This is a genomic window from Pseudomonas sp. AA-38, assembly GCF_029457475.1.
Classification (GTDB): Bacteria; Pseudomonadota; Gammaproteobacteria; order Pseudomonadales; family Pseudomonadaceae; genus Aquipseudomonas.
This window is the reverse complement of the sequence record NZ_CP120359.1, coordinates 3027262-3082757: the sequence shown is the minus strand read 5'-3', so window position 1 is coordinate 3082757 and position 55496 is coordinate 3027262. Positions and strand designations below refer to the sequence as shown.

Genomic DNA, 55496 nt, shown 5'->3' with positions numbered 1-55496 from the left:
GCAGAGGCGTAACTGGCGATATGGCCGCCGAGATCACCGTAGGCCTGGTTGGCACGCACCACCATCGACAGCGCATTCCAGCGAGAAATGGCCACCAGGCGCTGCTCGAGCGCCAGGTCTCCCGGATAGCTGCCCTGACGCTCCAGGGCGATGGTGTTGCGGTAGGACGAGTAGGGCGCGGAGCTGCCGGTGAGCCCGGACTCCTTAGCGAACTGATCGAGCCGACGCAAGAGGTACAGGGCGCGCTCAGGGTCATGCAGCTGCGCTGACTGCAATGACTCCAGCCATTCCTGTGTTTCGACCGGGTCGGTATCCAATTCCGGGCTGAGCGAGTGCGACTTCATTTTTGTTGTTTTCCGCTTGTTGATCTGTCGAGCAAGCAAGACCGCTGAAAAGATGATATCTAATCATTTTTGATCGTCAATCATATTTTGTTTCGTTGAGCGTGCCATGCGCCAGGTGCTAGATTCGCCCCCATGAAAAAATCCTCTCCTTCTCCGCTACCCACGCCCCACCAGAAAACCGCAGCGCGCTCCAGCGAAGCCGGCGAGTCGCGCAGCGCCCGACGCAAGCGGGAAACCCGCCTGAGCCTGATGAAGGCGGCACTGGAACTGATGTCGGAACGTGGCAGCGGGGAGGTCACCATCCAGCAGATCACCGCGGCGGCGGACGTGGGCTTCGGCACCTTCTACAACTACTTCGAGTCCAAGGAAGACATCTACAACTGCTTGCTGGAGGAGGTATTCGAGCGTTCGGCGAAGGTGGTGGACGAGGCGGTTGCGCACATCACCGATCCGGCCGAGCGCCTCAGTGTGGGAGTGCGCTATACCCTGCTGCAGGCCAAGGCGGATCCGGTCTGGGGGCGCTTTCTGGCGCGATCTCCCTTCAATCCCGAGATCATTTCCCAGGGGCTGGGCAAGTTCCTGCTGCGTGACGTGCTCGAAGGCATCGCCAAGCAGCGTTTCAAGGTGAACGACACTGGAGTGGCCCTGATGGCGGTCGGCAGCACCGTGCTGGGGGCCGTGACCATCACCCTGCAGAGCCCGGCACCGCCGCAGGCGCGGCTGTACGACGATCTGGGGCTGTACGCAGAAAGCCTGCCCGAGCGGGTCTGTGAAATGGTGCTGCGCATCCTCGGTGTCGATAGCGATGAGGCCACTCGTCTGGCGAGCCTGCCCCTGCCGCCGCTGGAGGGCTTCTTTCGGCTGTCAGTCTGACCGGGGCAGGGCGCCTACGGGGCGATTGCGGCCTTAAATCCCAGATGGAGCTGGTGTAGGGTATCGGGCTGACCTGTTCCCCCGGAGAGCATCATGGATTCGATCAGCCAACTGGCTGCCCAGCTCGGGCAGCGACTGCAAGCCGCTGGCGCCCAGGTGAGCACGGCCGAGTCCTGCACCGGCGGTGGCATCGCCGAGGCCATCACCCGCATTCCCGGCAGTTCGGCCTGGTTCGAGGCCGGTTTCGTCACCTATTCCAATGCACAGAAGAGCAAGCAACTGGACGTGCCCCAGGGCTTGTTCGCGGCCGTCGGCGCGGTCAGCCGCGAGGTGGTTGAGGCCATGGTGCGCGGTGCCCAGGCTCAGGCCGGGGCGCGTTATGCGGTGGCGGTCAGCGGCGTGGCAGGTCCAGATGGCGGCTCGCCCGAGAAGCCGGTGGGCACCGTTTGGCTGGCCTGGGGCGATGGCGAACGTATCGTCAGCCTGCGCAAACAGTTCGCCGGCAACCGCGACGAGGTGCGCCGACAGACGGTCGAGGCCGCACTGGCGGGGCTTATCGAGCTGCTGGCGAAGGAAAATCCGCTTGCGGGGTAGGCGGATGACTTGCCCTGTGGAATAATACTGGCTACTTATACAGTTGTTGGCGGCCGTCGAGGCCCTTGTGAATACGTGAGGATGGTAATGGACGAGAACAAGAAGCGCGCCTTGGCGGCTGCCCTGGGCCAGATCGAGAAGCAGTTTGGCAAGGGCGCGGTGATGCGCATGGGCGACCATGATCGCCAGGCCATTCCGGCCATTTCCACCGGCTCGCTGGGCCTGGACATTGCGCTGGGCATCGGTGGCCTGCCCAAGGGCCGCATCGTCGAGATCTACGGCCCGGAGTCCTCGGGTAAGACCACCCTGACCCTGTCGGTGATCGCCGAGGCGCAGAAACTCGGCGCCACCTGTGCCTTCGTCGATGCCGAGCACGCGCTCGATCCCGACTACGCCGGCAAGCTGGGCGTGAATGTCGACGACCTGCTGGTGTCGCAGCCGGATACCGGCGAGCAGGCTCTGGAAATCACCGACATGCTGGTGCGCTCCAACGCTGTCGACGTGATCATCGTCGACTCCGTGGCGGCCCTGGTGCCCAAGGCCGAGATCGAAGGCGAGATGGGCGATCAGCACGTCGGCCTGCAGGCCCGTCTGATGAGCCAGGCGCTGCGCAAGATCACCGGCAACATCAAGACCGCCAACTGCCTGGTGATCTTCATCAACCAGATCCGCATGAAGATCGGCGTGATGTTCGGCAGCCCGGAAACCACCACCGGTGGTAACGCTCTGAAGTTCTACTCCTCGGTACGCCTGGACATCCGCCGTACCGGCGCGGTGAAGGAAGGCGACGAGGTGGTGGGCAGCGAAACCCGCGTGAAGATCGTCAAGAACAAGGTGGCGCCGCCGTTCCGCCAGGCCGAGTTCCAGATTCTCTACGGCAAGGGCATCTACCGTAACGGCGAGATCATCGACCTCGGCGTGCAGCAGAATCTGGTGGAGAAATCCGGTGCCTGGTACAGCTACCAGGGCAACAAGATCGGTCAGGGCAAGGCCAATGCCGCCAAGTACCTCGAGGACAACCCGGCCGTCGCCCGTGAGATCGAAGGCCTGATCCGCGAGAAGCTGCTGGTCAGCAGCGCGCCGGTAAAAGCCACCGCTGCCGCCGCCGAGGTGGAAGACGCCGAAGTCGACTTCTGAGGCAATGCCCGCCGTACTCGACAGCCCGGCCGCCGTGCGCCGGGCAGCGATGGATCTGCTGGCCCGGCGCGAGCATGGCCGCGTCGAGCTGGCCGGTAAGTTGCGCCGGCGCGGTGCACCGGATGAGCTGATCGAGGCGGCGCTGGATCGGCTCGCTGACGAGGGGCTGCTCTCGGAGGCGCGTTATCTGGAAAGCTTCGTCGCCGCACGGGCGCGCTCCGGCCACGGCCCGCAGCGCATACGCGAGGAACTGGTGCAGCGTGGCCTGGCCCGTGCCCAGGTCGAGCAGGCGTTGCGTGAAAGCGGCATCGACTGGTTCGCGCAACTGCGCGATGTCTGGCAGCGCAAGTTCGCCGGGCGCTTGCCCGTCGACGCTCGTGAGCGTGCCCAGCAGGGCCGCTTCCTGGCCTATCGCGGTTATCCCATGGACATGATCGGGCGCCTGCTGAGCGGACGTGGCGACTGGGATTAGCTTCTCAACCCGCGTAAATAGCTCAGAACGTCAGGCGCTCCTGCCAATTGCAGGCCTTCGCCCAGGGCGGTGGCGTCTGGGTGGGCCTTGGGTAGCAACAGTAGCTCGGCTGCGCCTGGGGTCTTCCATAGGGACAGGCGCGCATAGGGCATGCCGTTATCGAGCAGCAGGCTTATGAAGGCTGGGTCGCTCCAGGCCTGGCAGGGCATGAGCTGGACGTGGTAGTGCTGTTGCAGATTGTCCAGCGCCTGTTGGTTCAGGCTGTAGTGGGTCAGGGTGGCCGGCAGCATGATTTCCAGCCCGCGGCGTCGGGCATAGACGATGGCCCCGGCGAAGGCCGGCGCCTGTTGTTCGCCTGCCCAGTAGAGACGCTCCCCCAGCCAACTGGCCTGGCGCAATTCGATGGCTTCACCGCTTTGGTAGCCCGGCAGCGCCTGGTTGAAGGTCTTGATGAAATCCTTGTAGCTGATGATGCGCACCGACTTGCACTGCTCGCTGGCGGCGAAGTCCTCGAGGCTGCGGTAGTCTCGGCCTTCGGCCAGGGGGCTGGAAAGACCATCGATCTGACGCAGGTCGATGGCCTGCAGATGCTGCTGCTCCACGGCCACCAGGCCGCTGAGGGCGGCGTGTGCCTGCTCCTTGTCTTCCTGCACGGGGCCGGAGAGGGCGCCGCGTGGCAGGTCGACGAAGCGATGCAGGGGCGGGCCATCCAGCCAGCAGATGCTGTCCAGGTTTCGCGCGATGGGCCTGAACGGCAATTCCAGGGTGCTGGCGCGCTGCAGGATCTGGCGGGTGCTGCGACCAATCAGACCCAGACGCTGGGCCAGTGAGGCCAGGCGAGTGCTGAGCGTGGGCGATTGCGAGAGGGGCATGATCAAGCGGCAGCCTGGACTAGGGGGCAAACAGGCGGGCAGGCCATGGCCTGCCCATGCCGCTCGGGGCAGGCGTGGCGTTCGCTCTGTGGCAGAATGAGCGCATTCATTTGCGAGGGTGCCTCCATGCCCAGCCTGGTGCTGGATATCGCGTTATCGGCAGAACGGTTGCAGGCCATCTATCGTGGCCATGCCAACCGGATTATGGCGCAAAGTCGCGACGGTCGTCGTGTGAGTTTGCCTGCGCATCATCTGCGGCCCTTTCTGACCCATTCCGGCATCCATGGTTCCTTCGAGCTGGAGTTCAGCGCCGAGGGCGAGTTGCTAAGCCTGCGCCGGTTGTCCTGAGATCCTGAGTGCAGTGTGGCGTGGTGCGCGCCTCGCGTCGTGGCGGTCAGCACGGCTATAATCGCCGCCTTTCAATTTGCCGAACCGAGTCTGCCTCATGTACGCCCTGGCCCGCGAGCTGCTTTTCAAACTGTCCCCGGAAACTTCGCATGAGCTGTCCATCGACCTGATCGGTGCGGGTGGGCGTCTGGGGCTCAATGGGCTGTTGACCAAGGCGCCGGCCAGCCTACCAACCTCGGTGATGGGGCTGCAATTTCCCAACCCGGTCGGGCTGGCCGCTGGCCTGGACAAGAATGGCGATGCCATCGACGGGTTCGCCCAGCTTGGCTTCGGTTTCGTCGAGATCGGCACCGTGACGCCGCGCCCACAGCCGGGCAATCCCAAACCGCGTCTGTTCCGCCTACCCGAGGCCGAGGCGGTGATCAATCGCATGGGTTTCAACAACCATGGCGTCGAGCATCTGCTGCGCCGCGTGCAGGCGGCGAAGTTCAAGGGTGTGCTGGGCATCAACATCGGCAAGAACTTCGATACCCCGGTCGAACATGCGGTCGATGATTATCTGCTGTGCCTGGACAAGGTCTATGCCCACGCCAGTTACGTGACGGTCAACGTCAGCTCGCCGAATACGCCGGGGCTGCGCAGCCTGCAGTTCGGCGATTCGCTCAAGGCGCTGCTCGAAGCACTACGCCGACGTCAGGAAGATCTGACCCAGGAGCATGGCAAGCGCGTGCCCCTGGCCATCAAGATCGCCCCGGACATGAGCGACGAGGAAACCGCGCTGGTCGCCGCAGCGCTGCTGGGGGCCGACATGGACGCGGTGATCGCCACCAACACCACGCTCAGTCGTGAGGGCGTCGAGGGCCTGGCGCATGGTGATGAGGCCGGAGGCCTGTCCGGCGCGCCGGTGCGCGACAAGAGCACGCATATCGTCAAGGTACTGGCCGGCGAGCTGGGTGGGCGTTTGCCTATCATCGCCGTGGGCGGGATCACCGAGGGCAGGCACGCGGCGGAGAAGATCGCGGCGGGGGCGAGCCTGGTTCAGATTTACTCGGGGTTCATCTACAAGGGGCCGGCGCTGATTCGCGAGGCCGTGGATGCCATTGCTGCACTGCGCAAATGAAATGAAGAAATGAAAAGGGGCTCTCAAGGAGCCCCTGGGCTTGCGCCCGCCGCCCGGATGGGGTCGGCATGGTGAAGTCTGCAGAATTGTGGAGCTTGGTTCAGCCAGGTGAGGCGTGGAACCAAGCCCCTGAATCAGCCGACAGCGTGAAGTTCATTGAGTCTGTGAATACCGGCGGTGCCGGTCAGCCCGTCCCAGTTGTCGCCACGGCCTTCACGCCAGCCGTTGAGCCAGGCCTGGCGTACCGATGGCAGGGTGAAGGGGCAGAGTTCGCGGGATTTTCCATTGATGCCGTATTGATAGCCGCGCAAGAAAGCTCGTTCTAACGGATCACGCTTGAGTCTTCTCATAGGGTGTTGCCCTCGCTGTTGACTGTAATGTCCCGTTGGCCTCCAGGGGAGGCCTGTGGCAGAAATGATCTGCCGACGGAGGTCGCTGCCGGCGTGGCGAGCCTCCTGTGCGTGCGCCGTTGCAGCGACGCATTGAGTAGTGTTCTAACGAATGCTCCGAAGCCTGTGAATGATCGATTTGTCATAAGGGCGTAACCTAATGACGGGTCATGCCATAAGGGAACTGGTCATGCGTCCAGCGACGAGCCAGACGGCCCGTGTGGCCTGCCTTCACGGGCGGGATGGCGACGTGATGGCCTGAATGAGATTGCTGCTTATTCCGACGAAGGGGCACTGCGTCCTTTTGTCTCTTAATGTTAGCCGAGGTGTTTGGCACCTCTTTTTATCGCCACTGGCACTGGATGGTTATGTCCGAGCGTTACGAAATCGTGCTTACCTGCCCCAAGGGCATCGAAGGCCTGCTACTGGAAGAGGCCGCTGGTCTCGGCCTCGAGGAGGCCCGTGAACAGACCGCAGCCGTGCGCGGGCAGGGGGATCTGGAGGTGGCCTATCGCCTGTGCCTCTGGTCGCGCCTGGCCAACCGCGTGCTGCTGGTGCTGTCGCGTTTTTCCATGAGCAATGCCGAGCAGCTCTATGCCGGGGTACAGGCGGTGGACTGGCGCGATCATCTCGAGCCGACTGGCAGCCTGGCGGTGGAGTTCAGCGGCCAGGGGTCGGGAATCGACAATACCCACTTTGGCGCGCTGAAGGTCAAGGACGCCATCGTCGATCGCCTGCGCACCCGCACTGGCGAGCGCCCGAGCATCGACAAGCTCAACCCGGATCTGCGCGTACACCTGCGCCTTGACCGCGGCGAGGCGGTGCTCTCGCTCGATCTCTCCGGGCACAGCCTGCACCAGCGTGGCTACCGCCTGCAGCAGGGGGCGGCGCCGCTCAAGGAGAATCTGGCCGCAGCCGTGTTGATACGTGCCGGCTGGCCGCGAATCGCCGCCGCAGGCGGTGCTTTGGCCGACCCCATGTGCGGCGTTGGCACCTTCCTTATCGAGGCGGCGCTGATGGCTGCCGATATCGCGCCGAACCTCAAGCGCGAGCGCTGGGGGTTCTCCAATTGGCTTGGGCACGTACCGGCGCTGTGGAAGAAGCTGCATGCCGAGGCCGAGCAACGTGCGGCCGATGGGCTGGCCAGGCCACCTTTGTGGATTCGCGGTTACGAGGCCGACCCGCGGCTGATCCAGCCCGGGCGTAACAACGTCGAACGCGCGGGTCTGTCCGATTGGGTGAAGATCTACCAGGGCGAGCTGGGCAGCTTCGAGCCGCGCCCCGACCAGAACCAGAAGGGCCTGGTGATCAGCAACCCGCCTTATGGCGAACGCCTGGGGGATGAGGCCAGCCTGCTGTATCTCTACCAGAACCTCGGTGAGCGCCTGCGCCAGGCCTGCCTGGGGTGGGAGGCGGCGGTGTTCACCGGCACTCCGGAACTGGGCAAGCGCATGGGCCTGCGCAGCCACAAGCAATATGCCTTCTGGAACGGTGCGTTGCCGTGCAAGTTGCTGCTGATCAAGGTGCAGGCCGATCAGTTCGTCATTGGTGACCGTCGTGGTCGCAGGGAGGAGGACGCGCCAGCCGAGCCTGCCGAGCCGGCGCGCCTGTCCGAGGGTGGGCAGATGTTCGCCAATCGCCTGCAGAAGAACCTCAAGCAACTGGGCAAGTGGGCGCGTCGCGAGGGTGTCGAATGCTATCGGTTGTACGATGCCGACATGCCCGAGTACGCCCTGGCCATCGATCTGTACCGCGACTGGGTGCATGTGCAGGAGTATGCCGCACCCCGTTCGATCGACCCGGACAAGGCTCAGGCGCGCCTGCTTGATGCCCTGGCTGCGGTGCCTCAGGCCCTGGGCATCGCGCAGAGCCATGTGGTGGTCAAGCGCCGCGAGCGCCAGAGTGGTACCAGCCAGTACCAGCGCCAGGCGGCCTTGAGCCAGTTCCTCGAGGTCGAGGAGGGGGGCGTCAAGCTGCTGGTCAACCTCATCGATTACCTCGATACCGGGCTGTTCCTCGACCACCGGCCATTGCGCCTGCGCATCCAGCGCGAGGCTGCCGGCAAGCGCTTTCTCAACCTGTTCTGCTACACCGCCACGGCCACCGTGCACGCGGCCAAGGGCGGTGCGCGCAGCACCACCAGCGTCGACCTGTCGAAGACCTACCTGGACTGGGCACGGCGCAACCTGGCGCTCAATGGCTTCTCCGACAAGCATCGCCTGGAGCAGGCCAACGTCATGCAGTGGCTGGAGAATGATCGTGAGGAGTACGACCTGATCTTCATCGACCCGCCGACCTTCTCCAACTCCAAGCGCATGGAAGGGGTGTTCGACGTGCAGCGTGACCATGTCGAACTGCTCGATCAGGCCATGGCGCGCCTGGCTCGTGGCGGCGTGCTGTACTTCTCCAACAACTTCCGCAAGTTCCAGCTCGATGAAGGACTGTCGGCGCGTTATCAGGTGGAGGAGATCAGTGCCCAGACCCTCGACCCCGACTTCGCGCGCAACCCCAAGATCCATCGCGCCTGGCGTTTCACTGCGTGCTGATGGCGTAGCCCGGATGCAATCCGGGGGCTTTTGACCCTGGCCCCGGATTGCATCCGGGCTACTCATTCCTCAACGTTTCGGCTGTTTGTAGGTGTCCAGCAGTACCTGATCGAGGATGGCGCTGGCGCCCCAGGGTTTGGGGTCGTTGAGGATCGCCACCACGGCCCAGTTCTGGCCGTTGCTGTCGCGGCTGTAGCCGGCGATGGCACGCACGTTGTTCAGCGTTCCGGTCTTGATGTGTGCCTCGCCCACCAGTGGAGTACGGCGCAGGCGTTTGCGCATGGTGCCATCCATCGCCACCAGCGGCAGCGAGCTGCGGAATTCGGCGGAGTAGGGGCTGCGCCAGGCGGCCTGGAGAATCGCCGCCATTTCCCGGGCACTGACGCGTTCGGCACGGGACAATCCCGAGCCGTTCTCCATGACCAGGTGCGAGGCGGTGATGCCCTTGCGTGCCAGCCAACTGCGGATCGCCCGTTGCGCGGCCATGCCGTCGTCCTTGTCGGCTGCGTTGCGGAAATGCTCACCGATGCTGAGGAACAACTGCTTGGCCATGGTGTTGTTACTGTACTTGTTGATGTCGCGGATGATCTCGACCAGATCGGGGGACTGGGCGCGCACCAGCAGGCGGGCCTTCTCCGGCACCTGGCCCTGGCGATCCTTGCCGAGAATCTGGCCACCCAGTTCCTGCCAGATGCCGCGCACGGCGCCGGCCGCGTAAGCCGGGTGGTCAAGCAGCGACAGGTAGGTCTGTGCGCTGCAGCCTTCGGGCAACTGGCCGCTGACGATCAGGGTCAGGCCATCATATTGCCGCACCGGGTTGTAGCGCACGTCCGGCCAGGACGGGCAGGTCGCCGGCTTGAGCAGCTTGACCTGGTTGTCGATACGGATGGCGGCGATGGGCGGATCCATGGCGATCTGCACCTTGCCTTCGCTGGCACGGGCGACGAAGCGCTGTGCCTTGAGATTGACCAGCAGCGCGTCGGGTTTGACCAGGAATGGCTTGTTGTCATCTCCGCCATCGTCATTGAAGGCCGGCAACTGCGGCGTGACGAAGAAGCTGCGATCGAGCACCAGGTCGCCCTGCACCTGCTTCACGCCGTTGATGCGCAGGTCACGCAGCAGCAGCCAGAGCTTCTCCATGTTGAGCTTGGGATCACCACCACCCTTGAGGTAGAGGTTGCCCTTCAACACGCCATTTTGCAGCGGGCCGTCGGTATAGAACTCGGTCTGCCACTGGTGCGTCGGCCCGAGCAGTTCGAGGGCAGCGAAGGTGGTCACCAGCTTCATGGTGGAAGCCGGGTTCACCGAGATGTCGGCGTTGAACTGCAGGCCACCGGGCTGGCCGTCCAGCGGCAGGGTGACCACGGAAAGCGAATGGCTGGGAATCTTGTTGGCGCGCAGCGCCTTCTCGACATTGGCCGGCAGGTTGATGGAGGAGGCAGCGTGGGTGGTCAGAACGAGGGGCAGAAGCAGGGCGCCGAGCGCCAGTTGGCGAAACCGTTGAATCATCGAGAAAACCTTCCGCAAGCAGCGGAGCAACGATAGATGGGGTGGAGCGGATGGTGCCCATTATGCCGCACTGCTGGGGTTTTGCACGCGATCAAGACGGGCTATCCGGCGAGGAAACTGCTAGAGTGCCGCGGATTATCATCTGTGAGGAAAGCTACATGGCCACCAACCGTTCCCGCCGTCTGCGCAAGAAGCTCTGTGTCGATGAATTCCAGGAGCTGGGCTTCGAGCTGACCCTGAACTTCAAGGCCGACCTGAGCGATCAGGTGATCGACGGCTTCATCGACCAGTTCCTCGACGATGCCATCGCCGGCAATGGCCTGGACTATGTCGGTGGCGAGGATTACGGCCTGGTCTGCCTGGCCAAGCGTGGCTCGGTGAGCGAAGAACAGCGTGCGGCCGTCGAGGCCTGGCTCAAGGGCCGCGAAGAGCTGCAAGGCTTCGAGATCAGCCCGCTGCTGGACGTCTGGTACCCGGGCACCCCGATCAACCAGGCTTGATCGTCCCTCTGGCGCCGGTGTCTCCGGCGCCTTCTCGCAGAGCCTGTTCAGAGTTTCGCCGACGCGCAGCAGACTTTGGACAGGCTCTCAGGCCAGCCCGGCCTGCTGCAGTATGCTCCGCTCATCCACCTCATCGATCTGCCCCGCCTGCATGAAGCGCCTGGCGTAGCGCTGCGGGATACCACTGTGCACGAACAGGGCGAAGAGCTGCGGATCGATATGCGCGTTGCGGCACATGCCGGCCATGATGCCCAGGGCCTGTGACAGGGTCTTGCCCTTCTTGTAAGGACGATCGGCGGCGGTGAGCGCCTCGAAGATATCGGCAATGGCCATCATCCGTGCTGGCAGGCTCATCTGCTCGCGGGTCAGGCCTTTGGGATAGCCGCTGCCATCCATCTTTTCATGATGCCCACCGGCAATCTCGCTGACGCTCTGCAAGTGTCGCGGGAAGGGCAGGCGGTCGAGCATGAGGATGGTCTGCACGATGTGATGGTTGATGATGTAGCGCTCTTCGGCCGTCAGGGTGCCGCGCTCGATGCCGAGGTTGTGCAGCTCGCCGCGGTTGAACTTGTACGGCGGCACCTGCAGTTTGAAGCCCCAGGGGTTGTCGGCGGCGAACAGCTCCTGCGGCGGGCGTTCGAGCAGATGTTCGGGGCGGTCGGCCAGCAGTGGTTCGAGTACCGGCAGCGGTTCGGCTGGCGTGCGTTCCAGGCGCTGCGCCTCTTCCCAGGACACCCCCAGGCGCTTGTCCAGGGTACGCAGCCAGCGGCGTTCGGCGATCTGCGTCAGGCGTGCCTGATCGGCTTCGGCCATCTGCTCGCTGCCCAGGTTGCAACTGGCGACGAAGGCGAATTCCTCGTCCAGGGTGGCGAGCTGGGCGTCGCGCTGTTCGGCCAGTGTCTGCGCGTCGCCCCCCTCGGCGACGCCTTGCCAGTAGGCGATCCAGGCGTCGCGCTTGAGCACCTCGAAGCGCATGCGCACTTCATGGATGCGGTCATACAGGGTCTCCAGCTTGGTGGCTTTGTCCACCACGTACTCGGGGGTGGTGACCTTGCCGCAATCGTGCAGCCAGGCAGCAATATGCAGTGCCTCCCACTCCTCATCGGTGGGGTTGTACTGGTGAAATTCGGGCGCCTCGCTCGCGGCGGCGGCGCGGGCCAGCATCAGGGTGATTTCCGGTACGCGCTGGCAGTGGCCGCCGGTGTAGGGGCTCTTGGCATCGATGGCGCCGGCGATGAGTTGGATGAAGGCATCCAGCAGTTGCTTCTGCCGAGCCAGCAGGCGCTGGCTTTCGATGCACAGCGCGGCGCTGCCGGATACCGCGTCGACGAAGGCGACCCGCTCCGGGCTGAGCATGTCTTCGCCGTTCTCGCCGGTATCGCGTTGCAACAGCACCAGTACACCGATGGTATCGCCCTGACGGTTGTGCAGGCCGGCGGCGATCAGGTGCAGGCGCGGGCTGTCCATCGCCAGCAACAGTTTCTGCAGGTGCCCGGCCTGGTCGAAGCCGATGGACTGGGCAATGCTCTTGCCACCCTGGACAGGGCCGCTCAGCCAGGCGGGCAGATCCGGGGCGTCATGGGGCAGGGCCTGGATGTACAGCTCATCCAGGGAGCGTTGTTGGCCATCGATGACCAGGCCCTGTGGCTCCAGGCGCCCGCTGTCGTCGTCGAGCAGATAGAGCAGGCCGCCCTGGGCCTCGCTGATGGCCACGGTAGAGTCCATCACCTGCTTGAGCAGGGTGTCGTAATGGGTTTGCGCCGAGAGGCTGGCGGCGATATCGAGAAAGCGTGCGAGGGTATCGCGCATATGGGTCATCGATACGGCCAGTCGATCGACTTCGAGTATCGGCGAGCGAGTGCATGGCGGCGTATTGAAGTCGAAGCGACGAATGGCCTCGGCCTCTTCCACCAGTGAGCGCAGGGGCTTGATCAGCAACCGTGCGGTCATCCAGCCCACGGGCAGGCACAGCAGCAGGGTGGCGAGGGTGATCAGCGCGCCTTGCCAGCGAATGCGGTAAGCGTCGGCCAGCAGCTCGTGCTCGGGCACCAGCAGGGCCAGTTGCAGGCCCTGCGGGCCGCCGTCCTGAATATGCCAGTGGGCCGTGGCCCAGCGCTTGTGAGCCAGTTCAATGATGCCCTGAGGCGCCTGGTCGCTGGCGAGCAGTTCGCCCAGCGCAGGGCTGAGTTCTTCTACCTTGACCCGCACGGGCTTGCCGTTGTGCTGGCGGATCAAACGGCTGCTGTCCGGGTAGGCCACCACGTTACCTTCGCTGTCGGCCAGTACCACCTCGCTGCTGGGGGTGACGCGGTGCTTGGCCAGGGTTGCCGAGAGGTCGTCGAGGGTCAGGTCGGCGCCCAGCACCGTGGTCAGGCCCGCACGGCGCGCCAGGGTGGTGCCGATTTCCTGGCTGGAAAAGAACAGATAGGGTGCTGTGGTGATCTGCCCGCCATCGCCCCGGGCGCGCTGAAACCACTCGCGCTGGCGTGGATCGTAGCGTTCGTTGAGGTTCTGGCGGCGGCTCACGGGCCTCAGCGAGCCATCGTAGAACAGGTAATCGCTGGCGATGCCGCTGCTGCTGCGGTCGATCGACCAGACCTGGTAGACGGCATTCTCTGGGGCATCGAAGAGCTGCTTGAGGTGCTCGCTGCGCAAGGGGCGCACCATGAAGAAGTCGCCATCCTCGTAACCCAGGTACAGCGAGGCCAGCTTGGGGTTGTCGCGTAGGGCCTGGGCGAAGATCGGCAGAAGCTCCAGGCGAGTCTGCAGGTCATCCGCCTGGGCTGCGGGGTTGAGCGCCAGCAGGCTGAGCAGATGACGGATGGGGCGGTAGGTGGCATCCAGATCCTTCTGCACCTCGCTCTGGATGCGCTCGAACAGGGTGGCGCTGCTGGAGAAGATCAGGCGGCTGGTCTGCTGGTAGTTGAACAGGCCCAGCAGCACGCCGGTGAGCAGCAGCAGAAAGGTGAACAGCAGGCTGATATGGACGTGCAGAGGAAAGCGGCGTTCGCGCGGCACGGCGTTGCTGAGCATGGCTCTTCACTCCTGGGTCGAGGCGAGGGGCGGGCGCTGAACCTGTCTGGCAAGCGTAGTGAAGAGTGGCCGGGTCTGCCTGGTTAGGTGGGCGGTTGTGCCTGTGCGTTGCGTTTGCCCTTGGCGAATCGTCGCTGCAGGGCATGGATCAGCAGGGCCACGGCCAGCGCCAGGGCGCTGCCGATCAAGGCATTGAGCAAACGTACCTCGGGCAGGTGCCAGTCGCGTGACAGGCTCTCGGTGAGCAACACGAAGCACAGGCTGGTCTGCAGCACGAACAGGCCATAGTGATTGGCCTGCAGAGCACGGTTGAGCAGGATCAACGGCAGTAACACCATGACCATCAGTGGTGGGTTCTGCAGGCTGTGGCCAACGAGGATCAAGAGAGCAGCGGCGGCCAGGCTGGCGAGGCTGGCCTGCAAGGCGCGCAGCAGGCTGTCGTGAAGCTCCAGTTGCAAGGTGGTGATCACTGCCAGGGTCAGCCAGTAACCATGTGATAGCCCTGCCAGGTTGACCACCAGCCCGGAGGCGGCGAAGGCCAGCATGCAGCCCAACGCGTGCAGGCGCCATTGTCGCTTGGGCAGGCGCCTGGCATGGCGTCGCAAGACCTTGAGCAGGCGAAGCAGTCGAGGCATGTAAGGCCATGTGCGCAGCCCATGCATACCGCGCATGCCGAATGCCAGGAGCATCACCCACAGGCCGCCGAGGCTGAACAGCATGGCCACGGCGTAGGGGTTGTGCAGGTTGCCCAGGCCATATTGGCTCTGCCCCAGGCACAGGCAGACGCACAGACCAAAACCCAGCTTGCCGGCTTCGCTGCCATAGCGCTGCAACCAGGCCAGCAACAGGCCGAAGCCGGCGAACAGGCCCAGGCTGAGCAGCGCATCGCTACCGGCCCAGAAGCCCAGGCCGGCGCTGCAGGCGCCGAAGCCGGTGAGCATGAGCATGCGCAGCATGCCAAAGCGGTGCAGCGGATTGGCCTGGGCGGCCTGCAAGGCGCCCAGCGAGGCCCAGAGAAAGCCCGTATGCAGGGTGACCAGCCCCAGCAGCAGCGGCAAGGCGCAGCCGAAACCGGCAACCAGCGCCGCGCCCCAGGCGGGTGGCCCGGCATGCCAGGACAGGCCGTTGCGGATCAGGCTTCTCATCTGTACCTATACCGGGCTGGAGCGGCCGGTCATTTCCCGGGCCATTTCCGTGGCGTAGCTGTCGGTCATGCCGGCAATGAAGTCGATCACCCGCATGAACGAGCGGTACAATGGCCAGCCCGGTTCCGGGGCGTAGTAGCTGAGCAGGTCGAGGATGCGCTGATGCTTGAACGACAGCGGGCGCCCGCTGTGCTGCTCCAGCGCGGCGCCGCAGAAGGCGTTGAGCAGGATCTCCAGGGTGGTGTAAGCGCCGATCTCGTGCAGGGTCTTGCGCTTGTCGTGGAAGATCTTCTCCCGCGCCAGCGCCTTGGCCTGCTGCACGCAGCGCTTGGCCGCGCCGTGCATGTGTTCGACCAGATCCCCCTGCAGCTCGCCGCGCAGCAGGTCGTGCTGCTGTTCGACGAAGGCGCCGGCGGCGGCATTGGTCAGGTGCTCGATGGCCTTGCCGCGCAGGATTGCCAGCTTGCGCCGGCGCGAGTCGCGCGGGCCGAGCTGGCGGTAGGTTTCCGGCAGATCGTCGCCGACCAGATCGAGCAGCAGGGCTTCCACCTCACTGTAGTCGAGCAGCTCCATCTCCACGCCATCTTCCAGATCGATCAGGCCGTAACAGATGTCGTCGGCCGCCTCCATCAGATACACCAGCGGGTGACGGGCCCAGCGCTGCGCTTGCACTTGTGGCAGCTCCAGCTTGGCGGCGATCTGCTCGAGCAGCGGCAGTTCGCTCTGGTAGCAGCCGAACTTGTGCTTCTTGTAGCCCAGGGCTTCGGCGTGGCGGGCCGTCCAGGGGTACTTGAGGTAGGTGCCGAGGGTGGCGTAGGTCAGTCGCGTGCCGCCGTCGAACTGGTGGTATTCCAGTTGCGTGAGCACTCGAAAGCCCTGGGCGTTGCCCTCGAAGTTGAGAAAGTCGCCGCGCTCGGCATCGCTCATCGCGTCCAGCCAGCCGCGTCCGGCAGCCTGCTGGAACCAGTGGCGGATGGCATCCTCGCCGGAATGACCGAAGGGCGGATTGCCGATGTCATGGGCCAGGCAGGCCGATTGCACGACCATGCCCAGGTCGCTCGGCTCGCACCAGTCGGGCAGTTCGTCACGCAGCATCTCGCCGACGCGCATGGCCAGCGAGCGGCCCACGCAGCTCACTTCCAGCGAGTGGGTCAGGCGCGTGTGGATATGGTCGTTGCTCGAGACCGGATGCACCTGGGTCTTGCGTCCGAGGCGGCGAAAGGCGCCGGAGAAGATGATGCGGTCATGATCCTTGTGGAACGGGCTGCGGCCCAGTTCGGCCGAGCTGGGGGCAGGTTTGCCGAGACGTTCGCGGGTAAGCAGGGTGTGCCAATCCAAGGCCGATCCTCATCGGGTTGATCCAGAGTCCTTAGCTTGGGTGTTCGGGCGGCTGGCTGCAAGCCCGGGGGGATGGCGTGGTTGATCATTTGAGGTTCGGAGCTTCCTTCAAGCCCGATTTCAGGGCTGCTTGGGTGAATACCGGACTGGCAAGTTTGTGTGTTGGCTTACTGGTGTTCTGAACGCCGCTTCGGTGTGTTCAGAAACTCCTTGTTTCGCCCCCCTCGGGCGACTCACTTTTCTTTGAACTCGGATTGCCGCCCAGCGCAAAGAAAAGTAAGCAAAAGAAACGCACCCCCGCCATCCGGAACTAGGCGTCCCCGTCATGCTTCGCTCGACTCCCCTCACTCCTGCATCGCTCCGGGGTCGGCGTACATGGGCCGCCATCGGTATCTCGCGGCATCCATGCCGCTCGCCCCCTGCGCAATGTCTACGTTCGGCCTCCTGAAGGGGGCATTTGCGCGCCTGAGCGGACAGGTACGCCAGGATAGTCCTGTGTGCTCTGGCGGCAGTGGAGTCGCGATGTGGCCGTCGAATTAAACCGATAGTTTCATTCGCGTAGTTTCAGCGTGCCGGCCTGTGGCCGGCATCTCGGTCAGCCCTACGGCTGACCTCGTGTTCAAGCACTCCGCGCTAATTCTGGGTTACCTAGGGTTCAGGCGCGTGCAGAGCCCGCCCAGGAGGGCGAACGGAATCGTCGAGGAAGAGGTTGAGCGACATGGATGTCGCGAGAGCCGCGATGGGCCAGGGATGGCCCACCGCGGCGGGCCTCTGGAACGGCGATGGAGTGAGCGAACCCTGGCGCAGCCAGGGCCGGATGACCGGGCGGAGGGTTTTGGTTACTTTTGCCCCAAAAGTGACTCGCCCGGGAGGGCGAAACCAAAAACATCAGCAAAAACGCGGCAATCCGGAACAGGACTCCCGGACAACCAGCAATCCAACAGACAAACTTGCCAGTCCGGTATCAAGACTGACTTCCCCGAAATCCAGCGAAGAATCCACCCGGAGATCACCGTCCAGGGGCATCAGGCACTATAGAAATCTCAAAGCCCCCGACCGGATCGCAAGACCGCTTGATCGAACAGCATCACGCCACTACAGCGCTGCAGCGTCGATGTCCACCAGCAGCAGGCGCTGACCATTGTCGATGAACTGGCCGGCAGTCATGCAGTACTGATTGGTGGTGGCGTCGCGGTAGGTGCTCGACAGTGTAAGACGACGCTCGTCCCAGCCCTCGGCGAGCAACTGGTAGAAATAGGGGCGCCAGGACCAGTTGTGGCCCAGGTAGCGATCATCGGTGCGCCAATGGCTGCCGCACCATTCCAGATTGGGACTGATCTGCGTGCCGTTGCGGTCGCACTGATAGGTGCGCAGCAGCCAGGGATAGTCATCCGGTGCCTTGAGCAGACTGCTGGCAGCACCACTCTCTGCCCATGGCTTGAGTTCGCTCATCAGTTCGCTGAGGTGTTTGCGCAGCTTCACCAGGCGGGCACGTTCGGACAGCTTGTGCTGCACGTAGCTGTCGCGTAGATGGGCGAAGCGGTCGACGAAGGCATCGCTGGCGAACAGCTCACGCTCCGGGCGGGCGAAGAGAAAACCCTGCACGTAGCGAGCCCCGCATTCCAGGGCGAAGTTCAGCTCGGCCTCGGTTTCCACCCCTTCGGCGATGATCCAGCAGCCGGTCTTCTCGGCCATCTGCGCCAGGGCCTTGACCACCTCGCCGCTGGGGCCGCCGCGCGCCGCTTCCTGGAACAGGCGCATGTCCAGTTTGAGAATGTCCGGTTGTAGCGCCAGCACCCGGTCGAGTTGCGAGTAACCAGCACCGAAATCGTCGATGGCGATACGCGCACCGGCTTCGCGATAGCGCGCCACCACCTGTGGCAGGCGCTGGCTGGCACCACCGAGTTCGGTGATCTCGAAGACGATGCGCTGGGGGTCGACGCCGCTGCGCTGCAACTGGATGAGGCTGGGCAGGGGTTGCGCCGGGCGCAGGCGGCTGATCCAGCGCGGCGAGATGTTGAGGCTGAGGAACCAGTCCTTCGGCGCCTCGTGAAAACGCATCAGGGCGTTTTCACGCACCTGGCGGTCGAGCCGGCGTAGAGCTGCCGGCGGCGTCTTGGGATCGGCGAACAATGGGCCGGCTGAGTGTATCTGGCCATGCTCGTCAACCAGCCGTGCCAGCGCTTCGACGCCAGCAATACGCCCGGTGGCGGTATCGATAAAAGGTTGGAAGACAGCGAATGGCGTTCCCTCGGTCACCTGGGAATTCCTTAGTTATGAGCCGTTTTATGGTTATTCAATAAGCAGATGACTCGACTAAGCAAGAACGCGGCCAGGCGGCACATGAAAGGTAACAATTCAGTTATGGCGGGTGACCTCGCCGGATGCCGGGCGGGAGGCGCCACGCCGTCTGAGCAATGGCATCAGTATCAGGGCGGTGCGCAGCCAGCGGCGCCAGCCACCTTTGCCCCTGAGCAGCACGGCGAACGCCAGAGCACCACCGGTGAGCCACAATGGTGCAGAGCCACTGCTGCGCAGGTTCATGCTCATATCTCGCACCTGGCGCAGGGGCTGGGTGAGCAACAAGGCTTCATGGCGGATTTCCTGGCGGCGCATCTCCAGGCGCATGCGTAGCATGGCCTTGCGCATTTCGCGGCGTGAGCCGTGGCTGGGCAGGTTGGGTGGGTTCATGGCAGCAGTTGCTCGCGGTCTCGTTGCAGTTCTTCAAGGCTGGCGCTGAACGGTGTGGGCGCGCGTAGCAAGCTCGCCAGCAAGGCACCGGCGCTGAGCAGCAGACCCAGGCCGTAGAGCAGGCACAGGCCCGTGGCCACGGCCAGGCGGTGGCTGTCCCAGTAAACGATCAGCAGCAGTGCCGACAGGCCGATCAGCAGCAGCAGGGCGAAACCCAGGCACAGACCACCGAGCAGCAAAGCCCGTAGCGCCTGGCTGCGCTGTTCCTCGAGTTCATGACCGATCAGCTCCAGGTGGCCCTGCAGCCAGCCGAGCAGGGCGCCGCCGAGGCGGCGCGGTGAGGGGCTCTGACTCATGTCGCTGAATCAGCGCCGGCTCAGCAACAGGCCGATCAGCGCGCCAATGGCGGCTGCCAGACCCAGTGCCTGCCAGGGGTGCTTGTGCACGTATTCCTCGGTGCTGTCCACCGCCAGCTTACCTTGTTCGCGCAGGCTGCTTTCGGCGTTCTTCAGGGTTTCACGCGCTCGCAGCAGGCTGTTGTGAATGTCTTCGCGCAGGTGGTCGGCCTGCTCGCCGGCCAGGCTGGCGGAGTGTTGAAGCAGTTTCTCGGTGTCGGTGACCAGCGCCTGGAACTCGTCGAGCAGGCTGTCTTGCGATGAAGTAGCAGTCTTGCGGGGCATCATGCGCATCCTCTGCGTGGTGAATGTATGAGGTCTGAGTCTTGTTGGCTCCGAGGGTTCAGTCAGATTAGCAAACTCCCGTACTGGTATATCGATTGCATTGTACTGGTGCGTGATGCGCTCGAAATGCCCTTTTGTGGGGCTGTTTCGGGTTGGCTCAGGATGGCCAGAAAAGATTTCAACCCATTGATAAATAAAAAATAAGTGCCTTTTCGGTGGAAGCGGGTAGTGCCATTTTGGTGCCGACTGTCCGTGCTTTTTTTGGGCGTCGGTAGCTGGTCTGCCATTTGATGGTGCGTGATTGGCCCGTTTTGCTTTCATTTGGTGCTTTTTCCATTTTCGGAGCCCTCGTCTTAGATGGAAAACCTCAATAGTGCCGTTGCCACCCTGGTGCACGGTTCCAATACGCTGTTCATCCTGCTGGGCGCCATCATGGTTCTGGCCATGCACGCCGGTTTTGCCTTCCTCGAAGTGGGCACGGTGCGACAGAAGAATCAGGTCAATGCCCTGTCGAAGATTCTTTCGGACTTCGCCGTGTCGGCCCTGGCCTATTTCTTCATCGGCTACTGGGTGGCCTACGGCGTGACCTTCTTCGAGCCGGCCGCCGTGCTGACGGAAAATCATGGCTATGGCCTGGTGAAGTTCTTCTTCCTATTGACCTTCGCTGCGGCCATCCCGGCGATCATTTCCGGCGGCATCGCCGAGCGTGCCAGGTTTGGCCCGCAGTTGTGCGCCACGGCGCTGATCGTCGCCTTCGTCTATCCCTTCTTCGAGGGCCTGATCTGGAACGGCAACCATGGCTTCCAGGCCTGGCTGGAGGCACGCTTCGGCGCCGGCTTCCATGATTTCGCCGGCTCGGTGGTGGTGCATGCGGTGGGTGGCTGGCTGGCGCTCGGCGCCGTGCTGCTGCTCGGCCAGCGCAATGGCCGCTACCGTGATGGGCGTCTGGTGGCGATGGCGCCCTCGAACATTCCCTTCCTGGCGCTGGGCTCGTGGATCCTGATCATCGGCTGGTTCGGCTTCAACGTGATGAGCGCGCAGAACCTGGAGAACATCAGCGGCCTGGTGGCGGTCAATTCGCTGATGGCGATGGTTGGCGGCACGGTGGCGGCCCTGCTGGTGGGGCGTAATGACCCCGGCTTTCTGCACAACGGCCCGCTGGCTGGGCTGGTGGCGGTGTGCGCCGGCTCCGATCTGATGCATCCGATCGGGGCTCTGGTGACCGGGCTTATCGCCGGTGCGCTGTTCGTCTGGGCTTTTACGGCCACTCAGGTGAAGTGGAAGATCGACGACGTGCTCGGCGTATGGCCGCTACATGGTCTGTGTGGCGTGTGGGGCGGTATTGCCTGCGGCATCTTCGCTCAGCCAGGTTTCGGCGGTCTGGGTGGCGTCAGCCTGGCCAGCCAACTGATCGGCACGCTGTTGGGGGTGCTGGTGGCGCTGGTCGGTGGTTTCGCCGTTTATGGCCTGCTCAAGGCGGTGCTGGGTATTCGCCTGGGTCAGGAGGAGGAGTTCAATGGCGCCGACCTGTCTATCCACAAGATCGGTGCTGTTAGCCACGATTGAGGCGAAGGAACGCATGAAAAAACCGGGCGTTTGCCCGGTTTTTTCATTACCTAGAGGTCTCAGCCCTGGCGGCCTTCGACCGGCTTGCCGTTGACCGTGCCGTCCTTGAGCATGATCTGGTATTCCTTGCCGTCGGTTTCCACCTGGTGTAGGCGCACCAGCAGGTAGCCCCAGTCCTTGGCGAACCAGAGGATGGTCTTGCGGCTGCTCTGGGTGGGGTCGCGCACGCGCTCGACCTTGATGGCGTCGATCAGGCCGGCGCGGGTACGCACCACTTCCTCGCCGAGCACGCGAAAGTCGTAGGTCTCCACTTCGTCGCCATCGACCACCTGGTAACTCATGCTCTTCTTGCCGTCGGCCACGTCGAGCTGCAGGGCGATCTGGTAGCTGGACTTGTCCAGCAGGCCGCGGTTCAGGGGCAGGCGCACGGCGTTATCACGGTCGCTGCCGATCACCTGTTTCTGTTGCCAGTCGAAATCCAGTTCGATCTTCTTGCTCTTGCCCAGGCCGCTGCGGTCGAAACGGTAGCTATGGGGTAGCAGGGCGCCGTTGTCGAGGTTGAAGGTGCTCTGTTCGGACAGGCCGGCCACCAGCATCGACGCCTCGAAGTCGAGCTTCCAGCGCTCGCCATCGACCTTGGTGAGGCTGCGTTCGGCGCTGCCGCTGATCGGCAGTTGCTTCCAATCGGCGGTGTAGCTGGCAGAGAAGGGTTCCAGCTCTGCGGCCAAGGCCGGCAGGCTGAGCAGGGTCAGGGCGAACAACAGGGCACGACGCATAAAGTCTCCTAGGTTCGAATCAGGTGGCCGCTGGCGGGCAGCGGCTGGCCATCCAGCATTGCGCCTTGCGCGCCGAGACGCAAGCGGCCTTCGGCGAACCAGCGCACCGCCAGCGGATAGATGCGGTGTTCTTGCTGGTGCACGCGGCTGGCCAGGCGCTCGGGCGTGTCGTCTGCCAGGATCGGCAGCACTGCCTGTACGACCAGGGGGCCACCATCGAGTTCCTCGGTGACGAAGTGCACGCTGCAGCCATGCTCTGCGTCGCCGGCCTCCAGCGCCCGCTGGTGGGTATGCAGGCCCTTGTGTCTGGGCAGCAGGGACGGGTGGATATTGAGCAGGCGCCCGCTGTAGTGCTTGACGAAGCCGGGCGAGAGGATGCGCATGAAGCCGGCCAGCACCACCAGGTCGGGCTGGTGGGCGTCGATGATCTCGATCAGCGCGGCATCGAAGGCTTCGCGCCCCTCGTACTGCTTGTGGTCGAGCACCTCGGTGGCGATGCCGGCCTGCTGCGCGCGCTGCAGGCCGTAGGCGTCGGCGCGGTTGGAAATCACCGCGCCGATGCGTGCCGGGTTGTCGTCCTGGGTGCTGCTGTCGATCAGGGCCTGCAGATTACTGCCCGACCCGGAGATCAGGACGACGACATTGCACGGCATCAGTGGGTTTTCAGGTTGTTCAGTTGCACCTGGGCTGCGCCTTCGGCCGCCTCGTTGATCTGGCCGATGACCCAGGGTTGTTCGCCACTGGCACGCAGGCTGGCCAGAGCTGCTTCGACCTGATCCTGCGCCACGCAGATGACCATGCCGACGCCGCAGTTGAGCACGCGGTGCATCTCGTGCTCGTCGACGTTGCCTTGCTCCTGCAGCCAGTCGAACACCGCTGGGCGAGTCCAGCTAGCCACGTCGATCACCGCCTGGGCGCCTTCCGGCAGCACGCGCGGAATGTTGTCCAGCAGGCCGCCGCCAGTGATGTGGGCCATGGCCTTGACCGCGCCAGTGTCCTTGATCAGCTTGAGCAGCGGCTTGACGTAGATACGGGTCGGGGCCATCAACAGGTCGGCCAGGGCCTTGCCGCCCAGTTGCACCTGCTCGATGTCGGCACCGGAGACTTCGATGATCTTGCGGATCAGCGAGTAGCCGTTGGAGTGCGGGCCGGAGGAGGGCAGGGCGATCAGGGCGTCGCCAGTGACCACCTTGGAACCGTCGATGATCTCGCTCTTTTCCACCACGCCGACGCAGAAGCCGGCCAGGTCGTAGTCCTCGCCTTCGTACATGCCGGGCATTTCGGCGGTTTCACCACCGACCAGGGAGCAGCCAGCCAGTTCGCAGCCGGCGCCGATGCCGGTGACCACGGTGGCGGCCACGTCGACGTTGAGCTTGCCGGTGGCGTAGTAATCGAGGAAGAACAGCGGCTCGGCGCCACAGACCACCAGGTCGTTGACGCACATGGCCACCAGGTCCTGGCCGATGCTGTCGTGCTTGTTCAGGTTCAGCGCCAGACGCAGCTTGGTGCCGACGCCGTCGGTGCCGGACACCAGTACCGGCTGCTTGTAACCGGCCGGGATCTCGCACAGGGCGCCGAAGCCACCCAGGCCACCCATGACTTCCGGACGGGCAGTGCGCTTGGCCACGCCTTTGATGCGTTCGACCAGGGCCTCACCGGCATCGATGTCGACGCCTGCGTCCTTGTAGCTGATGGAGGGTTGCTTGCTCATAGATCCGGGCCTTTGAATGGGGAGTTCGGGTAGCGCCGACGTGGCGCAGGCTCATGCTGAGGAGCCCGGCGCGCCTACCGGCTGGCGAAGGCGCGCGATTTTATCAGGCTTGCCCGGTAGCGGCCACTCACGCGCGTGCGCTTCGTCGCGCCTTGCATCGCCGGTTGCCCGGCCGCTGGCGGCTGTTTAAGGTATAGGCCCTCTGCACGGCCTTGCGCCGTCGTTCCTTCTGCGAGAGCCCACCATGCGTCCGTTCCTTCGCCCGCTGCTGTTTTGCCTGTCGTTGCTCTGCCTGCCCGCCTGGGCGGCCCCGGTCAGTGGCCTCTATCAGGTGCGTGAACCGGTTGCCGACCAGGAATCCGGCAGTCGCGACGAGGCCATGCAGCGTGCCTTGCAGACCCTGGTGCAACGCCTGACCGGCGATACCCAGGCGATACAGAATCCGGCCCTGGACGGGCTGCGCAAGGATCCGCAACAGATCGTCAGCCAGTTCGGCTACGAGGGTGATGCGCTGCTGGTGGATTTCGACCCGGCCAGCACCGAGCGTCTGTTGCGTGGTGCCGGACTGCCGCTGTGGGGTGCCAATCGCCCATTGATCCTGACCTGGTGGCTCAGCGAAAGCAACGAGGAAAGCCAGCTAATTGGCGAGAGCCAGGCCGATGCCGGGCTGTTGCGCAATGCCGCGCAGCACCGTGGCCTGCCGGTGCGCCTGCCCCTGGCCGATCTCAGTGAGCAACTGGTGGCCACTGCGGAGAATTTTGCCGCCAATGACCCGCAGGCCCTGCGCGATGCCTCCGAGCGCTATGGCGCCGATGCGCTGCTGGCGGTGGTCGCCCGTCAGACCGATGGCAAGTGGCAGGCACAATGGCGCCTGTGGCTGGGCGATGAGCGTGAGCAGGGCAGTGCCGAGGCTGCCGATCAGGCAACATTGGCCGATGCGGTGATGCTGGCGGTCAATCAGCGCCTGGCGCCGCGTTTCGTGGTCAAGCCGGGGGCGGCGCAGAGCCTGACGCTGGTGCTCGAGGGCGCTGACCTGAGCCGCTTCGCTGCCGTCGAGCGCCTGCTCGAGCCCTTCGCGCCGCGCCTGCTTGCCGTCGACGGCAAGCGCCTGACCTATCAGGTCAACGCCAGTGCCGAGCAGTTGCGTGCGCAGTTGGCCCTGGGGCAGTTGCAGGAAATGCCGGCCCCTGCACCTAATGCTGAAACGGCAGCCAATAATGAGGCGCCTGCTGCTTCCGGCGATGCCCAGGCTGCCAGTGGGCCGGCGCCAGCGCAGCCTGCAGCGTCCAACGCCCTGTATTTCCGTTGGTAAACTGCAACGCTGCGGCCAACCAGGCCGCAGCGTGCACCTGGCATTGCGCAAACCGAGGAAGCGAGCATGACCGACTCCAATCGCTGGCTATGGATGGCTGGGCTGTTTCTGCTCGGCTGGTTGCTATACCTGCTTCACCCGATTCTTTCGCCCTTTCTGGTGGGCATCTTGCTGGCCTATCTGGGTGACCCCCTGGTAGACCGCCTGGAGCGCCATCGCCTGTCGCGCACTGGCGGTGTGGTGGTGGTCTTCGCCCTGTTCGCCCTGGCCTTGCTGATCCTGTTGCTGGTACTGGTACCGATGCTCGGCCGGCAACTGGTGAGCCTGTATCAACTGATGCCGCAAATGCTCGACTGGCTGCAGGGCACGGCCTTGCCCTGGTCGCAGTCGCACCTGGGCCTGAACCACGATCTGCTGCAGCTCGACCAGCTCAAGCAGGTGTTTTCCGACAATCTCGGCAAGACCACCGACGTGCTCAGAACGGTGCTGGCGCAGGCCACGTCTTCCAGCCTGGCGCTGTTGGCCTGGCTGGGTAACCTGTTGTTGATCCCGGTGGTCAGCTTCTACCTGATGCGCGACTGGGATCTGCTGGTCGAGCGCATGCGCCGTCTGCTGCCCCGTCAGCGCGAAGGGCTGGTGGTCAAGCTGGTTGGCGAATGTCACGAAGTGCTCGGTGCCTTCCTGCGCGGGCAGTTGCTGGTGATGTTGGCGCTGAGCGTCATCTATGCCGTCGGCCTGATGCTGGTAGGGTTGGAGCTGGGCCTGCTGATTGGTCTGCTGGCTGGCCTGGCGAGCATCGTGCCGTACATGGGCTTCATCGTCGGCATCGGCGCGGCGCTGGTGGCGGCGCTGTTCCAGTTCGGTCTCGACCCCTATCCGCTGCTGGGCATCGGTGCGGTGTTCATGATCGGGCAGATGCTCGAAGGCATGCTGCTGACCCCGTTGCTGGTGGGCGATCGCATCGGCCTGCACCCGGTGGCGGTGATCTTCGCCATCCTCGCCGGCGGCCAGCTCTTCGGCTTCACCGGCGTGCTGCTGGCCCTGCCGGTGGCAGCGGTGATCATGGTGCTGCTGCGCCATGCTCATGATTTGTATAAACTTTCCGGCCTTTATGGAGAGACCAGCGGTTCCCACGAGCCCCCTACATGAAACCTATCCAGCTGCCTCTGGGGGTACGTCTGCGCGACGATGCCACCTTCGCCAACTACTACCCTGGTGCCAACGCCGCTGCGCTCGGTTATGTCGAGCGCCTGTGCGAAGCCGATGCCGGCTGGACGGAAAGCCTGATCTACCTCTGGGGCGCCGAAGGTGTCGGCCGCAGCCACCTGCTGCAGGCGGCCTGCCTGCGTTTCGAGCAGCGTGGCGAGGCTGTGGTGTACCTGCCGCTGGGTGAGGTGGTGCAGCACGGCCCGGAACTGCTCGACAATCTGGAGCAGTGCGAGCTGGTCTGCCTCGACGATCTGGACGCGATTGCCGGGCGCAGTGATTGGGAAGAGGGTCTGTTCCACCTGTTCAACCGCCTGCGTGACAGTGGCCGACGTCTGCTGCTGGCCGGCACCATGTCGCCGCGCGAATTGCCGATCCAGTTGCCCGACCTCAAGTCGCGGCTGACCCTGGCGCTGGTCTTCCAGTTGCACGAGCTGTCCGACGAAGACAAGTTGCGCGCCCTGCAACTGCGCGCTTCGCGCCGTGGCCTGCAGATGAGCGACGAGGTCGGGCGCTTCATCCTTACCCGTGGCGAGCGCGGCATGAGCGCGCTGTTCGAGCTGCTCGAACGCCTCGACCAGGCCTCGCTGCAGGCCCAGCGCAAGCTGACCATCCCCTTTCTCAAGGAAACCCTGGGCTGGTAGGGGCGAGCTGCAAGCTACAAGCTAGAGCGTAGCCCGGATGCAATCCGGGAGTCTTCCCCCACCATCCCCGGATTTCATCCGGGCCACGGATCTACAAGCCGCAAGTCAGAGGGGGCGAGCGCTCCTTCTTGCAGCTTGTGGCTTGCAGCTTGAAGCTGTTCTAGCTGCTTCTATGAACTCGGCGATTGCCTTGGCACAGGCCTGTGGCCGGGTCTGCAGGATGAAGTGCGGGCCGTCCAGGCGAATCTGGCTGATGTCGCTGCAAAACTGGGGCAGGCGCTCAGCGGCGCAGTTGGCGACCAGGCGATCCTGCTGCGGCCAGAGGTGCAGGCAGGGTAAATCCAGGTTTTGCGCCGGTGCTTGCAGGCTGGCCAGCGTGGCGAGTCGGGCGCGCAGCAGGCTTGGATCCAGCCGGCGAATTTCCCTTTGCACTCTTTGCAGGATGGCCTCATCTGCCGTTTTGCCCAGGCACAGTATCCGCAGCAACCAGGGCATTGTGGCCAGGGTCAGTGGCATGGGCAGGTGCTTGAGCAGGGCCGGGGACGGATTGGGACAACTCAGGAACGAGGCGGCGAAGATCACCCCGCGCAGCCCGGTCGGCTGGCGCAAAGCCAACTGATAGGCAAGGGGGCCGGAAAATGACTCGCCCAACAACACGAAGGGCGTCGTACCCAGTTGCATGAATAGCGTATCGGCCAGGCTGGAGTAATCCTGCGGCCCTTGAGCCGGCAGGCTCAAGGGTTGGCAGTCGATATCGCCAAGCGCCTCGATCAGCGGCGTGAAGAGGGCGCTGCTGCCGTTCATGCCTGGCAGCAGCACCAGGCGCATCAGGCTTCTCCAGCCAGCTTGCGGTCGTACTGGAAGCGCCAGCGGGTGTAGAGCAGGGCGCAGCAGAACAGGTTGAAGCTGATCAGCGCCTCCAGTACGCCGAACAGGGCGCGTTGCGGGTCGATGGCGGCAAGCACGCCCTGGATGAAGTAGATGTTGACCACGAAGCAGGTCCAGGCATGCGCGCGAGCGCTGCCCATGATCAGGCCGGGTGCCAGCAGGGCCAGGGGGATTAGCTGGATGGCCAGCACCACGCCGATGCGAGCGCCATGGAGGTCGGCGAAGGCCAGGTTCCAGACCAGCAGCAGGGCCACCAGAGTGACGAAGCTGAACAGGCTCAGGGCGCGGCTCAGCTTCATGCGTGGTTCCAGCCATTGCAGGTTGGGCAGCGGTTTCTTGGCGCGGGCCACGTCAGTTCTCCAGCTTCTGCGCAAGGCGCGCCAGACGGCTGCCGAGGGCGCGGCAGAGGGCGGTTTCCTGTTCGTCCAGGCCGCGTTTGCCGTCGCCGCCGGCATGGTGGCTGGGCCCATAGGGCGTGCCGCCGCCCTGGGTCTGCAGCAGGGCCGATTCGCTGTAGGGCAGGCCGCACAGCAGCATGCCGTGGTGCAGCAACGGCAGCATCATCGACAGCAGGGTGCTCTCCTGGCCGCCGTGCAGGCTGGCGGTGGAGGTGAACACGCCAGCCGGCTTGCCCACCAGTTCGCCGGTCAGCCACAGGTTGCTGGTGCCGTCGAGGAAGTACTTCAGCGGCGCGGCCATGTTGCCGAAGCGGGTCGGGCTGCCCAGGGCCAGGCCGGCACAGTTCTTCAGGTCGTCCAGGCTGACGTAGGGGGCGCCTGCCTCGGGCACGGCTGGCGCTACGGCTTCGCATTCGCTGGACACCGCCGGCACCGTGCGCAGGCGGGCTTCCAGGCCGGCCAGTTCGACGCCACGGGCGATCTGCGTGGCCATCTGGGCGGTGGCACCGTGGCGGCTGTAGTAGAGCACTAGAATGTAGGGCGTGCTCATGCCAGCAGCTCCAATACCTTTTCCGGCGGCCGGCCGATCACCGCCTTGTCGCCGGCGACCAGAATCGGGCGTTCGATCAGTTTCGGCTGCTGCACCATGGCCTCGATCAGTTGCGCGTCGCTCAGGCTGGTATCGGCCAGGCCCAGAGCCTTGTACTCGTCCTCGCCACTGCGCAGTAGCTGGCGGGCACTGATGCCCAGCTTGCCGAGCAGGTCGCGCAGTTCGGCTGCGCTCGGCGGGGTTTCCAGGTAACGCACGACTTTCGGTTGCAGGCCGCGGGCTTCGAGCAGTTCCAGCGCGCCGCGGGATTTCGAGCAGCGCGGGTTGTGATAGAGCGTCAGGTCGGTCATGGTGAGCTGTATTCGTCTTCAGGTGGCCGCTATTCTAACCGCCTCCGGCATGGATGGGCGAAGGCAGTTGCATGAGACCATGCGACCTTTTCACGCGCTGGGCGGTCTGTTCAGATTCGGCGTTCAGGCAATCGGCCTGGCCGGGCGCCAGACAATCCAAGCGGCTACGAGCCGAGCAATGCAGCTTTGAGGAGAGGGCATGCGCTATCGACTGCGCGATTGGTGGGAGTTCTGGCGTGGCCTGTTGCAGCGCTTCTTCGAGGATCGTGGCACCAGCAGCGCGGCGGCCTTGACCTATACCACCCTGTTCGCCGTGGTGCCGATGATGACCGTGACCTTTGCCATGCTCTCGGCGGTTCCGGCCTTCCAGGGCGTGGGCGAAGAGATCCAGTCCTTCATCTTCCACAACTTCGTGCCCTCCACCGGCGAGACGGTGCAGGAGTACCTGCGTGAGTTCACCGGCCAGGCCAAGCAACTGACCTGGATCGGCGTGGTGTTGCTGGCGGTCACAGCCTTTCTCATGTTGGTGACCATCGAGAAGACCTTCAACGCCATCTGGCGCGTGCGCCAGCCGCGCCGTGGCATGTCCAGCTTCCTGCTGTACTGGGCGATCCTCAGTCTCGGGCCGATTCTGCTCGGTGCCGGGTTCGCCATCAGCACCTACATCACGTCGTTGTCGCTGATCTCCGGCCCGGATGCGGTGCTCGGTGCCAAGACCCTGCTGCGCTTCATGCCGCTGCTGTCGAGCGTGGCGGCCTTCACCCTGCTCTATGCTGCCGTGCCCAACACCCGTGTGCCGGTGCGCCATGCCCTGCTGGGCGGGGTGTTCGCCGCCGTGCTGTTCGAGATCGCCAAGGCCCTGTTCGGCCTCTACGTGCGGCTGTTTCCCGGTTATCAACTGATCTATGGCGCCTTCGCCACGGTGCCGCTGTTCTTGCTGTGGATCTATCTGTCGTGGCTGATCGTGCTGCTGGGCGCCGAGCTGGTGTGCAGCCTGTCGCTGCCCAAGCAATGGCGGCGGCGCCCCTTGCCGCGCATGTTGGTATTGCTGGGCATCCTGCGCCTGTTGCTGGCGCGCCAGCAGCATGGTCAGGCGCTGCACTATCGGGGCCTGCAAGGGGCTGGCTGGCGCATGCCCGAGGACGAGTGGAGCGAGGTGATGGATTTTCTCGAGCAGGAGCAACTGGCCTGCCGTGCCAGTGGTGGTGGTTGGGTGCTGTGTCGTGACTTGCATCATTTCAGCCTGCAGCAACTGCTGACGCGCAGCCCCTGGCCGTTGCCGAACCTGCAGCAGTTGCCGCAACAGCTCGAGGAGCCCTGGTTCCCGGCCATGCGCCAGGCGCTGGAAACCCTGCAGGCGCAGCAGGATGAGCTGTTCGCAGGCAACCTGGCGGACTGGCTATTGGCGCGACCATCCGAGCCGCGGGCCTCGGCTTAGTTCAGATGCAGGGGGTGACGCGCCACGTTGGTGGTCGCCAGGTTGCTCGCAGGTAGCTGCACGATGGCCTGGTTGTGCACGTTGGCCAGTTGCAGCCAGAGGTGCTCGCCCTCGACGAACTGCCCCAGCGCCAGCCACAGGCCGTGATGCCAGCCGGAGCCGGGAGCCGGCGTGCTCTGCAGGACGCCAGGGTGCGTCTGCGCGCTGGGTGCGCGACGCAGCCAGACCGGCCGTGGCAGACCCTTGAGGTAGCGCATGCCCAGGTGCAGGCCTTCGCCATTGACATGGCGCCAGCGTACCAGGGCCAGAGTCGGCGTGGTTTCGGTGAGCAGCAGCACCAATTGCCCGACCACCATCTGCAGGCCCTCGTTGGCGTTGCACAGCAGACGTGCGCCGCCGGCACCGGCGTCGAGTAGATGGGCCGTGGTGCGCGGCGGCCGTTGCTCAAGCAGGTGTGCATGGATGGCGGCCAGGCCGATCACCAGGCTGCACTGACCGTCCAGTTCGGCACGGGCGTGACGGCGTTGGCGCTGCCCCAGCCAGTGGGGTTGCACGCGTTCGAGCAGCTCATGCTCCTGCGCGCTCTGCAGGGGTGCGGGTTCCTGCAGGGCGACCAGCAGGGCACCCAGCTCGAGGCGGCGCAGCGTTTGCGTCGGCCCTTGCGGACGTTGCTCGAAGCCCAGGCAGGGTTTGCCGATGCTGAGATCCAGCAGCGCCCCTTCGCTGTCGTCTTCTTCGTCCCAGGGCTGCAGGCGCGCCAGCTCGGCATAGGGCGACAGGGCGGCGAACAGGGTCAGGCATTCACCTTCGGCCAGTTGGAAGGGGTCGCTCAGCGCCAGCAGCAGGCACTGTTGGTACAGGCCGCGCAGGCTGCTGGCCGGCCGGGGCTGGAAGGCAGCGGCGATGGGTTCGTCCAGACACTGCTGGTGTTCGCCGATCCAGTACAGCAGGTGGCTGTCGCGCCACAGTGAGTCTGGCGGCTGCTGGTAGAGCTGGTAGCTGCGCAACAGGTGCTGGGCGAGATAGTGCTGTGCCATGTACAGGCACCAGGCCAGGTGGGGCAGGGACGGCTGGCGGCCCTGGAGAATCTGCAGCAACAGGCGCTTGAAGCCGATCGCCAGTTCGTTGCACAGGCGCAGGAGCAGCGCGCTGGGTGGGCCGGCAGCGTCGCTCAGGGCAGCGTAATGGCGGAACTCATCGCTGAAGTTTTGCAGCGCACGTTGTCTTTCCAGTAAGGTCAGCGCGCTGCGGTTGAGGTTGAACAGCAGGCTCAGTAGCTGTTGCAGTGCGTTGCCCAGATCCTGCCGGCGCGCGCTGGCGAGCTGTCCGACCAGATCCGCCGGCACGACGCCGTGCTCTTCGCGCAGTTCTGGTACTTCCAGGCGCAGGGTGTCCAGCGTCATATCAACCCCGGGTAGACGAGGATCGAGTGCATGGGCTTACAGCTCCGCAATGCGGTAGTAGGGATTTTGGCCGGTCTGCTGCTGGTTGGTTGCAGCGAGGATTTCGGCCTCGATCAGCATGGGCAGAAGGTACCGGCTGAGCGTCTGGATGGCCAGTGGCTGGTCATCAATTATTGGGCCGAATGGTGCGCGCCGTGCCGCACCGAAATTCCCCAGCTCAATGCGCTGTCCAAGGCGCTCGAGACACAGTCGGCGAAAGTCATCGGGGTCAACTTCGATGGCTTGCAGGGCGAGGATCTCAAGCGTGCCGCCGATGCCTTCGATATCCAGTTCACCGTGCTGGCACAGGATCCGGCGCCGCGTTTCGCCTTGCCGCACAATGATGTGCTGCCGGTGACCTATATCGTCGATGATCAGGGCAAGCTGCGTGAGCGCCTGGTGGGCGAGCAGACCTCGGCTGGCCTGCAGACGCATCTGCAGCGCCTGCGCGGCCAATAGGCTCCTACCAGCCCGGCACGCCGCTCATGTCCGGCAGATGGTGAGCAATGCCCTTGTGACAATCGATGCAGGTGGCTTCACCGCTGGCCAATGCACTGGAGTGCATCTGTCGGGCGCGCGGGCTCTGCTTGGTGAAGTCCATGTAGTCGAAGTTGTGGCAGTTGCGGCATTCCAGCGAGTCGTTGGCCTTGAGCCTGGCCCACTCGTGCTCGGCCAGTTCGCGGCGTTTTGCCAGGAACTTGTCGCGGCTGTCGATGGTGCCGAAGATCTTGCCCCAGACCTCCTTGGAAGCCTGCATCTTGCGCGCGATCTTGTCCGTCCACTGGTGCGGTACATGGCAGTCCGGGCAGGTGGCGCGCACCCCGGAGCGGTTGCTGTAGTGAATGGTGTCCTGCAGCTCCACATAGACGTTGTCGCGCATCTCATGGCAGGAGATGCAGAATTGCTCGGTGTTGGTGGCCTCCAGCGCGGTGTTGAAGCCGCCCCAGAAGATGATCCCGGCGATGAAACCGCCGAGTGTGAGAAAGCCCAGGCTGTAATGCACGCTCGGGCGACGCAGGATGCCCCAGTATTCCTTGAGCAGGGTAATTAACGACTTCATTGGGCCTCCTCACGGCTTGTGAATAAATCTACTGCGCTCGGCATCTCGCATTTCGGCTGTGCTCGCAATGCTCATGTATTTCAATACACTCCGCTTGCTGCGCGCAGGCGAAACGCGATCTGCCTTCGCTCGCGACGATTTCTTCATAAGCCTCTCAGGGTTTCGCCGTGCCGGCTGCTTCGTCTTCGAGCAGGTGGTCGATATTGCGGAAGCTGTTGCCGACCAGGGGTTTGACCTCCTGCTGGGTGACATGGCACTGGGTGCAGAAGTAGCGCCGCGGTGAAACCGCCGCCAGGGCCTGGCCGTCACGGTCCATGTAATGGGTAATGCTGATCATCGGCGCCTGGCTGCGGGCACTGCCGGCCCGGCTGTGACAGGTCAGGCACTTGTTGCCGTTGGCGTCCACCTGGTAGCCGCGAATGCTGTGCGGGATGGTCGGTGGCTGTTCCGGGTAGTTGCGCTCGCGGCGCAGGTCTTTGTTCTCTTCGTTGCCCAGCACCGGTGCCGGTAGTGTCTGACTGAGGGTGCCGCCGGGGCGGCGACCGTCCGGCGCCGGGGCGTCGAGTGGGTAATTGAGCTCACCGGCGATGGCCAGGCCGAAGGCGGCGAGCAGTAGCAGGGGCAGGAAACGCAGGCTCATGACGGCTCTCCTCAGGCCAGGCTGACCAGTTCGATCTTCACCGCACACTTCTTGTAATCGGTCTGCTTGGAGATCGGATCGGTGGCGTCCAGGGTGACCTTGTTGATCAGCTTGTTGGCGTCGAAGAAGGGCACGAAGACCAGGCCGCGTGGCGGCTTGTTGCGCCCACGGGTTTCGATGCGGGCGCGGATCTCGCCGCGTCGGCTGATCACCCTGACCTCGCTGCCGCGCCGCGCCTTGAGCGCCTTGGCGTCGTCCGGATGCATGTACACCAGGGCATCAGGCACCGCGCCGTGCAGTTCTTCGACACGCTGGGTCATGCTGCCGGTGTGCCAGTGCTCCAGTACGCGGCCGGTGCTGAGCCAGAACGGGAAGTCGGCATCCGGCGCCTCGGCTGGCGGCTCGTAGGGCAGGGCGAAGATCAGCGCGCGCTTGTCCGGGTAACCGTAGAACTGTACACCGCTGCCTTTTTCCACGTAGGGGTCGAGCCCTTCGCGGTAGCGCCAGCGCGTCTCCTTGCCATCGACCACCGGCCAGCGCAGGCCGCGCTCGGCGTGATAGCGGTCGAAGGGCGCCAGGTCATGGCCATGGCCGCGGCCGAACTGAGCGTATTCCTCGAACAGCCCCTTCTGCAGGTAGAAGCCGAATGCTTCGGCCTCGTCGTTGGCGTAACCGGCCTCGATCTGCTCGCTGGGGAACTGGTCGACCTGGCCATTGGCGAACAGCACTTGGTAGAGCGTCTTGCCCTTGTAGTCCGGGGCCTTGGCCAGCAGCTCGGCGGGCCAGATCTCGTCGGTGGTGAAGCGCTTGGAGAATTCCACCAGTTGCCAGAGGTCGGACTTGGCCTCGCCCGGCGCCTTCACCAACTGGTGCCAGAACTGCGTGCGGCGCTCGGCGTTGCCGTAGGCGCCTTCCTTCTCCACCCACATGGCGCTGGGTAGGATCAGGTCGGCGGCCTGGGCCGAGACGGTGGGATAGACGTCGGAGACGATGACGAAAGCCTGCGGGTTGCGCCAGCCCGGCAGCACTTCCTGCATCACATTAGGGCCGGCCTGCATGTTGTTGCTGACCTGCGTCCAGTAGACCTTGAGCACGCCGTCCTTGAGCTTGCGGCTCTGCTCCACGGCATGAAAGCCCGGTTTTTCCTGAATGGTGCCGGGCGGCAGCTTCCAGATCTTCTCGGCGGTTTCGCGGTGTTTGGGATTGGCCACCAGCAGATCGGCGGGCAGGCGGTGGGAGAAGGTGCCCACCTCGCGTGCGGTGCCGCAGGCCGAGGGTTGGCCGGTCAGCGAGAAGGGGCTGTTGCCCGGCTCGCTGATCTTGCCGGTGAGCAGGTGGATGTTATAGATCAGGTTGTTGGCCCAGACGCCTCGTGTGTGCTGGTTGAAACCCATGGTCCAGAATGACACCACCTTGCGCTTGGGGTCGGCGTACAGTTCGGCCAGGGCCTTGAGGCGCTCGGGCGCCACGCCGCTTTCCTTGGCGGTGCGCTCCAGGGTGTAGGGCTTGACGAAGGCGGCGAACTGCTCGAAGGACATGTCTTCCCAGGTGTTGGCCTTGGCCGCGTTCTTGGCCTGCATTTCCAGCGGGTTGTCGGCGCGCAGGCCGTAGCCGATGTCGTCAGCGCCGCGGGCGAACTTGGTGTGCTTGCCGACGAACTCCTTGTTCACCGCGCCACTTTCGATGATGTGGTTGGCGATGTAGTTGAGGATCAGCAGATCGGTCTGCGGTTTGAATACCAGCGGGATGTCGGCCAGATCGAAGCTGCGGTGCTCGAAGGTGGAAAGCACGGCGACCTTGGTGTTCGGATGGCTGAGGCGGCGATCGGTGACCCGGCTCCAGAGGATCGGGTGCATCTCGGCCATGTTCGAGCCCCACAGCACAAAGGCATCGGCGGCCTCGATGTCGTCGTAGCAACCCATCGGCTCGTCCATGCCGAAGGTGCGCATGAAGCCCATCACCGCTGAGGCCATGCAGTGCCGCGCGTTGGGGTCGATGTTGTTGCTGCGCAGGCCGGCCTTCATTAGCTTGTTGGCGGCATAGCCTTCCCACACCGTCCACTGGCCGGAGCCGAACATGCCGACGGCCTCCGGGCCGTGTTCGGCGATGGCCTGCTTGATCTTCTGCGCCATGATGTCGAAGGCCTGATCCCAGCCCACCGGCTGGAATTCACCCTGCTTGTCGTACACACCGTTCTTCATGCGCAGCAGCGGCTGGGTGAGGCGGTCGATCCCGTACATGATCTTCGACAGGAAGTAGCCCTTGACGCAGTTCAGGCCGCGGTTGACCTCGGCCTTGACGTCGCCATGGGTGGCCACCACGCGGTTGTCGCGGGTGGCCACCATCACGCTGCAGCCGGTGCCGCAGAAGCGGCAGGGCGCCTTGTTCCAGTCCAGGCGGGTCATGTCCGCCTCGGTGATCAGGTTGCTGGCAGTGCTGACGAACGGCAGGCCGGCCGCCGCTGCGGCAATGGCAGCGGCGTTGGCTTTGGCGAATTCACGGCGGGTTAGCTTCATTCTGAGTCTCCTTCTGGCTCGAGGAGTTCGTGGTAAACCAGGGCTGCATTGAGCACGCCCGGCAACGCGTTGATCTGTTCGATATGCGCGAGGATGTGGCGCTCGTGCTCGGTCTCCAGCACCACCACCAGCTTGCCCTGAGGGCTTTCCTGGTGCAGTTCGACGCCGTCGAGCTGGCGCAGGTTGGCCTTCACCGCGCCAAGCAGTTCGGGGCGTACGTGTACCAGCAGGCTGGCGATATGCAGGGGGGCGGCCATGTTCCGTGGCTCCGTCTGGTGAGGAACGATCAGGTGGGTGGGCCAGGCGGCCCCAGCAGCATCTGCATGAACCAGATGATGAATCCGTAGCCGCCGACCAAGGCGACCGAAAGAAGGGGGAACAGGCAGACGACGAGAAAGATGAACAGGCGGGTTTCCTTGCCTTTCGTGGCTTGGCTCTCAGGCGTGCTATCCATTCGCTTGGCTCCAGTGCGTTCCCTATCTCAGGCTAGACCCTAGCCTTAGTAAGGGCAAAGTCCGTTGAGCTGGATCAAGGGAGGGGAGATCAGGCCAGGTGCATGAGGGCGCGTTCGGAATTATCGATAGCGTGCTAATATTCTTACGCATTCCATTCATTAGGCGGCGTCGATTCAGCGCGCACCCGCATCATGCTTCGTGAGTTTTTTCGTTCATGTCTACTGCCCATCTGACTCGTGGCAGCGCGGCTTACCGGCGCGCCACTCTGGCGCTGTTCTGCGCCGGTTTCGCCACCTTCGCCATGCTCTACTGCGTTCAACCCTTGCTGCCATTGCTGGCCGCGCACTTTCGCGTGTCGGCAGCCAGCAGCAGCCTGGCACTGTCGCTGACGACCCTCAGCCTGGCGCTGTGCCTGCTGGTCTCCGGTGCGTTGGCCGAGAGCTGGGGGCGCAAGCCGGTAATGGTGGCGGCGCTGGGCCTGGCGGCGTTGCTGGGGATCGCCTGCGCGCTGGTGGAGCAGTGGCACAGCCTGCTGATCCTGCGCGCGCTGCTGGGGCTGGCACTGAGCGGTCTGCCGGCGTTGGCCATGGCCTATGTCGGTGAGGAGTTCGACCCGCAGTCCCTGCCCGCGGCAATGGGCCTGTACATCGGTGGCACGGCCCTGGGCGGCTTGCTCGGCCGTCTGCTGGCCGGTCTGCTCAGTGATATCGGCGGCTGGCCCTGGGCGCTGGGCGGTATCGCCGGGCTGGGCCTGTTGGCGCTGGGCCTGTTCGTCTGGTTGCTGCCGCCATCGCGGCATTTCACCGCGCAGCCACTGTCGCCCCGTGGCTTGCTGCGCAACTTCGCCCTGCACCTGGGCAATCCGCGTCTGCGGCGGTTGTTCGCCCTGGCGTTCCTGCTGATGGGCGGCTTTGTCGCGCTGTTCAACTACGTAGGCTTTCGCCTGGCCGGCGCGCCCTTCAATCTTTCGGCGACGGTGATCGGCCTGCTGTTCGTGGTCTATCTGCTGGGTATCTTCAGCGCCGGTTGGGCCGGGCGGCTGGTGCCGCGCTTCGGCGCGCGCCAGGTGATGCTCGGCAGCATCGCCCTGATGCTGCTGGGCGTGGCGCTGTGCGCGACGCCCTGGCTGAGTGCGGCCGTGGCCGGGCTGGCGCTGTTCACCCTGGGGTTCTTCGCCGCCCATGCGGTGGCCAGCGGACAGGTCGGTGTCCATGCGCAGGGGGCCAAGGCACAGGCTTCGGCCTTGTATCTTTGCGCTTATTACCTGGGATCGAGCCTGGTGGGGTATCTGGGTGGCTATGTCTGGGAGCATGCCGGTTGGCTGGCGTTGCTGGCCGTTCTCGCCTCCCTGTTCCTCATCGCGGCCGCTCTGGTGCGGCGTTTATAGGCTGTTTACCGCCCATTCAGTAGAGGTTCAAGGAGGGTTCAGCAGGGATTCAGTAGTCTTCGCACAGACTCGTTGGCGAGTTGATCGCAACTGCAACGAGAGGAACGATTCGATGAAAGTCATACTGAACCGTATCGCACTGACCACTTGCCTGGCGCTGGGCGCTACCGCTGCCAAGGCCGATGACAATTTCCTCGGCCTGACCTGGGGGCAGACCGACAACAACATCCAGAAGTCCAATGCGCTGAATGCCAACCTGGACGACCCCAAGCTCGACAAGGTGATCGATGGCACCGGCACCTGGGGCGTGCGTATTGGCCAGCAGCAGGGCGATGGTCGCTACTACCTCAGCTACGAGAATTTTTCCGATAGCTACAGTGGTTACAAGCTGCGCCAGCAGAACCTGCTGGGAAGCTACGACCTGTTCTTGCCGCTGGGTGACAACGGCACCAAGCTGTTCGGCGGCCTGAGCGGCGGGTTGGTCAAGCTGGAACAGGAGAGCCGGGGCTTCTCCCGTGACAGCGATATCGGCCTGGCAGCCGGTTTGCAAGCGGGTGTGGTGCAGGAACTGGGCAGCAATACGTCGATCGAAGGCGGATATCGTTATCTGCGTACCAATGCCAGTACCGAGATGGCACCGCATGGTGCGGGCAAGGCCGGTTCGCTGGATCTGCACAGCAGCTCGCAGTTCTACCTCGGTGCCAACTACGCCTTCTGACGGCGGACTGCGATTCACGGGCCGGGCGTATACCCGGCCTTCGTATAACTGAAAAGAGGAGGGAACACGGATCATGAAATTGTTGGTGGTGGAGGATGAGGCCCTGTTGCGTCACCACCTGTTCACTCGTCTCAGTGAAAACGGCCATGTGGTCGATGCCGTGCGTACCGCCGAGGAGGCCTTGTACCGCGCGGACAACTTCAATCACGACCTGGCCCTGGTTGATCTCGGCCTGCCGGGCATGAGTGGCATCGACCTGATTCGCCAGTTGCGCAGCCAGGACAAGCACTTCCCGATCCTTATCCTCACCGCGCGCGGCAACTGGCAGGACAAGGTGGAAGGTCTGTCCTGTGGTGCCGACGATTATCTGGTCAAACCCTTCCAGTTCGAGGAGCTGGAAGCGCGCCTGAACGCCTTGCTGCGGCGCTCGTCGGGGTTCACCAAGTCGACCATCGAAACCGGCGATCTGGTGCTGGATCTCAACCGCAAGCAGGCCACGGTCGGTGAGCAATCGTTGCAACTGACGGCCTACGAATACCGCATCCTCGAATACCTGATGCTCCATCACCAGCAGGTGATCGCCAAGGAACGCCTGATGGAACAGCTCTATCCTGGCGACGAGGAACGTGACCCGAACGTCATCGAGGTGCTTGTCGGGCGGCTGCGGCGCAAGCTCGAGACAGCATTGGAGAGCAAACCGATCGAGACTGTGCGCGGCCAGGGGTACATGTTCAACGAGCGCTGCAAGTGAGGCACGCGCGCATCATCCTGCGCCGTCTGCGTGCCCGTCTCGGTTCGCTGCGCCTGCGCCTGATGCTCGGCACGGCGGCTCTGGCGGTGCTGTTCATGCTGCTGTTGCTGCCGGTGCTGCAGGGGGTGTTTCTCAGCGCCCTGGAGCAGACCGTGGAAAAACGCCTGGCCTCCGATGCCGCCGCACTGATCTCGGCCGCGCGCATCGAGGACGGCCAGTTGCATATGCCGGACAAGATGCCAGACGAGGAATTCGACAACCTCGACTCGCATCTGCTGGGCTTCATCTTCGACCGCGACGGCAATCTGATCTGGCGCTCGCGCTCTTCCCTGTACGAACTGGTGCGTTACCTGCCGCGCTATGATGGGCATGGTCATGAGTTCGTGCGTATCCACGACGACCACAACGGCCAGGAGTATTTCGTCTACGACATCGAAGTGGATCTGCTGCGCGGTGATGAAACGGCGCTGAGTATCGTCACCATGCAGCCGACGCGCGAGTACCAGAGTCTGTTCGATGGCTTCGCCTGGAAGTTGCGCCTGTGGCTGGGCCTGGCCCTGATGGTGTTGCTGGGGCTGCTGTGGTTCGGTCTGACCTGGGGCTTCCGTAGTCTGCGCGGCCTCAGTGACGAACTCGATGGCGTCGAGGCCGGTACTCGCCAGCGCCTGAGCGATGAGCATCCGCGCGAACTGCTGCGCCTGACCAGCTCCCTCAACCGCCTGCTCGACAGCGAACGGCGTCAGCGCGAACGCTACCGTGACTCTCTGGAGGATCTTGCCCATAGCCTGAAAACGCCCCTCAGCGTGTTGCAAGGCATCGGCGAGACGCTCACCGCGCAGCCGGAGAACCGCGAGCAGGCGCAACTGATGCAGGCGCAGATCGAACGCATGAGCCAGCAGGTCGGCTATCAGTTGCAGCGCGCCAGCCTGCGCCGCAGTGGCCTGGTGCGTCATCGCGAGCAGGTCTGGCCGCTGCTCGACGGCCTGTGTCGCTCGCTCGCCAAGGTGTATCGCGACAAGCAGGTCGAGGCCACCCTCGACGTGCCCGAGCACAGCCAGATCACCATGGAGCGTGGAGCATTGATGGAGCTGCTCGGCAATCTGCTGGAGAACGCCTACCGGCTCTGCCTGCATCAGGTGCGGGTACGCCTGGAGCCACTGGCGGACGGTTGTCTGCTGACCATCGAAGATGATGGCCCTGGCGTGCCAGCCGACCAGCGCGCACGCGTGTTGCAGCGTGGCGAGCGCCTGGATGTGCAGAATCCGGGGCAGGGCATCGGCCTGGCGGTGGTCGAGGACATCGTCGAAAGCTACGACGGCGAACTGAGCCTGGAGGATTCCGAACTCGGCGGGGCCTGCTTCCGCGTGCGTCTGTACGACTGAAGCCGCGGGGCGAGACATCCGGGGCAAAACCCGGATAATGGCGGGCTGATCGTCCCACCCGCTATTCTGGTAAGCCCCCATGGAAATCAAGGTCAACTTTCTCGACAACCTTCGACTTGAAGCCAAGTTCGATGACTTCACCGTGGTGGCCGACCAACCCATCCGCTACAAGGGCGACGGCTCGGCGCCGGGGCCGTTCGACTACTTCCTGGCCTCCTCGGCGTTGTGCGCGGCGTACTTCGTCAAGCTGTACTGCCAGACGCGCGACATCCCCACCGAGCACATCCGCCTGTCGCAGAACAACATCGTCGACCCGGAGAACCGCTACGCGCAGATCTTCAAGATCCAGGTCGAGCTGCCGGCGGACATTTCCGAGAAGGATCGCTTAGGGATTCTGCGCTCCATCGACCGCTGCACCGTGAAGAAGGTGGTGCAACAGGGCCCCGAGTTCATCATCGAGGAGGTGGAGAACCTCGACGCCGACGCCCAGGCGCTGCTGATGCCGGTAGCCGATACCACCACTTACATTCCCGGCAAGGATCTGCCGCTGGAACAGACCATCGCCAACATGTCGGGCATCCTCGCCGAGCTGGGGATGAAGATCGAGATCGCCTCCTGGCGCAACATCGTGCCCAACGTCTGGTCGCTGCATATCCGCGACGCGCAGTCGAACCTGTGCTTCACCAATGGCAAGGGCGCGACCAAGGAGGCCGCGCTGGCCTCGGCTCTGGGCGAGTTCATCGAGCGGTTGAACTGCAACTTCTTCTACAACGACCAGTTCTGGGGCGAGGACATCGCCAATGCCGCGTTCGTCCACTACCCCAACGAGCGCTGGTTCAAGCCGGGGCCGAAGGATGCGCTGCCCGAGGAAATTCTCGACGAGCACTGCCGAGCCATCTTCGATCCGGACGGCGAGCTGCGCGGCTCGCACCTGTTCGACACCAACTCCGGCAACACCCTGCGCGGCATCTGCTCGCTGCCGTTCGTGCGCCGCAGCGATGGCGAGACGGTGTACTTCCCGTCCAACCTGATCGAAAACCTGTATCTCTCCAACGGCATGAGCGCCGGCAATACCCTGGCCGAGGCCCAGGTGCAGTGCCTGTCGGAAATCTTCGAGCGAGCGGTCAAGCGCGAGATCCTCGAGAACGAGCTGTGCCTGCCGGACGTGCCGCAGGCCGTACTGGCCAAGTACCCGGCCATCCTCGCCTGCATCCAGGGCCTGGAGGAGCAAGGCTTCCCGGTGCTGGTCAAGGACGCTTCGCTCGGCGGCGAATTCCCGGTGATGTGCGTGACCCTGATGAACCCGCGCACCGGCGGCGTGTTCGCTTCCTTCGGCGCGCACCCGAGCTTCGAGGTGGCGCTGGAGCGCAGCCTTACCGAGCTGCTGCAGGGGCGCAGCTTCGAGGGCCTCAACGACCTGCCGCAACCCACCTTCGACAGCCTGGCGCTGACCGAGCCGAACAACTTCGTCGAGCACTTCATCGATTCCAGCGGTGTGGTGTCCTGGCGCTTCTTCGGCGCCACACCGGACTTCGAGTTCGTCGAATGGGACTTCTCCGGCGAGGGGGCCGACTCCAACGAGCAGGAAGCCGCGACCCTGTTCGGCATCCTTGAGGACATGGGCAAGGAAGTCTACGTGGCCACCTATGACGACCTCGGCGCCAACGCTTGCCGCATCCTGGTGCCGGGCTACTCGGAGATCTACCCGGTCGAGGACCTGATCTGGGACAACACCAACAAGGCGCTGCTGTTCCGCAAGGACATCCTCAACCTGCACGCCCTGAGCGACCGCGAGCTGAAGTCGCTGCTGCGCAACCTGAACAACACCGAGGTCGATGACTACACCGACATCACCACGCTGATCGGCGTCGAGTTCGACGACAACACGGTCTGGGGCCAGCTCACCATCCTCGAGCTGAAGCTGTTGATCAACCTGGCGCTGAAGAAATACGACGACGCCAAGGAGCTGGTCGAGGCCTTCCTGCAGTACAACGACAACACCGTCGAGCGCGGCCTGTTCTATCAGGCGGTCAACGCCGTGCTGGAGATTCAGCTAGACGATGAGCTGGAGTTGGCCAACTACGAGCACAACCTGCGGCGCATGTTCGGCAACGAGCGCATGGACGCGGTGATCGGCTCGGTGGACGGCAGCGTGCGCTTCCATGGCCTGACCCCGACCAGCATGCAGCTCGAAGGCCTGGACAAGCACCTGCGCCTGATCGATAGCTACAAGAAACTGCACGCGGCCCGTGCGCGCGCGGCAGGTTTGAGCTGATCGCTACTGAGCGGCCCGGTAGGCGCCGGGCGTCAGCCCCGTCCATTTCTTGAAGGCGCGGTGGAACGCCGAGGGTTCGGAAAAACCGAGCTGCTCGGCGATGATCTCGATGGTCATCTCGTTGCGACCCAGGTAGTAGATGGCCAGATCGCGGCGCAGATGATCCTTGAGCTCCTGAAAGCTGCTGCCTTCCTCACGCAGGTGCCGGCGCAGGGTCTGCGGGCTGGTGTGCAACTGCTGGGCGACCCGCTCCAGATCCGGCCAGGTGCGGCAATCGCGGCCGAGCAGACGGCGGATCTGGCTGATCAGGCTGGCGCCACCATCGGGGCGGGCCAGCAGGTCGGCGGGGGAGTGCAGGAGAAACTGCTTGAGGGTGCGCTCGTCCTGTAGCAGGGGCATGTCCAGGTAGCGGGCATGAAACAGCAGGCTGTTGCCCCCAGCGGCAAAGCGCCGGGGGCAGGGGAACAGCAGGTCGTACTCGGCGGCATGGGCCGGCTCCGCATGGGCGAAGGTGGCTTCTTCCAGGCGGATGCGCTGGCCGATCAACCAACTGCCCAGGCGGTGCCAGATCACCAGCAGGCTTTCCAGCAGGAAGTGATCCGGATCCCACAGCGCGCTGTCGTCCACGCTCAGGCGCGCCCAGTCGCCCTCACGCTGCAGACGAATGCGTGGTGCTTCGGGAAACAGGCCATAGAACAGCACGCCGCGGTTCAGCGCCTTTTCCAGCGTGCGGCAATGGATGATGGCGTGCCCCATCATGGCAAAGGTGCCGCGCTTGCTCGGCAGCCTGCCGAAGCCCAGGTACTCGTCGTCGAGGGCTTCCCAGAGCAACTGCACCAGGCGGGCGAACTGTTCGGGGGCGATACGCGCGCGCGGCTGCTGGAGGATTGCCGACTGGATGCCGGCCTGGCGCAGCAGGTCGTCGCAGGGCTGGCCATGGCGCTGCGCGCCGCGTAAAGCGGCCTGGACGAAGTGGCTGGCGATAGTGCGTTCGCGCATGGAGGGTTCAGCCTTTTTGCTGGCGATGGTAGCCAGTCCCCCGCCTGCTGAACAAGCACGCCGAGCGGTGGGATATCCGCCAGGCTGGTGCAGGGCGCGTGCGGGAAACCGCCAGGCGTATCATTGCGTTAGCAGAGTTTATGCTTATCAACTCATTGAAATTGAAGGTTTTTAATATTTTGTAACCTGTGGCATGGCGTTTGCGATGGCAGCGTACAAGGGCGCGCGAGGCGCACCTGGACAATAAATCCCTCCAGAAGGAGGGGCATCGTTTATGCAAAGCCCCCTGGCGTGTTGCGGATGCTGCCACGGGGCGTCGAGGTATTGCCATGATCACTGCCGTCAACCGTCAACCCTTCTACAAGGTGCTCTACGTACAGGTGCTGTTTGCCATCGCCGTGGGTATCTTGCTCGGCCACTTCTATCCGGAAACCGGTGTTGCGTTGAAGCCGCTCGGCGACGGTTTCGTCAAACTGATCAAAATGGTCATTGCCCCCATCATCTTCTGCACCGTGGTCAGCGGCATCGCTGGCATGCAGGACATGAAGGCGGTCGGCCGTACCGGCGGCTATGCGTTGATGTACTTCGAGGTGGTGTCCACCATCGCTCTGATGGTGGGGTTGTTGGTGGTCAACATCGCTCAGCCGGGCGCCGGCATGCATGTCGACCCGAGCACCCTGGACGCCAGCAAGATCGCTGCCTTCGCCACGGCGGGCGAGCAGCAGAGCACCATCGGCTTTTTGCTCAACGTCATCCCCAACACCGTGGTCGGCGCCTTCGCCAATGGCGACATCCTCCAGGTGCTGTTCTTCTCCGTACTCTTCGCCTTCGCCCTGCAGCGCATGGGGGATTTCGGCAAGCCGGTGCTGGAGTTCATCGACCGCATCGCCCACGTCATGTTCGGCATCATCAACATGATCATGAAGCTGGCGCCGCTCGGTGCCTTCGGCGCCATGGCCTTCACCATCGGTCAGTACGGCGTGGGTTCGCTGGTGCAACTGGGGCAGTTGATGATGTGCTTCTACATCACCTGCCTGTTCTTCGTGCTGGTGGTGCTGGGCGGCATCGCCCGGGCCCATGGCTTCAGCATCCTGCGCTTCATCCGTTATATCCGCGAGGAACTGATGATCGTGCTCGGTACTTCGTCCTCCGAGTCGGCGCTGCCGCGCATGTTGAGCAAGATGGAAAAGCTCGGGGCGAACAAGTCGGTGGTGGGCCTGGTTATTCCCACCGGTTACTCCTTCAACCTCGACGGCACCTCCATCTACCTGACCATGGCCGCGGTGTTCATCGCCCAGGCCACCGACACGCCGATGGACATCACCCACCAGATCACCCTGCTGCTGGTACTGCTGGTGGCCTCCAAGGGTGCGGCTGGGGTGACCGGCAGCGGTTTCATCGTGCTCGCCGCCACCCTGTCTGCCGTCGGCCACCTGCCGGTGGCCGGTCTGGCGCTGATCCTCGGCATCGACCGCTTCATGTCCGAAGCCCGGGCCCTGACCAACCTGGTGGGCAATGGCGTGGCCACCATCGTGGTCGCCAAGTGGTGCAAGGAGCTGGATGAGGACACGCTGCAGCGTGAGCTGGCATCCGATGGCAGGCCCGATATGGTCGAGGCACCTGCCGTACCGGCAGCTCCGGCCAATCGCGAGCTGGCTTGACCTTCTTGAGGTGTCACCCTCGGCCCGCCTTTATGGCGGGCTTTTTGAGGGGCTTCGGGTAGGTCTGGGGGCTTGATACCGGACTGGCAAGTTTGTGTGTTGGCTTACTGGTGTTCTGAACGCCGCTTCGGTGTGTTCAGAAACTCCTTGTTTCGCCCCCTCGGGCGACTCACTTTTCTTTGAGCTGCGCAAAGAAAAGTAAGCAAAAGAAACGCACCCCCGCCATCCGGGTCTCGCTTCGCTCGACTTCCCTCACTCCGGCACCGCTCCGGGGTCGGCGTACATGGGCCATCCCTGGCCCATTACGCCTCTCGCGGCATCCATGCCGCTCGCCCCTTGCGCAATGCCTACGTTCGGCCTCCTGAAGGGGGAGTTAGCGCGCCTGAGCGTATATTGGCTCCGGGCATGCCCGGCGTGCTCTGGTAGCAGTGGAGCCATGATGTGGCCGCCGGGTTAAACCAAAACTTTCATTCGCGCACTTTCATTCGCTTGAATAGCTTGCCGGCTTTCAGCCGGCATTCAGGTCAGCCCTAAGGCTGACCCATGTTCAAGCACTCCACGCTAATTCTGGGTTACCGCAGGTTCAGGCGCGTGCAGAGCCCGCCCAGGAGGGTGAGCGGAATCGTCGTGGAAGAGGTCGAGCGACATGGATGTCGCGAGAGCCGCGATGGGCCAGGGATGGCCCACCGTGGCGGGCCTCTGGAGCGGCGATGGAGTGAGCGAACCCTCGCGCAGCGAGGGCCGGATGATCGGGCGGAGGGTTTTGGTTACTTTGCCCGCAAAGTGACTCGCCCGGGAGGGCGAAACGAGAGACGTCAGCTAAACACCTATAAGCAGCTTGAACACCGAAAACCACCGAGCACTCACACCGTATTGCCAGTCCGGTATCACCAGCTACTTTGACCGAATGAGTCAACCGCACCTGAGCGCATGGGTCATTGAGCGGCATGCGGCGGCACACCTAACCTTCGCGCAATAACAAGCAGCGGAGGATCCGCCCCATGCAGCGCAACCATTTCGACACCGAGCACAATCTGTTCCGCGATGCCTTCGCGACGTTCCTCGACAAGGAGGTGGTGCCGCATCAGGAGGAGTGGGAGGCCGCCGGCGTGGTCGACCGCAGCGTATGGCGCAAGGCCGGCGAGATGGGGTTTCTGCTGCCCTGGGCGGACGAGCAGTACGGCGGCGCCGGGCTCAAGGATTTTCGCTACGAGCAGATCATGTGCGAGGAGCTGGCGCGCATCAACGAGCCTGGCTTCATGATCCCGCTGCACTCGGCCCTGTGCGGCCCCTATATCGCCGAGTATGGCAACGCCGAGCAGAAGGCGCGGTTCATGCCGGGCATCGTCAGCGGCGAGACCATTCTCGCCGTGGCGATGACCGAGCCGTCTGCCGGCTCCGACCTGGCGGGCATGCGCACCACGGCGGTGGACAAGGGCGATCATTGGCTGCTCAACGGTTCCAAGGTGTTCATTTCCAATGGCTACCTGGCCGACCTGGTGATAGTCGCGGCCAAGACCGACCCGGCCAACAAACACGCCATGGGCCTGTTCCTGGTGGAGCGTGGCATGCCCGGCTTCGAGCGCGGCAAGAAGCTGAAGAAGCTCGGCATGCACAGCCAGGACACTGCCGAACTGTTCTTCAGCGAGGTCAAGGTGCCCAAGGAGAATCTGCTGGGCGATGCCAAGGGCGGCTTCTTCTACCTGATGAACATGCTCGCTCAGGAGCGCCTGACCAACGCCTGCGGTGCAGTGGCCGGGGCTGAGGTGGCCCTGCAGACCACCATTGATTACGTCAGGGAACGCCAGGCCTTCGGGCGCCCGGTGGCGCATTTTCAGAACACCCGCTTCAAACTGGCGGAAATGCGCACCCAGGTCGACGTGGCGCAGGTCTTCACCGACCGCTGCGTGCTGGATCACAACCAGAAGAAACTCACCCCGGAAGTCGCCGCAGAGGCCAAACTCTTCACCACCGAGCTGCTCGGCAAGGTGGTAGACGAGGGCGTGCAACTGCATGGCGGCTGGGGCTACATGTGGGAGTACCCGATCTGCAAGATGTACGCGAATGCGCGCATTCAGCGCATCTTCGCCGGCACCTCGGAGATCATGAAGGAGATCATCAGTCGCGGTATGAAACTGTAGGGTTCAACAGCCCGGTGTTGCTGGAGTTTGCGCGGCGCTATCGGTTACATCACACTCAGGAAACGGGAATCGCCATGTCCGGCCCACTGTCTTCGCTGAAAATCCTCGACTTCTCCACCCTGTTGCCGGGGCCGTTCGCCTCCCTGTTGCTGGCGGACATGGGCGCCGAGGTGCTGCGCGTGGAGTCGCCCACGCGCATGGATCTGGTGCGGGTGCTGCCGCCGCACGAGGGCGGCACCTCCACCAGCCATGCCTACCTCAATCGCAACAAGCGCAGCATCGCCCTCGACCTCAAGCGGCCCGAGGCGGTGGAGCTGGTCAAGAGGCTGGTGGGCGAGTACGACATCCTGCTCGAACAGTTCCGCCCCGGCGTGATGGACAGGCTGGGGCTGGGCTACGAGGCGCTCAAGGCGATCAACCCAAGGCTGATCTACGTATCCATTACCGGCTATGGGCAGACCGGGCCGTACCGCGAGCGCGCCGGGCACGACATCAACTACCTGGCGCTGTCCGGCATCGCCAGTTACACCGGGCGCCGCGACAGCGGCCCACTGCCGCTCGGCGTGCAACTGGCGGATCTCGCTGGCGGCTCCCTGCATGGGGTGATCGGTCTGCTCGCCGCCGTGGTGCAGCGCCAGGCCACGGGCAAGGGGCAGCAGGTGGACGTGAGCATGACCGACTGCGTCTTCAGCCTGCACGGCATGGCCGGTGCTGGTTACCTGGGGGCGGGAGTGGAGCCGGCCATGGAGAATCAGCCGCTCAATGGCGGCAGCTTCTACGATTACTACCGCACCCGTGACGGCCGCTGGTTCGCCGTGGGCAGCCTGGAGCCGCAGTTCATGCAGGCCTTCTGTCAGGCCATCGGGCGGCCGGAGCTGGCGGCTCGTGGGTTGTCGCAGAAGTCGGAGGATCAGCAGGCGCTCAAGCGTGAGATCGCGATCGAGTTCGAGAGGCGTGATTTTGCCGAGTGGAGCCAGGTGTTCGCCACGCTAGATGCCTGTGTCGAACCCATGTTGCCGCTCTCCGAGGCGCTGGAGCATCCGCAGATCCGCGCCCGTGAACTGGTGACCGAGGTGCCGCGCGAGGGGCTGCCGGCGCAGGCGCAACTGGCCTGCCCGCTGAAGTTCTCCGAGGGCCTGCCGCCGCCACGGCATGTCGGCGCGGCGCTCGGCGCGCACACCGAGCAGGTACTGGCCGAACTGGGTTTCGATGCCGAAGGTGTGGCCAGATTGCGTGACGCAGGGGTGTTTGGCTAGCAGGCTGTTGAAAAACTACCTGCGTTGGCAATACTGCGTTAAAAACAGCCTCGCGTGCGAGCCCAGGCTAGGCGCCCCCGTCAAAAATGCTCATTTACAACACGTAAACCCGAGTGTGGGCCCAGTGCTTCTTGACTCACTGCGTTCGCCCTTCGGGTCAGCCTTCGGCTGTTACTCCCGCTGGTCGTTGCGGCTGTTTTTGCGGGGCCGCAATCGGTATTGCACTGCCTGCCTCGGCTCGGGCTTCCTGCTTCGCTCTACCTCCTGCATCCATGTAGTCGTCGCCTACGTTTTTCAACGGCCTGCTGGGGGCTGTTGCTAGCTGCCGGGTAACACCCTGCACCGGACTGGGCGTTTCGGGAACGCAATTGCTCTGATTCGGTGCGCCTGCTGGCCGCCGTGATGGCTCACTCTTCAGCGCAAGCCCCGAAATAGAGAGGGTGGCGATTTCATGGCCTGGGTCTTGCTTTGAAGATTCGTTTGGATTTTTTCTGTTGATCACTGCTTTTTCTGTCTGTCAATATCTCTCGCCTGTGCATCCTGCGCTTCTGTAATTAGTTGTCGCATTGAAGAAATATCCCCTCAATGCCTGCCGCTAGAATGCCGCACACCCAGCCAAGGCCCCTTGTCGTCCACCCTGCACGACAGCGCAGCACTGCCTTCTATCACCCATAAAAGGCCCGGGCCCCTCACTGCCATCGATGCCATACCCAAATTCGAGGAGCAAAGAATGAAGAAGATCGCACTGCTCGGCGCCTTGGCGCTGTCCCTGTTGTCGCCCCTGGCCATGGCCGAGAAGCCGCTGCGCATCGGCATCGAGGCGGCCTATCCGCCCTTCGCCTTCAAGACCCCCGATGGCCAGATCGCCGGCTTCGACTACGACATCGGCAACGCCCTGTGCGAGGAGATGAAGGTCAAGTGCCAATGGATCGAGCAGGAGTTCGACGGCCTGATCCCGGCGCTCAAGGTGCGCAAGTTCGACGCCGTGCTGTCGTCCATGTCGATCACCGAGGATCGCAAGAAGTCCGTGGATTTCACCGGCAAGTACTACGCCACGCCGGCCAAGCTGGCGATGAAGGCCGGCACCGAGCTGAAGAATCCGCTGGTCGACCTAAAGGGCAAGAAGATCGGCGTGCAGCGCTCCTCGGTATATGACCGCTACGCCACCGACGTATTCGCCCCGGCCGGTGCCGAAGTGGTGCGCTACAGCTCGCAGAACGAAGTCTTCCTCGACCTGCAGGCCGGTCGCCTGGATGCCACCCTGGCCGACTCGGTGAACATCGACGACGGCTTCCTCAAGACCGACGCCGGCAAGGGCTTCGCCTTCGTCGGCCCCGACTTCACCGATGTGAAGTATTTCGGCGAAGGGCAGGGCATCGCCGTGCGCAAGGGCGACAAGGACCTGCTCGACAAGCTCAACGCGGCCATCGCGGCGATCCGCGCCAACGGCACCTACAAGCAGGTGCAGGACAAGTACTTCGACTTCGACGTATACAGCGAATAAGCCTAACCTGCAGACAGCACGGCTTGCCGCAAGCCGTGCCGTTTTTCTGGGCCATCTCACCAGATGGCCCTTGTGGTGAGCCTGGCCGCCACCGCTGACCTTTCCACTGTGCTCCCTGGCGCCCTTGCGGTGCCTGACGAGGTATTCGCGCATGCTTCAAGGCTATGGCTCGACCATTCTCGATGGCGCCTGGCTCACGCTGCTGCTGGCGCTGACGTCCATGGCGCTGGCCATCTTTCTCGGCCTGATCGGCGCGGCGTGCCGCCTGTCACCCATCAGGTGGTTGGCCTTGCTCGGTGAAACCTATGCCACGGTGATCCGTGGCATTCCCGATCTGGTGCTGATCCTGCTGATCTTCTATGGCGGCCAGAGCCTAGTGAACAGCGTGGCGCCGATGGTCGGCTACGATGAGTACATCGACATCAACCCCTTCGTCGCTGGCGTGTTCACCATGGGTTTCATCTTCGGCGCCTACCTGTCGGAAACCTTCCGTGGCGCCTTCATGGCCATTCCCAAGGGGCAGGGCGAGGCCGGCGCTGCCTATGGCATGAGCGGGGTGCAGGTGTTCTTTCGCATCCTCGTGCCGCAGATGATCCGCTTCGCCATCCCCGGCTTCACCAACAACTGGCTGGTGCTGACCAAGGCTACCGCGCTGATTTCCGTGGTCGGCCTGCAGGACATGATGTTCAAGGCCAAGAGTGCCGCTGACGCCACCCGCGAACCCTTCACCTTCTACCTGGCGGTGGCCGCCCTGTACCTGCTGCTGACCAGCGTGTCGCTGCTGGCCCTGCGCCTGCTGGAGAAACGCTACTCGGTGGGCACCAAGGTGGCCGAACTATGATCTTCGATTATCAGATGATCTGGGAAAACCTGCCGCTGTATTTCAGCGGTGTACTGGTGACCCTCAAGCTGCTGGGCATTTCCCTGAGCGTCGGCCTGGCCCTGGCTCTGCCGCTGGCTCTGATGCGGGTGTCGCAGTCGCCCTGGGTGAACTTCCCGGCCTGGCTCTACACCTACGTGATCCGTGGCACGCCGATGCTGGTGCAGCTATTTCTGATCTATTACGGCCTGGCGCAGTTCGAGTCCATCCGCGACAGCTTTCTCTGGCCGTATTTCTCCAGCGCCACCTTCTGCGCCTGCCTGGCCTTCGCCATCAACACCAGCGCCTACACCGCCGAGATTCTCGCTGGCAGCCTCAAGGCGACGCCGCCGGGGGAGATCGAGGCGGCCAAGGCCATGGGCATGTCGCGCGCCAAGCTCTATCGCCGCATCCTGCTGCCTTCGGCGCTGCGCCGGGCGCTGCCGCAGTACAGCAACGAGGTGATCATGATGCTGCACACCACCTCGCTGGCCTCCATCGTCACCCTGGTGGACATCACCGGCGCGGCGCGCACGGTCTACTCGCAGTACTACATGCCGTTCGAGGCCTTCATCACCGCCGGCCTGTTCTACCTGGCGCTGACCTTCACCCTGGTGCGCCTGTTCAAGCTGGCCGAGCGTCGCTGGCTGGCCTACATGGCCCCGCGCAAGGCCTGATGCCATGCCGATTCAAGAGAACCCGAACATGTACAAACTCGAAGTCCAGGACCTGCACAAGCGCTACGGCAGCCATGAGGTGATCAAGGGTGTGTCGATGGCGGCCAAGGCCGGCGACGTCATCAGCATCATCGGCTCCAGCGGCTCGGGCAAGAGCACCTTCCTGCGCTGCCTGAACCTGCTGGAACAGCCTCATGCCGGCAAGATCCTGCTCAACGGTGAAGAATTGAAGCTGGTGCCGGCCAAGGACGGTTCGCTGCGTGCCGCCGATGCCAAGCAACTGCAGCGCATGCGCGCGCGCCTGGCCATGGTGTTCCAGCACTTCAACCTGTGGTCGCACATGAGCGCCCTGGCGAACGTGATGGAGGCGCCGGTGCACGTGCTCGGCATGAACAAGGCCGAGGCCCGCGACAAGGCCGAGCATTACCTGAACAAGGTGGGCGTGGCCCATCGCAAGGACGCCTACCCGGCGCACATGAGCGGCGGCGAGCAGCAGCGCGTGGCCATCGCCCGTGCCCTGGCCATGGAGCCGGAGGTGATGCTGTTCGACGAGCCGACTTCGGCGCTCGACCCGGAGCTGGTCGGCGAGGTGCTCAGGGTGATGCAGGATCTGGCCGGCGAAGGCCGCACCATGGTGGTGGTGACCCACGAGATGGGTTTTGCCCGCGAGGTGTCGAACCAGTTGCTGTTCCTGCATCAGGGCCTGGTGGAAGAGCGTGGCTGCCCGCGTGAAGTGCTGGCCAATCCACAATCCGAACGGCTCAAGCAGTTCCTTTCCGGTAGTCTCAAATAATAAGAAGCTAGACTGCGCACTTACGGGTGCGTTGAGCCCATTGAATAGACACTAATGACCCCCCATCGAATCGGCTTTTTATACTGGCCCGGCACCAAGGCCCTGACCCTGTCCCTGGCCGAGGAAGCCCTGCGCGTGGCGCAGCGGGTACACCCCGAGGTGCTCTACGAGCTGGTATTCCTGCAGGCCGAGCCGTCAATGGCGGGGGATTGGCGCCTGCCGGGCGAGCCCTGGGCCGGGCACATGGATGGCCTGCACAAGTTGTTTCTGCTCGCCGATGCGCCGCCGGCTCAGGTATCGGCGCCGCTGGCTGCCGCGCTCAAGCAGCAGGTGCGTAGTGGCTGCGTCATTGGCGGGTTGTCGGCGGGGGTCTATCCGCTGGCCCAGCTTGGTTTGCTCGACGGCTACCGCGCGGCGGTGCACTGGCGCTGGCAGGACGATTTCGCCGAACGCTTCCCCAGGGTGATCGCCACCAGCCATCTGTTCGACTGGGATCGTGACCGCCTCACCGTCTGTGGTGGCTTGGCGGTGCTCGACCTGCTGCTGGCGGTGCTGGCGCGTGACCACGGTGCCGAACTGGCCGGCGCGGTGAGTGAGGAGCTGGTGGTCGAGCGCATCCGTGAAGGCGGCGAGCGCCAGCGCATCCCATTGCAGAATCGTCTGGGTTCCAGCCATCCCAAGCTGACCCAGGCGGTGCTGCTGATGGAGGCCAATATCGAGGAGCCGCTGACCACCGACGAGATCGCCCAGCACGTCTGCGTGTCACGTCGGCAACTGGAGCGCATCTTCAAGCAGTACCTCAACCGCGTGCCCAGCCAGTACTACCTGGAGCTGCGCCTGAACAAGGCGCGACAACTGCTGATGCAGACCAGCAAGTCGATCATCCAGATCGGTTTGTCCTGTGGATTTTCCTCGGGGCCGCATTTCTCCAGCGCCTACCGTAACTTCTTCGGCGCCACGCCGCGTGACGACCGTAACCAACGGCGCAGCAACAGCCCCTTCGAGCTCAGCTCGACGCCGGTCGAGCGGGGCTGATCCGTCCTCTGCTCGCGAAGCTGCGGTGTTCCCTCGGTTCGCGAGCGGGCAACCGGATGAAATCCTGACGTTCATTTAAGGCACTTCCTTGAAACCTCGTGCCAGGTCTTGAGCTGCTTGCTTGATACCGGACTGGCAATACTGTGTTAGTTGTTCTGTGTCTGTTCCGGGTTGCCGCGTTTTTGTTGATGTTTTTGGTTTCGCCCTCCCGGGCGAGTCACTTTTGACGGGCAAAAGTAACCAAAACCCTCCGCCCGGTCATCCGGCCCTGGCTTCGCCAGGGTTCGCTCACTCCATCGCCGTTCCAGAGGCCCGCCGCGAAGGGCCGTCCCTGGCCCATCGCGGCTTTCGCGACATCCATGTCGCTCAACCTCTTCCACGACGATTCCGTTCGCCCTCCTGGGCGGGCTCTGCACGCGCCTGAACCCGAGGTAACCCAGAATTAGCGTGGAGTGTTTGAACATGGGTCAGCCTTAGGGCTGACCTTAATGTCGGCTGCAAGCCGGCAAGCTGTTCACTGCATGAAACTGCGCGAATGAAAGTATTGGTTTAATTCGACAGCCAAATCTCGGCTCCATAGCTACCAGAACACGCCGGGCATGCCCGGAACCAATGTACGTTCAGGCGCGCAAATGCCCCCTTCAGGAGGCCGAACGCAGGCATTGCGCAGGGGGCGAGCGGCATGGATGCCGCGAGATATCGATGGCGGCCCCGCTTGAAGGGCCATGGATGGCCCTTGTAAGCCGACCCCGGAGCAATGCCGGAGTGAGGGAAGTCGAGCGAAGCATGACGGGGACGCCTAGTTCCGGATGGCGGGGGCGTTTCTTTTGCTTACTTTTCTTTGCGCTGGGCGGCAATCCGAGTTCAAAGAAAAGTGAGTCGCCCGAGGGGGCGAAACAAGGAGTTTCTGAACACACCGAAGCGGCGTTCAGAACACCAGTAAGCCAACACACAAACTTGCCAGTCCAGTATCAAAACTGATCTCCCCCCGAAACTCCGCGAAGAACCTTTTGGGCGATCACTGCCCAGACCCATCACGACTCAGGACGCTGACGCGTTCAAGGCCCGCCATCCATTGGTCGGCAATGGCCGCACCGCTTGAATGAATCGCATCAGGATGAAATCGCGTCAATAGGCTGGTCAGCCTGCGCAGATTTTTCCCTGGCCCCTGCACCGCAGCGCTTAACTGCGTTTACACTGCGCCTTTCCGACGTTTTCTGTCGCTTTGACGAAAACCCGCGGGAAACCTGGGGTGGCGCTGTAAGAACATGTCGCATGAGCACAAGGCCGACCCCGAATCAGCCCCTACAATCCTTGGCATTCCCTGTCGTTACGGGCCTTCTGGCTGCCCGGGCGGCCGGTATTTCTCATCAGGAGAGCTTCGATGTCCGTTCAGCACGATGCGGTGCAACGCGCCGATTTCGACCAGTTCATGGTCCCCAACTACGCCCCTGCTGCCTTCGTCCCGGTGCGCGGCCTGGGGTCGCGAGTCTGGGATCAGAGCGGTCGCGAGCT

54 protein-coding genes (2 of these 54 only partly in view) are annotated in these 55496 nt (G+C 63.7%); 28 read left to right on the top strand and 26 right to left on the bottom strand.

All coding sequences use genetic code 11. The features are described from left to right. Nucleotides 1–344, bottom strand: the 5' end (the start) of a protein-coding gene (mdeB, locus tag PVE35_RS14130; RefSeq protein WP_277372165.1) for an alpha-ketoglutarate dehydrogenase. Its footprint begins 2326 nt before the window's first position; the window shows 344 of its 2670 coding nt (coding positions 1–344); its start codon is at nt 342–344; the stop codon falls past the left edge of the window. Between the two features lie 132 nt (nt 345–476). Here mdeB and PVE35_RS14125 point away from each other — a divergent pair, with 132 nt between their 5' ends. The 4 genes from PVE35_RS14125 (at nt 477) to recX (ending at nt 3420) form a co-directional block, all read left to right on the top strand. Beyond that, complete coding sequence (locus tag PVE35_RS14125; protein ID WP_277372164.1) at nt 477–1217, top strand: TetR/AcrR family transcriptional regulator; 741 nt, start codon at nt 477–479, stop codon at nt 1215–1217. 93 nt (nt 1218–1310) lie between these two features. After that, nucleotides 1311–1811: a CinA family protein gene (locus PVE35_RS14120; RefSeq protein ID WP_268183185.1), complete on the top strand. Its 501-nt coding sequence runs from the start codon at nt 1311–1313 to the stop codon at nt 1809–1811. A gap of 87 nt (nt 1812–1898) precedes the next feature. Beyond that, nucleotides 1899–2948: a recombinase RecA gene (recA, locus tag PVE35_RS14115; protein ID WP_268183187.1), complete on the top strand. Its 1050-nt coding sequence runs from the start codon at nt 1899–1901 to the stop codon at nt 2946–2948. Between the two features lie 4 nt (nt 2949–2952). Beyond that, a complete protein-coding gene (gene recX / locus PVE35_RS14110; RefSeq protein WP_277372163.1) occupies nt 2953–3420 on the top strand; it encodes a recombination regulator RecX in 468 nt (155 codons plus the stop codon). Here recX and PVE35_RS14105 read toward each other — a convergent pair. Continuing rightward, entirely contained in the window at nt 3417–4292 is an 876-nt protein-coding gene (locus PVE35_RS14105) for a DUF6685 family protein (protein ID WP_277372162.1), read from the bottom strand. The two genes, recX and PVE35_RS14105, sit on opposite strands and share 4 nt — an antisense overlap. Nucleotides 4293–4418: 126 nt before the next feature. On the opposite strand from PVE35_RS14105, the gene PVE35_RS14100 reads away from it, so the two are divergent. Then, nucleotides 4419–4640, top strand: a complete 222-nt coding sequence (locus PVE35_RS14100; RefSeq protein WP_268183192.1) for a DUF2835 domain-containing protein — start codon at nt 4419–4421, stop codon at nt 4638–4640. Between the two features lie 97 nt (nt 4641–4737). Beyond that, entirely contained in the window at nt 4738–5760 is a 1023-nt protein-coding gene (locus tag PVE35_RS14095) for a quinone-dependent dihydroorotate dehydrogenase (RefSeq protein WP_268183193.1), read from the top strand. A 134-nt stretch (nt 5761–5894) separates the two neighbouring features. On the opposite strand, the gene rmf is transcribed toward PVE35_RS14095, so the two are convergent. After that, the gene (rmf, locus tag PVE35_RS14090) at nt 5895–6110 is read right to left on the bottom strand and encodes a ribosome modulation factor (protein WP_003244273.1); all 216 of its coding nucleotides are present in this window, start codon (nt 6108–6110) and stop codon (nt 5895–5897) included. A 407-nt stretch (nt 6111–6517) separates the two neighbouring features. Between rmf and rlmKL the strand changes: the two genes are divergently transcribed. Continuing rightward, the gene (gene rlmKL, locus PVE35_RS14085) at nt 6518–8695 is read left to right on the top strand and encodes a bifunctional 23S rRNA (guanine(2069)-N(7))-methyltransferase RlmK/23S rRNA (guanine(2445)-N(2))-methyltransferase RlmL (RefSeq protein WP_277372161.1); all 2178 of its coding nucleotides are present in this window, start codon (nt 6518–6520) and stop codon (nt 8693–8695) included. Between the two features lie 69 nt (nt 8696–8764). On the opposite strand, the gene dacB is transcribed toward rlmKL, so the two are convergent. Continuing rightward, complete coding sequence (gene dacB, locus PVE35_RS14080) at nt 8765–10204, bottom strand: D-alanyl-D-alanine carboxypeptidase/D-alanyl-D-alanine-endopeptidase (RefSeq protein ID WP_277372160.1); 1440 nt, start codon at nt 10202–10204, stop codon at nt 8765–8767. A 158-nt stretch (nt 10205–10362) separates the two neighbouring features. Here dacB and PVE35_RS14075 point away from each other — a divergent pair, with 158 nt between their 5' ends. Further along, nucleotides 10363–10704: a YggL family protein gene (locus tag PVE35_RS14075; protein WP_268183200.1), complete on the top strand. Its 342-nt coding sequence runs from the start codon at nt 10363–10365 to the stop codon at nt 10702–10704. An 87-nt stretch (nt 10705–10791) separates the two neighbouring features. Here the strand turns inward: PVE35_RS14075 and PVE35_RS14070 are convergent, their stop codons facing one another. The 8 genes from PVE35_RS14070 to PVE35_RS14035 form a co-directional block, all read right to left on the bottom strand. Beyond that, complete coding sequence (locus PVE35_RS14070) at nt 10792–13737, bottom strand: HD domain-containing phosphohydrolase (RefSeq protein ID WP_268183202.1); 2946 nt, start codon at nt 13735–13737, stop codon at nt 10792–10794. A gap of 83 nt (nt 13738–13820) precedes the next feature. After that, nucleotides 13821–14882: an FUSC family protein gene (locus tag PVE35_RS14065; protein WP_277372159.1), complete on the bottom strand. Its 1062-nt coding sequence runs from the start codon at nt 14880–14882 to the stop codon at nt 13821–13823. 6 nt (nt 14883–14888) lie between these two features. Further along, entirely contained in the window at nt 14889–16220 is a 1332-nt protein-coding gene (locus PVE35_RS14060) for a deoxyguanosinetriphosphate triphosphohydrolase (RefSeq protein WP_268183207.1), read from the bottom strand. Between the two features lie 1095 nt (nt 16221–17315). Beyond that, entirely contained in the window at nt 17316–18479 is a 1164-nt protein-coding gene (locus PVE35_RS14055; RefSeq protein WP_268183208.1) for an EAL domain-containing protein, read from the bottom strand. Nucleotides 18480–18578: 99 nt separating this feature from the next. Then, nucleotides 18579–18911, bottom strand: a complete 333-nt coding sequence (locus PVE35_RS14050; RefSeq protein WP_277372158.1) for a hypothetical protein — start codon at nt 18909–18911, stop codon at nt 18579–18581. Then, nucleotides 18908–19267 carry a phage holin family protein gene (locus PVE35_RS14045; RefSeq protein WP_277372157.1) on the bottom strand — a complete coding sequence of 120 codons (360 nt, stop codon included), beginning with the start codon at nt 19265–19267 and terminating at the stop codon, nt 18908–18910. Before PVE35_RS14045 ends, PVE35_RS14050 begins: the two co-directional genes overlap by 4 nt. Before the next feature lie 9 nt (nt 19268–19276). Continuing rightward, nucleotides 19277–19591 carry a DUF883 family protein gene (locus PVE35_RS14040; RefSeq protein WP_268183214.1) on the bottom strand — a complete coding sequence of 105 codons (315 nt, stop codon included), beginning with the start codon at nt 19589–19591 and terminating at the stop codon, nt 19277–19279. Between the two features lie 178 nt (nt 19592–19769). After that, nucleotides 19770–19928: a hypothetical protein gene (locus PVE35_RS14035; RefSeq protein WP_277372156.1), complete on the bottom strand. Its 159-nt coding sequence runs from the start codon at nt 19926–19928 to the stop codon at nt 19770–19772. A 20-nt stretch (nt 19929–19948) separates the two neighbouring features. On the opposite strand from PVE35_RS14035, the gene PVE35_RS14030 reads away from it, so the two are divergent. Further along, on the top strand, nt 19949–21157 hold the full coding sequence (locus tag PVE35_RS14030) for an ammonium transporter (protein WP_277372155.1): 1209 nt from the start codon (nt 19949–19951) through the stop codon (nt 21155–21157). 59 nt (nt 21158–21216) lie between these two features. Here PVE35_RS14030 and PVE35_RS14025 read toward each other — a convergent pair whose 3' ends face one another. Genes PVE35_RS14025 through purM form a run of 3 tightly spaced genes read right to left on the bottom strand, consistent with a single transcriptional unit; the run spans nt 21217 to nt 23644 of the window. Next, entirely contained in the window at nt 21217–21933 is a 717-nt protein-coding gene (locus tag PVE35_RS14025) for a DUF3108 domain-containing protein (RefSeq protein WP_268183218.1), read from the bottom strand. Between the two features lie 8 nt (nt 21934–21941). Further along, entirely contained in the window at nt 21942–22586 is a 645-nt protein-coding gene (gene purN / locus PVE35_RS14020; protein WP_268183219.1) for a phosphoribosylglycinamide formyltransferase, read from the bottom strand. Then, the gene (gene purM, locus PVE35_RS14015) at nt 22586–23644 is read right to left on the bottom strand and encodes a phosphoribosylformylglycinamidine cyclo-ligase (RefSeq protein ID WP_268183221.1); all 1059 of its coding nucleotides are present in this window, start codon (nt 23642–23644) and stop codon (nt 22586–22588) included. The genes purN and purM overlap by 1 nt, the downstream gene beginning before the upstream one ends. 244 nt (nt 23645–23888) lie before the next feature. Here purM and PVE35_RS14010 point away from each other — a divergent pair, with 244 nt between their 5' ends. From PVE35_RS14010 to hda, 3 genes are all read left to right on the top strand, one after another. Continuing rightward, a complete protein-coding gene (locus PVE35_RS14010) occupies nt 23889–24956 on the top strand; it encodes a DUF2066 domain-containing protein (protein WP_277372154.1) in 1068 nt (355 codons plus the stop codon). 66 nt (nt 24957–25022) lie between these two features. Continuing rightward, nucleotides 25023–26105 carry an AI-2E family transporter gene (locus tag PVE35_RS14005; RefSeq protein WP_277372153.1) on the top strand — a complete coding sequence of 361 codons (1083 nt, stop codon included), beginning with the start codon at nt 25023–25025 and terminating at the stop codon, nt 26103–26105. After that, complete coding sequence (hda, locus tag PVE35_RS14000; protein ID WP_268183226.1) at nt 26102–26806, top strand: DnaA regulatory inactivator Hda; 705 nt, start codon at nt 26102–26104, stop codon at nt 26804–26806. The genes PVE35_RS14005 and hda overlap by 4 nt, the downstream gene beginning before the upstream one ends. Before the next feature lie 105 nt (nt 26807–26911). On the opposite strand, the gene PVE35_RS13995 is transcribed toward hda, so the two are convergent. Genes PVE35_RS13995 through arsC form a run of 4 tightly spaced genes read right to left on the bottom strand, consistent with a single transcriptional unit; the run spans nt 26912 to nt 28992 of the window. Continuing rightward, nucleotides 26912–27634, bottom strand: a complete 723-nt coding sequence (locus PVE35_RS13995) for an alpha/beta hydrolase (RefSeq protein WP_277372152.1) — start codon at nt 27632–27634, stop codon at nt 26912–26914. Continuing rightward, nucleotides 27634–28044, bottom strand: coding sequence for a DUF2069 domain-containing protein (locus tag PVE35_RS13990; protein ID WP_277372151.1), 411 nt, complete (start codon nt 28042–28044; stop codon nt 27634–27636). The genes PVE35_RS13995 and PVE35_RS13990 overlap by 1 nt, the downstream gene beginning before the upstream one ends. Before the next feature lies 1 nt (nt 28045). Next, nucleotides 28046–28642, bottom strand: a complete 597-nt coding sequence (gene wrbA / locus PVE35_RS13985) for an NAD(P)H:quinone oxidoreductase (protein WP_268183231.1) — start codon at nt 28640–28642, stop codon at nt 28046–28048. Continuing rightward, nucleotides 28639–28992, bottom strand: coding sequence for an arsenate reductase (glutaredoxin) (gene arsC, locus PVE35_RS13980; RefSeq protein WP_268183233.1), 354 nt, complete (start codon nt 28990–28992; stop codon nt 28639–28641). The genes wrbA and arsC overlap by 4 nt, the downstream gene beginning before the upstream one ends. Before the next feature lie 199 nt (nt 28993–29191). Between arsC and PVE35_RS13975 the strand changes: the two genes are divergently transcribed. After that, complete coding sequence (locus tag PVE35_RS13975; RefSeq protein ID WP_277372150.1) at nt 29192–30430, top strand: virulence factor BrkB family protein; 1239 nt, start codon at nt 29192–29194, stop codon at nt 30428–30430. Here the strand turns inward: PVE35_RS13975 and PVE35_RS13970 are convergent. Further along, nucleotides 30427–31833, bottom strand: coding sequence for a PilZ domain-containing protein (locus PVE35_RS13970; RefSeq protein ID WP_277372149.1), 1407 nt, complete (start codon nt 31831–31833; stop codon nt 30427–30429). The two genes, PVE35_RS13975 and PVE35_RS13970, sit on opposite strands and share 4 nt — an antisense overlap. Before the next feature lie 30 nt (nt 31834–31863). On the opposite strand from PVE35_RS13970, the gene PVE35_RS13965 reads away from it, so the two are divergent. Further along, entirely contained in the window at nt 31864–32331 is a 468-nt protein-coding gene (locus tag PVE35_RS13965; RefSeq protein ID WP_268183238.1) for a TlpA disulfide reductase family protein, read from the top strand. Between the two features lie 4 nt (nt 32332–32335). Here the strand turns inward: PVE35_RS13965 and PVE35_RS13960 are convergent, their stop codons facing one another. The 5 genes from PVE35_RS13960 to napE all read right to left on the bottom strand — a co-directional run bounded on the left by PVE35_RS13960 (nt 32336) and on the right by napE (nt 36542). After that, a complete protein-coding gene (locus PVE35_RS13960; RefSeq protein ID WP_268183241.1) occupies nt 32336–32932 on the bottom strand; it encodes a cytochrome c3 family protein in 597 nt (198 codons plus the stop codon). Nucleotides 32933–33086: 154 nt separating this feature from the next. Next, nucleotides 33087–33572, bottom strand: a complete 486-nt coding sequence (locus PVE35_RS13955) for a nitrate reductase cytochrome c-type subunit (protein WP_268183243.1) — start codon at nt 33570–33572, stop codon at nt 33087–33089. Nucleotides 33573–33583: 11 nt separating this feature from the next. Then, nucleotides 33584–36088, bottom strand: a complete 2505-nt coding sequence (napA, locus tag PVE35_RS13950; protein WP_277372148.1) for a nitrate reductase catalytic subunit NapA — start codon at nt 36086–36088, stop codon at nt 33584–33586. Then, the gene (locus tag PVE35_RS13945) at nt 36085–36345 is read right to left on the bottom strand and encodes a chaperone NapD (RefSeq protein WP_268183247.1); all 261 of its coding nucleotides are present in this window, start codon (nt 36343–36345) and stop codon (nt 36085–36087) included. Before PVE35_RS13945 ends, napA begins: the two co-directional genes overlap by 4 nt. 29 nt (nt 36346–36374) lie before the next feature. Next, a complete protein-coding gene (gene napE / locus PVE35_RS13940; RefSeq protein ID WP_268183249.1) occupies nt 36375–36542 on the bottom strand; it encodes a periplasmic nitrate reductase, NapE protein in 168 nt (55 codons plus the stop codon). A gap of 215 nt (nt 36543–36757) precedes the next feature. Here napE and PVE35_RS13935 point away from each other — a divergent pair, with 215 nt between their 5' ends. The 5 genes from PVE35_RS13935 (at nt 36758) to PVE35_RS13915 (ending at nt 43056) form a co-directional block, all read left to right on the top strand. Continuing rightward, the gene (locus PVE35_RS13935) at nt 36758–37930 is read left to right on the top strand and encodes an MFS transporter (protein WP_277372147.1); all 1173 of its coding nucleotides are present in this window, start codon (nt 36758–36760) and stop codon (nt 37928–37930) included. A 112-nt stretch (nt 37931–38042) separates the two neighbouring features. Further along, nucleotides 38043–38648: a hypothetical protein gene (locus PVE35_RS13930; RefSeq protein ID WP_277372146.1), complete on the top strand. Its 606-nt coding sequence runs from the start codon at nt 38043–38045 to the stop codon at nt 38646–38648. A 73-nt stretch (nt 38649–38721) separates the two neighbouring features. Further along, nucleotides 38722–39399 (top strand): response regulator transcription factor, encoded by a 678-nt coding sequence (locus tag PVE35_RS13925; protein WP_268183255.1) that lies wholly within the window; start codon nt 38722–38724, stop codon nt 39397–39399. Further along, a complete protein-coding gene (locus tag PVE35_RS13920; protein WP_277372145.1) occupies nt 39396–40781 on the top strand; it encodes an ATP-binding protein in 1386 nt (461 codons plus the stop codon). The genes PVE35_RS13925 and PVE35_RS13920 overlap by 4 nt, the downstream gene beginning before the upstream one ends. Before the next feature lie 79 nt (nt 40782–40860). Then, nucleotides 40861–43056: an OsmC domain/YcaO domain-containing protein gene (locus tag PVE35_RS13915; RefSeq protein WP_277372144.1), complete on the top strand. Its 2196-nt coding sequence runs from the start codon at nt 40861–40863 to the stop codon at nt 43054–43056. A 3-nt stretch (nt 43057–43059) separates the two neighbouring features. Here the strand turns inward: PVE35_RS13915 and PVE35_RS13910 are convergent, their stop codons facing one another. Continuing rightward, nucleotides 43060–44055 carry an AraC family transcriptional regulator gene (locus tag PVE35_RS13910; protein ID WP_268183260.1) on the bottom strand — a complete coding sequence of 332 codons (996 nt, stop codon included), beginning with the start codon at nt 44053–44055 and terminating at the stop codon, nt 43060–43062. A gap of 329 nt (nt 44056–44384) precedes the next feature. Between PVE35_RS13910 and PVE35_RS13905 the strand changes: the two genes are divergently transcribed. The 9 genes from PVE35_RS13905 to PVE35_RS13865 form a co-directional block, all read left to right on the top strand. Continuing rightward, nucleotides 44385–45716 carry a dicarboxylate/amino acid:cation symporter gene (locus PVE35_RS13905; RefSeq protein ID WP_268183262.1) on the top strand — a complete coding sequence of 444 codons (1332 nt, stop codon included), beginning with the start codon at nt 44385–44387 and terminating at the stop codon, nt 45714–45716. 1001 nt (nt 45717–46717) lie between these two features. Then, nucleotides 46718–47857, top strand: a complete 1140-nt coding sequence (locus tag PVE35_RS13900) for an acyl-CoA dehydrogenase family protein (RefSeq protein ID WP_277372143.1) — start codon at nt 46718–46720, stop codon at nt 47855–47857. A 74-nt stretch (nt 47858–47931) separates the two neighbouring features. Continuing rightward, on the top strand, nt 47932–49113 hold the full coding sequence (locus tag PVE35_RS13895; RefSeq protein WP_277372142.1) for a CaiB/BaiF CoA-transferase family protein: 1182 nt from the start codon (nt 47932–47934) through the stop codon (nt 49111–49113). A gap of 730 nt (nt 49114–49843) precedes the next feature. After that, nucleotides 49844–50617 (top strand): ABC transporter substrate-binding protein, encoded by a 774-nt coding sequence (locus PVE35_RS13890; protein WP_277372141.1) that lies wholly within the window; start codon nt 49844–49846, stop codon nt 50615–50617. Between the two features lie 151 nt (nt 50618–50768). Next, the gene (locus tag PVE35_RS13885) at nt 50769–51458 is read left to right on the top strand and encodes an ABC transporter permease (RefSeq protein WP_277372140.1); all 690 of its coding nucleotides are present in this window, start codon (nt 50769–50771) and stop codon (nt 51456–51458) included. Then, a complete protein-coding gene (locus PVE35_RS13880) occupies nt 51455–52153 on the top strand; it encodes an ABC transporter permease (protein ID WP_277372139.1) in 699 nt (232 codons plus the stop codon). Before PVE35_RS13885 ends, PVE35_RS13880 begins: the two co-directional genes overlap by 4 nt. A 28-nt stretch (nt 52154–52181) precedes the next feature. After that, on the top strand, nt 52182–52946 hold the full coding sequence (locus tag PVE35_RS13875) for an ATP-binding cassette domain-containing protein (protein WP_277372138.1): 765 nt from the start codon (nt 52182–52184) through the stop codon (nt 52944–52946). Nucleotides 52947–53000: 54 nt separating this feature from the next. After that, on the top strand, nt 53001–53981 hold the full coding sequence (gene argR, locus PVE35_RS13870) for a transcriptional regulator ArgR (RefSeq protein ID WP_277372137.1): 981 nt from the start codon (nt 53001–53003) through the stop codon (nt 53979–53981). A 1384-nt stretch (nt 53982–55365) separates the two neighbouring features. Next, nucleotides 55366–55496: the beginning of an aspartate aminotransferase family protein gene (locus PVE35_RS13865; protein ID WP_277372136.1), read on the top strand. Its footprint extends 1090 nt past the window's final position; the window shows 131 of its 1221 coding nt (coding positions 1–131); its start codon is at nt 55366–55368; its stop codon lies beyond the right edge, outside the window.

Coding starts and splice junctions, on each gene's coding strand:
- PVE35_RS14075 (WP_268183200.1), top strand. CDS start 10,363: ATGGCCACCAACCGTTCCCGCCGTCTGCGCAAGAAGCTCTGTGTCGAT.
- purN (WP_268183219.1), bottom strand. CDS start 22,586: ATGCCGTGCAATGTCGTCGTCCTGATCTCCGGGTCGGGCAGTAATCTG.
- rmf (WP_003244273.1), bottom strand. CDS start 6,110: ATGAGAAGACTCAAGCGTGATCCGTTAGAACGAGCTTTCTTGCGCGGC.
- PVE35_RS13905 (WP_268183262.1), top strand. CDS start 44,385: ATGATCACTGCCGTCAACCGTCAACCCTTCTACAAGGTGCTCTACGTA.
- PVE35_RS13900 (WP_277372143.1), top strand. CDS start 46,718: ATGCAGCGCAACCATTTCGACACCGAGCACAATCTGTTCCGCGATGCC.
- PVE35_RS13880 (WP_277372139.1), top strand. CDS start 51,455: ATGATCTTCGATTATCAGATGATCTGGGAAAACCTGCCGCTGTATTTC.
- PVE35_RS13960 (WP_268183241.1), bottom strand. CDS start 32,932: ATGAAGTCGTTAATTACCCTGCTCAAGGAATACTGGGGCATCCTGCGT.
- PVE35_RS13895 (WP_277372142.1), top strand. CDS start 47,932: ATGTCCGGCCCACTGTCTTCGCTGAAAATCCTCGACTTCTCCACCCTG.
- PVE35_RS14025 (WP_268183218.1), bottom strand. CDS start 21,933: ATGCGTCGTGCCCTGTTGTTCGCCCTGACCCTGCTCAGCCTGCCGGCC.
- PVE35_RS14125 (WP_277372164.1), top strand. CDS start 477: ATGAAAAAATCCTCTCCTTCTCCGCTACCCACGCCCCACCAGAAAACC.
- PVE35_RS13935 (WP_277372147.1), top strand. CDS start 36,758: ATGTCTACTGCCCATCTGACTCGTGGCAGCGCGGCTTACCGGCGCGCC.
- dacB (WP_277372160.1), bottom strand. CDS start 10,204: ATGATTCAACGGTTTCGCCAACTGGCGCTCGGCGCCCTGCTTCTGCCC.
- PVE35_RS13875 (WP_277372138.1), top strand. CDS start 52,182: ATGTACAAACTCGAAGTCCAGGACCTGCACAAGCGCTACGGCAGCCAT.
- PVE35_RS13970 (WP_277372149.1), bottom strand. CDS start 31,833: ATGACGCTGGACACCCTGCGCCTGGAAGTACCAGAACTGCGCGAAGAG.
- PVE35_RS13965 (WP_268183238.1), top strand. CDS start 31,864: ATGGGCTTACAGCTCCGCAATGCGGTAGTAGGGATTTTGGCCGGTCTG.
- PVE35_RS13995 (WP_277372152.1), bottom strand. CDS start 27,634: ATGCGCCTGGTGCTGCTGCCAGGCATGAACGGCAGCAGCGCCCTCTTC.
- recX (WP_277372163.1), top strand. CDS start 2,953: ATGCCCGCCGTACTCGACAGCCCGGCCGCCGTGCGCCGGGCAGCGATG.
- argR (WP_277372137.1), top strand. CDS start 53,001: ATGACCCCCCATCGAATCGGCTTTTTATACTGGCCCGGCACCAAGGCC.
- PVE35_RS14005 (WP_277372153.1), top strand. CDS start 25,023: ATGACCGACTCCAATCGCTGGCTATGGATGGCTGGGCTGTTTCTGCTC.
- PVE35_RS13925 (WP_268183255.1), top strand. CDS start 38,722: ATGAAATTGTTGGTGGTGGAGGATGAGGCCCTGTTGCGTCACCACCTG.
- purM (WP_268183221.1), bottom strand. CDS start 23,644: ATGAGCAAGCAACCCTCCATCAGCTACAAGGACGCAGGCGTCGACATC.
- PVE35_RS13910 (WP_268183260.1), bottom strand. CDS start 44,055: ATGCGCGAACGCACTATCGCCAGCCACTTCGTCCAGGCCGCTTTACGC.
- hda (WP_268183226.1), top strand. CDS start 26,102: ATGAAACCTATCCAGCTGCCTCTGGGGGTACGTCTGCGCGACGATGCC.
- PVE35_RS13975 (WP_277372150.1), top strand. CDS start 29,192: ATGCGCTATCGACTGCGCGATTGGTGGGAGTTCTGGCGTGGCCTGTTG.
- rlmKL (WP_277372161.1), top strand. CDS start 6,518: ATGTCCGAGCGTTACGAAATCGTGCTTACCTGCCCCAAGGGCATCGAA.
- wrbA (WP_268183231.1), bottom strand. CDS start 28,642: ATGAGCACGCCCTACATTCTAGTGCTCTACTACAGCCGCCACGGTGCC.
- napE (WP_268183249.1), bottom strand. CDS start 36,542: ATGGATAGCACGCCTGAGAGCCAAGCCACGAAAGGCAAGGAAACCCGC.
- PVE35_RS14095 (WP_268183193.1), top strand. CDS start 4,738: ATGTACGCCCTGGCCCGCGAGCTGCTTTTCAAACTGTCCCCGGAAACT.
- PVE35_RS14100 (WP_268183192.1), top strand. CDS start 4,419: ATGCCCAGCCTGGTGCTGGATATCGCGTTATCGGCAGAACGGTTGCAG.
- PVE35_RS14120 (WP_268183185.1), top strand. CDS start 1,311: ATGGATTCGATCAGCCAACTGGCTGCCCAGCTCGGGCAGCGACTGCAA.
- PVE35_RS14010 (WP_277372154.1), top strand. CDS start 23,889: ATGCGTCCGTTCCTTCGCCCGCTGCTGTTTTGCCTGTCGTTGCTCTGC.
- arsC (WP_268183233.1), bottom strand. CDS start 28,992: ATGACCGACCTGACGCTCTATCACAACCCGCGCTGCTCGAAATCCCGC.
- PVE35_RS14065 (WP_277372159.1), bottom strand. CDS start 14,882: ATGAGAAGCCTGATCCGCAACGGCCTGTCCTGGCATGCCGGGCCACCC.
- PVE35_RS13885 (WP_277372140.1), top strand. CDS start 50,769: ATGCTTCAAGGCTATGGCTCGACCATTCTCGATGGCGCCTGGCTCACG.
- PVE35_RS14070 (WP_268183202.1), bottom strand. CDS start 13,737: ATGCTCAGCAACGCCGTGCCGCGCGAACGCCGCTTTCCTCTGCACGTC.
- recA (WP_268183187.1), top strand. CDS start 1,899: ATGGACGAGAACAAGAAGCGCGCCTTGGCGGCTGCCCTGGGCCAGATC.
- PVE35_RS14030 (WP_277372155.1), top strand. CDS start 19,949: ATGGAAAACCTCAATAGTGCCGTTGCCACCCTGGTGCACGGTTCCAAT.
- PVE35_RS13955 (WP_268183243.1), bottom strand. CDS start 33,572: ATGAGCCTGCGTTTCCTGCCCCTGCTACTGCTCGCCGCCTTCGGCCTG.
- PVE35_RS14105 (WP_277372162.1), bottom strand. CDS start 4,292: ATGCCCCTCTCGCAATCGCCCACGCTCAGCACTCGCCTGGCCTCACTG.
- PVE35_RS14040 (WP_268183214.1), bottom strand. CDS start 19,591: ATGCCCCGCAAGACTGCTACTTCATCGCAAGACAGCCTGCTCGACGAG.
- PVE35_RS13930 (WP_277372146.1), top strand. CDS start 38,043: ATGAAAGTCATACTGAACCGTATCGCACTGACCACTTGCCTGGCGCTG.
- PVE35_RS14035 (WP_277372156.1), bottom strand. CDS start 19,928: ATGGAAAAAGCACCAAATGAAAGCAAAACGGGCCAATCACGCACCATC.
- PVE35_RS13890 (WP_277372141.1), top strand. CDS start 49,844: ATGAAGAAGATCGCACTGCTCGGCGCCTTGGCGCTGTCCCTGTTGTCG.
- PVE35_RS14050 (WP_277372158.1), bottom strand. CDS start 18,911: ATGAACCCACCCAACCTGCCCAGCCACGGCTCACGCCGCGAAATGCGC.
- PVE35_RS13945 (WP_268183247.1), bottom strand. CDS start 36,345: ATGGCCGCCCCCCTGCATATCGCCAGCCTGCTGGTACACGTACGCCCC.
- PVE35_RS14045 (WP_277372157.1), bottom strand. CDS start 19,267: ATGAGTCAGAGCCCCTCACCGCGCCGCCTCGGCGGCGCCCTGCTCGGC.
- napA (WP_277372148.1), bottom strand. CDS start 36,088: ATGAAGCTAACCCGCCGTGAATTCGCCAAAGCCAACGCCGCTGCCATT.
- PVE35_RS13915 (WP_277372144.1), top strand. CDS start 40,861: ATGGAAATCAAGGTCAACTTTCTCGACAACCTTCGACTTGAAGCCAAG.